Below are 57,671 nucleotides of genomic sequence, written 5' to 3'. Positions count from 1 at the left end.
TTTCAATGAATTTTTCTAGATATAAGCCATTATTGCCAAATGCAGTTTCTGCTTCTTGTTGTGTCATTTTAAAACCAGTTTCAAGTTCTTTTTCGTCACGTGCCACTCTAATCCCTTTACCACCGCCACCAGCAGTTGCTTTAATGATTACTGGATAGCCAATTTCAGTAGCGATTTTTTTAGCTTCATTGATATCTTGAACTAACCCCTCGCTACCAGGAACTACAGGTACTTCTGCACGTTTCATTTCTTCTTTAGCTACATCTTTAATCCCCATTTTTTGAATTGATTCATAGCTAGGTCCAATAAATTTTAACTGGCATGCTTCACATAATTCTGCGAAATCTCCATTTTCTGCTAAAAACCCGTACCCTGGATGAACACCGTCGCATCCAGTAGAAGTTGCTATTGATAAAATGTTTGGGATGTTTAAGTAAGAATCTTTAGATTGAGTTGGGCCAACGCAATATGCTTCATCAGCAATTTGAGTATGTAGTGCGTCTTTATCTCCTTCAGAGTATATTGCCACTGTTTGCAATCCAAGTTCATGACATGCACGAATGATTCTTACTGCAATTTCTCCTCTATTTGCTATTAAAATTTTATTCATTATTTCACCTTAAATAACGGTTGGCCATACTCTACCATTTGACCGTCTTCTACTAAAATTTCTGCAATTTCCCCAGTTACTTCGGCTTGAATTTCATTAAATAATTTCATCGCTTCTAATATACAGACAGTTGATTCGTTTGTAACAGAATCACCAACTTGTACGTAAGCACTTTCTTCTGGTGATGGCGATTTATAAAATGTACCTACCATTGGCGCATTAATAGTTTGTAGGTTATCGTCAGTTGTACTTGCATCGCTAGTAGTTTCTTCTGTACTACCTGTAGCTACTGGATTTGATGCTACACCTTGTTGCGGCGCTAATTGTTGCATCGGTTGTTGTGAAATTTGTGGTGTAATGATTTCAGTTTCTTTTTCTTTTTTTAAATTAACAACATTGCCCTTGTCTTCTATATTAATTTCAGTCAAATTTGATTGATCAAGAATTTCAATTAATTCTTTAATTTCTTTAAAATTCATAAATACTGACTCCTTCAGATTGTTTTCATTTACCTAGTTTATTTTACTTTAGAGATATGCTCAATTCAAGCATATACATACTTTCTATATTAAACTGATTCACTTTTGTAGTGTTCCATATAACTATACCTTATTTCAAAAGTAAACTATTAGTGCAATTTTAAATAATATTATTTGATTCTATCTATTTTAACATAATAAAAACCTTTCCAAAGTATAGCGCATTGGAAAGGTTTTTTTAAATGTAATTTCGATAAGTAAATACAAAATTAAACTATTATGCTCTTGAGATGTAACTACCGTCACCAGTATTAATCACAAGTACATCGCCTTCATTTACAAATAAAGGTACATTTAACGTATACCCTGTTTCTACTGTTGCTGATTTAGTTGCACCATTTGCAGTATCACCTTTGATACCAGGTTCTGTTTCAGTTACAGTAAGTTCAACTGTTTTAGGTAATTCAACACCTAATGTTTCATTTTCATAAGACTGAATTTGAACTTCCATGTTAGCTTTTAAGAAGTTAAGTTCATATTCTAAATAGTCAGCTGGTAATTCTGTTTGTTCAAACGTTTGATTATCCATGAAAACATGTGTATCACCATCTGCATATAAATACTGCATACGACGGTTTTCAATTAAAGCAGTTTCTACTTTCTCTCCGCCTCTAAATGTTTTCTCCTGGATTGCACCCGTTCTTAGATTACGTAACTTAGAACGTACAAAAGCAGAACCTTTGCCTGGTTTTACGTGTTGGAAATCTAATACTTTCCAAATACCATTATCTACTGATATTGTTAAGCCTGTTTTAAAATCATTAACCGAAATCATTCAGTTTCCTCCTCGATTATAAGGTCTTCTATAAAATAATAAGGTTTTTAGAGCATTTAGTAAAGCGTTCACAGCCATTTTCTTTAATTAAAATGTCATCTTCTATACGAACGCCACCTAGACCATCTATATAAATGCCAGGTTCAATTGTAACACAATTATTGACGTCTAATTCAGTTTCAGATTTTCTAGAAAGATTGGGACCTTCGTGAACATCTAACCCTATACCGTGACCTAACGAATGTCCAAAGGCATCTCCATACCCTTTTTCCGTAATGTAATCTCTTGCTACTGCATCTAGAGCTTTACCTGTAATGCCTTTTTTAGCTGCTTCTATTCCTTTTAAGTTCGCTTCTAAAACAATATTGTAGATTTCTTTAAGTTGTGGGTCTGGCTCACCGATTGCAAATGTTCGTGTAATGTCTGAACTATAGCCCTTGTAATAAGCACCAAAATCTAAGGTGATCATTTCACCATGATTAATTACTTTATCGCTAGCTACACCATGTGGTAAAGCTCCTCTTACGCCTGAAGCGACTATGGTATCAAACGATGTCCCTTCTGCGCCTAATTCTAACATTTTACTTTCTAACTTTGCTTTTAGTTGCTGTTCCGTCATACCAGCTTTTGCAACAGTTAATATATACTCAAATGTTTCATCAACAATGTCTGAAGCTTTTTGTATTAGCTGAATTTCTGCTTCATTTTTTACTTCACGAATTTTTTCAATTACACCACTAATACTAATTAAACTAATGTAGGCTTTACTCAATTGTAAGTAAGTATCATAACTAACTAGATTACCTTCAAATCCGACATTTTGCACACTTAAGTTTTCAAGTTGTTGCTTTATTTCATCAATTAAGGAACCTTGTTGTTTGATGATTTTAAAATCTGGTGCTTGCGCAGTGGCTTGCTCTATGTATCTAAAGTCAGTAATTAATAAATTTTGTTCTTTCGTTATTATTAATGCACCACTTGTACCTGTGAAACCGGATAAATATCTTCTGTTAAAATCTGATAATATGACTGCTGCTTCTAAATGTTTTGTTTCTAAGGCAGAATTTAATTTTTCAATTCTAGTCATCTTTCTTCCTCCTATTTAATAAATTTGTACATTTTCCATTTATACATTAAAATGATAGCATAATTATTATATAAATTTATAGTTTTTGAATTAGGAGCGTATTATGAAGAAAAAAATTGTAGCTATTTTAGGTGCTTCATGTTTGTTAGTTGGTTGTGGTAGTCAAAATTTAGGGCCACTAGAAGTAAAGACCACGCAACTTCGCGATGAAAATCATAAGTTGAAAAGTAACATTCAGGATTTAAAACAACAAATTAGTAAAGAAAAAAGTAACATCACAGCTTTGGAAAAAGATAAAAAAAACATAGCTACAGCTAAAAATAACAATAAGAAAGTTACAAACTTAAAAGCATCTTCTACATATTATCAAGACATTGCTAAATCTATTAAACAGTACGATGTAATTGAAAGTGATGTCACGAAAAATAAAGGTGATAAAAAAATTCAAGAAAAACTTACCGATATCACTAATAAAATTGATACAGCCTTTACTACGTACAAAAACGATATAAATAAAGAAAAAATGAGTAGTGATGACAAGGAAAAAAATAAAGACATTACTAAACTCAATAAAAAATTAAGTGATGCAATGAGTGATATTAGAGAAGGTTACAATGGCAAAGATAAGAAAAAAATTCAAAAGGGACAAAATGCTTTATCAACTATAAGTATCAATAATAGTCAAAGTTAGAATCACATAGGAGTGTTTTAAGTGAAACAAGCGATATTTTATATTGTCATCGCTGTGGCAGTAGTTGGATTAATTCTTAATTTAGATGCATTTATTTTTAGTTTTGTAAGAATGGCAATTAGCTTAGCGGTATTTGCTGGAATTATTTACGCAATTTATTATTTCTTCTTTTTGACAGAAGATCAACGTAAATATAAGCGTGCGCAACGTAAATATAAAAGACAAAATAGAAAGAAAAAATAAGTGCTATTTTAAAAGCGCAACGACATTGAATGTCGTTGCGCTTTTTAATACTTTTTCATTTATTTTCTATAATTCCATTCATCCGATTTATACTTTTCAATTAAGGTATTTATTTCTTCTTTTTGGTTTTGATTAAGCTCTAGTGGTTTGAAATTGATGTCTAAGCCTTTTTTAAATCCAATTTCAAAAGCTTCTTCCATTTCTTCTAGTGTAATATATCGATCTGAAATATCATTAATGGCGACTGCTTTGTCTACAAAGGCTTGTTTCATTTTATCTTTTAAACGCTCATTTTTGAATATAAACATGTCAAATAGATCGTCAATGTCCACATCTTGCAATAACGAACCGTGTTGTAAAATAACGCCTTTTTGTCTAACTTGGGCGCTACCTGCTATTTTTCTACCTTCTACTACTAATTCATACCAGCTCGGAGCATCGAAACATACAGCACTTCTTGGTTGTTTGAGTTTAGCTCTTTCTTCTTTCGAGCGAGGAATGGCAAATGAAGCATCAAAACCTAAATGCTTAAACCCTTCTAACAATCCCTCAGAAATTACTCTATAAGCCTCTGTAACCGTCGAGGGCATGTCTGGATGTGATTCTGGAACAATGACACTATAAGTTAATTCTTTGTCATGTAGCACACCTCTACCGCCTGTTTGACGTCTGACAAGTCCATATCCTTTTTCTTCAACTTTATCGATATCAATTTCTTTTGTAAGCCTTTGAAAGTAACCAATAGATAATGTTGCAGGATCCCAAGTATAAAATCTAATGACAGGATCTATTTCCCCTCTGGAAACAAAATTCAGTAAGGCTTCATCCATCGCCATATTAAAATAAGGATCTTTACTCCCAGTATTGATAAAATTCCATGTTTCTGTCACATTCAAAACTCCAATCGCTAAATTAAATTGTGATAACATATATTTTGTGTTATCGTTTTCAATAATTGTATAAGTTTGTCAGTCTTTCTTATTAATCAAAAGCAAAAATATTTTGATAAATTGGGCTAACAGTCTTATAATATATAATATCGGTTAATTAGGGAGGATGCAAGATGAGTAATTTTTGGTTTATAGCGTTAGCAGTTTTAATAATTATTATCGCTTACATGCTAATCAATTATCTTCTTAATAAAAGAGCAGTCACAGAATTAAACCAAAATGAATTCCATAATGGTTTGCGTAAAGCTCAAGTTATTGATGTAAGAGAAAAAGTAGATTATGATTACGGCCACATCAATGGTGCGCGTAACATACCAATTACTATGTTTAAACAAAGATATCAAGGTTTGAGAACAGATCAACCTATTTATCTGTGCGATGCTAATGGCATTGCCAGTTATCGTGCCGCTAGAACTTTAAAGAAAAATGGGTATAAAGATGTTTATATGCTTAAAGGCGGATACAAAAAATGGACTGGTAAAATCAAATCTAAAAAGTAGTTTAAATATTTCACTTAATAATAAGCGAGTCACTATATTTCATGTATAGTTACTCGTTTTTTATTAAAATAGACAAAAATAAATCCGGATAATTAATTATCCGGATTTATTTAATATAATACTTATTCTTTTTCAGAACGAAGATTTTCAAATTTTAAAACAGGTTGTCTAGCTGCTTTAGTTTCATCTAATCTATCTATGATTGTTGTATGTGGTGCTTCTAAGACTTTATCTGGATCTTCTTTTGCTTCATTTGCAATTTCAATCATTTTATCACAGAAATAGTCAAGGGTTTCTTTAGATTCTGTTTCAGTTGGTTCAATCATCATACCTTCCTCAACATTAAGTGGGAAGTAAATTGTTGGTGGATGAACACCGAAATCAAGTAATCGTTTAGCCATATCTAACGTTCTGACACCGTGTTCTTTTTGTTTTGAACCACTTAATACAAATTCATGTTTACAATATTGTGGATAAGGGATTTCGAAATGATCCTTCAATCGAGCTTTAATATAATTTGCATTTAATACAGCTGCCTCAGAAACTTCTTCAAGTCCTTTATTCCCCATCGTACGAATATAAGTATAAGCTCTTAGATAGATACCAAAATTACCGTAAAAAGGTTTTACACGTCCTATAGAATTTTCGATATCATTATCATATTTATATACATCGTCTTCTTTGACTACCATTGGTTTTGGTAAGAAACTAGCTAATTCTTTTTTCACACCGACTGGTCCAGAACCTGGTCCACCGCCACCATGAGGTCCAGTAAATGTTTTGTGCAAGTTAAGATGTACCGCATCAAACCCCATGTCTCCTGGCCTTACTTTGTCCATAATGGCATTTAAATTCGCACCATCATAATATAATAATCCGCCAGCTTCATGAACAATATTTCTTATATCCATAATATTTTTTTCAAATATACCTAATGTATTAGGATTTGTAAGCATAATTGCTGCAGTGTTTTCATTTACAACTCTTTTTAAGTCGTCAATATCAACTTCACCGCGTTCGTTCGATTTAACTGTAACCGCTTTGAAACCAGCAAATGCTGCAGAAGCTGGGTTAGTACCATGTGCGGAGTCAGGTACAATAACTTCATCACGATGTCCTTCACCATTTTTTTGATGGAATGCCTTGAATATCATCAATGCAGTCCATTCACCATGTGCACCGGCAGCTGGTTGCAACGTTACTTCATCCATACCGGTTATTTCTTTAAGTTCTTCCTGTAAACTATGAATTATTTCTAAAGAACCTTGAACTTGTGATTCATCTTGCAGTGGATGTGACTCGGCGAATCCTGGTATTCTTGCTATTTTTTCATTGATTTTTGGATTGTATTTCATTGTACATGAACCTAAAGGATAAAATCCTGAATCAACACCAAAGTTTTTATTAGAAAGCTCAGTATAATGACGTACTAAATCTAATTCAGCGACTTCAGGTAGTTCTGCTTTATTTTTTCTTATAAATTTGTCGTCTAATAATTTTTCTACTGCACCGTTATCTATTTCTTTTTTGGGTAACGAATATGCATAACGACCTTTTTTAGAACGTTCAAATATTAATGGACTAGATTTACTTACTACCATTTAATTCACCTGCTTTCTTAACAAATGTATCTATCTCATCTTTAGTTCTTAATTCTGTCACTGCTACTAACATTTGATTTTCATAATCCTTTGAGACTTCACTTAAATCAAAACCGCCAATAATATCTTGTTGTAGTAATGCATCATTAATATCTTTTACAGGTTTATTAAACTTCACGACAAATTCATTAAATGATGTGCCATTTGAAACTTCTAAACCAGCTTCTTTAAATTGTGCTTTTGCATAATTAGCATTTTCAAAGTTTTGTACTGAAATGTCATAAATACCTTGTTTACCTAATGCGGACATGCAAATTGAAGAAGCTAATGCATTTAATGCTTGGTTTGAACAAATGTTTGAAGTGGCTTTATCTCGACGAATATGTTGTTCACGTGCCTGTAGCGTTAAAACGAAACCACGATTTCCATCTCCATCTTCAGTCTGTCCAACCAAACGTCCCGGTATTTTTCTCATTAATTTTTTCGTTGTTGCAAAGAAACCACAATGCGGACCACCAAATTGCGCTGGTATACCAAATGGTTGTGTGTCTCCTACAACAATATCCGCTCCAAAACTACCTGGCGGTGTCAATAAACCTAAAGCAAGTGGATTGGCATAAACAATAAACAGTGCCTTTTTGTCTTCAATAAATGAATGTATTTTTTCTAAATCCTCAATAGATCCATAAAAGTTTGGATACTGCACAGCAACTGCCGCTGTATCATCGTCAATTGCATTTTCTAATTTTTCTAAATCTGTAATTGTACCATCAAGGTCTACTTCTACAACTTCAAATTCTTCTCGAGTTTTAACGTAAGTTTTTAATACTTGCAAAGCTTGATAATGTAGTCCTTTTGAAACAACTATTTTATTTTTACGCGTTTGATTAAATGCTAAAATACATGCTTCTGCGAAACTTGTAATACCATCATACATAGATGAGTTTGCAATATCCATATCTGTTAATTCGCAAATTAATGTTTGGAATTCAAAGATAGCTTGTAATTCACCTTGCGAAATTTCTGGTTGGTATGGAGTATAAGCAGTATAAAATTCAGAACGAGAAATCATTGCATCTACAACTGCTGGTGCGTAATGATCATAAACACCTGCGCCTAAAAATGAACTATGCGTTTCTTTAGTTACATTTTTGCTTGCAATTCTGCTTAAGCGTTTTGTCAATGTCGTTTCAGCTTCACCATCTGGTATGGCCAACTCTCTATTTAATAAAATATCTTTTGGAACATCTCCAAATAATTCACTTATAGAGCTTGCTCCGATTGTATCCAACATTTCTTTTTTATCTTGTTCAGTTAATGGAATATAACGATGACTCACAGTAACACCCCTTTGATTTATTTACTAATCTGATTTTTTTTAACAATTTTAGCTTTAACTTGTCTTTTTCTAACCTGTACAACAACTTCTTTTCCCATTTCAAAAGCATCTCGATTGATTAGGGCTAGTCCAATTGATTTACCAGTTAAAGGTGATTGCGTACCTGAAGTAATTTCTCCAATTTGATTACCGTCTAAATCATATACTTCATACCCTGTTCTTGGAATACCTTTGTCGATCATTTCTAATCCTACTGTTCTTCGTTTAGAACCATTCTCTTTTTGATCTTTTAGTACTGATTTACCAATAAAATCGGCTTCTATTAATGGTTTTGCAGCAAATGCTATACCCGCTTCATATGGTGTGATTGTTTCGCTTAAATCTTGACCGTGTAATGGCAGTCCAGCTTCTAATCTTAATGTGTCTCTAGCACCTAAACCGCATGGTGTCACATCATTTTTTAGAATTTCATCCCACAAATATGGTGCATCGTCTGCATTACAGTATATTTCAAATCCATCTTCACCTGTGTATCCAGACTGTGACAGTATTACATTTTTACCAAAGAATTCAACGTTTTGTTCAAATTCAAATGGTTTCATTTCAGATACATCAATATTTACATATTGTTGGACTAAATCACGTGCTTTTGGCCCTTGTATAGCTAGTTGACCATATTCAGTTGATACATTAATAACTTCAGCATCAAATGCTTTAGCTTTTTCGTACATCCACTCAAAATCTTTTTCAGTATTTCCAGCATTAACAACTAAAAGATAAACATTTTCTTCTAATTTATAAGTAATTAAATCATCAATGATGCCACCTTGTTCATTACATAAAGCTGTATACTGCGCTTTATGCGTTGTTACATTGTCAGTATCATTTGAAAGCAAATACTGTACTAAATTAGAAGCATCTGAACCTTTTATGATAATTTCTCCCATATGACTTACGTCAAATAAACCCATTTCAGTTCTAACTGCATTATGTTCTTCTTTAATACTAGAAAATTGGACTGGCATAGCCCATCCACCAAATTCTACGATTTTAGCCCCACTATCTACAAAAGTTTGATATAGTGGTGTTTTTTTAAGTTCATTGGACATGAAGAAACCTCCTAAAGATTATATAATAAAAAAACAGGGTAGCCTAAACTACCCTGTTGTAATATTTCAGGAATGCGTTACAGTATTATCCTTTTGCCTGAGAGTTTCGTAAAAACTTGCACCTTCGGCGATGGACTAAAGTTAAGTTATATTAAGTATAACTACCATTCTCTCTAATACTGATCATTCGCAAACAATCGCTTCCATGATATCATTTTGTAAATCTGAAAGAGATTGACTACTATTTACTTTTATGAATGCGATTTCATTATATCTTGAAACCCTAGATGAATACAAGCTTTTTAATTCAAATAACGATTTATTATTTGCATTTGGTCTATTGCTGTCATTTTTAATTCTTTTGTAAAGAATTTCTATATCACAATCTAACCAGATTACTTTTGGCTGTTCTTTTAATATTCGGAATGATTCATCGCCTTCTATTATACCACCGCCGGTTGAAATGATATCATAACGTTGAACACATTCTTGTAGATATTCATTTTCTAATTTTCTAAATCCTTGCTCACCAATGGCTTCGAAAATTTCAGGGATAGATTTATTTTCCTGTATTGCTATATGTTCATCTAAGTCAATATAGGAGAGTTGATTATTACTTGCTAGAAATTGACCCAAAGTTGTCTTACCTGTTCCCATAAATCCAATAAGTATGAGTGGTTCTATTTTATTATTCAAAACTAACTTCCTTTTTTATGTATGTGTTTATTTGATCTTTATAATACGATTCAATATTATCTAAGATTTTTAATTGTAATCCAATTTGAAATGTATAAATCGTAATTAAAGATAAATATAGCATAAATATGACTAGCATAAAAGGATACATATAAGCAGGATGATTAGAAAACAATTTTCTTTTCATAATAAATACCTTTCTCAAAAATTTTAAAATTAATTACTACAGATTTATCATTAACAATTTTGAACTTTGCACTAACAACATTATGTAATGTAGTAATGTTTCCTTTTCCATCTAACGTTTTAATTAATTTGTTATTTTTAAATTCATAAATGATGTTTCTCTGTTTATTTCTAATTACAATATGGTGTTCATCGGATTGATTTTTAAGAACATAAGCATTTTCTTTAATTAAATCTTGTGTCAAATCTCTTGAGAAAAATGCCAAATCTACTTCTTGAGCATTCATAATTTGCTCATTGATGGTGCCTGTCGTTCTAATTAATGCGGGTAATATTGAAAAAATGAGTATAGTTATAAAAAGTGCAAACAAGACTTCTATATATGTAAAAGCTCTAAATTTATTTGAAGAAACATTTTTCATATGCTTCTCCCTTTTTGAAAACACAAATTTTGTCGTTACTCATTTTAACGCTATAATCTTCAATCATAATTCCACTTTTCAATTCCTGTCTTTTATAGTGGTAAAGTGAATTAAGTAATATTCTAGTTAGATCTATTTCATGGCTTTTGTGTTGAATATCCAACTTTAATTGCAATATCATAGGTATAAATAAGATACAAATCAGTGTGATAATTGAAAAAGATAAAAGACTATCCATCAATAACGAGGCATTAACATTAAATTTTCTCATATCTAATACGTCCTTTTTCAATATGAAATATGATTTTATAAAGATTTTTATTCGTTTTTAGGTAGACACTTCCAAATTTGTTTGTTTCTCCAATTTTATTAAATGTTATAAATTTCAAATTTGTTCTTGGATGTATAAAGCTATTTAAAGGGAGTATTATTGCTTTGGCGCTTTTATTAGAGGGGAATTGTTCATTAATAATAATTTTATTAGAGTAATCATTAAAGACCAGTGTAATTGATTGGTTATCTTTAATCGCTTTAGATTTAATATAGTTGAATTGCATAATTAAATTATTAATTTTACGCTGTTCTATTTTGTTATTATTAGTATCGAAAGCACTGATATTAAATAGTTGGAAATATAAGAGTAAACTAATAATACAGACCACAAAAAGCATTTCTATATAAGTAAATGCGCTTTTAATTTGCAACAGCTTCACCATTGTTAATAGTGATGGCTGCACCAGATTTACATGACTTTTGATTTTCTTTAATGTATCCTTCTGTAACTAAGTCTTCTATAGACGATGGCTTTTTATTAAACTTTAAAGCATACGCTTCAATTTGGCTATCAATCATTTTAAGTTGTGCCTCACATCCAGTATTTTGCAAATGAGACGATTGTTTAGCTATATTGGGTATAATTAATATTAATAATAAGCTAATTATTAATAATACAAGTAACATTTCTATTAATGTAAAAGCATTTCTATTAATTTTTAGTTTTTTCATAATTGATTTAACTTCCTCTATTCGTAATTATTTAATTGTTTGCATTAAATCAAACATAGGCAACATAATAACTAGATATAATGACACTATTAATATAGCAATTAAAGAGAAAACAATAGGTTGTATGAACTTTATGATTAAATGAATCAACTGTTCTATTTGAGACAGTATCATTTCACTATATAGTTTCATTTCTATCTCTAGCCTCCCTTTTTTCTCACCTTCTTCAACAAAAATAATCAAATTTTTTTCAAAACACTGTAAATGCTTTAATACTTCACTTAAATTTAATCCTTGTTGTATCCCTTTTGAAATTTCATTTGCTAAAAATATTAAATATTCATCTTGCTGTTTAGCGTATATTTCAACAATCTTTTGTAAAGTTATACCATTTTTATAAAATAAAGATAATTCAGAAGCTAAGCAAAATGTTTTATAATACTTGAAAAATTTCGAAATAATGGGTATTGATAAGAGGATTTTATGCTTTATTTCTATAGATGACTTTCTATATATGATGAAAATACCTAAAATGATTAGTATAAAAATTATTGAACTATATAGGAAATACGATGGGAGGTTTGTGATGAATAAAGATAGATAGAGTTGTAATGGGGAAATACTTACATCCATACTACTATATAAATTTTGAAACTCGGGGATGATTGTATGGTTTAAAATAATTAACATTATCAAAAAAACGATAAGTAACAACGCGGGGTATTGTATTGTTTTTAAAAAGCGTTGCTTCGATTTATAGTTTTTTACTAAATATTCATAAGCGTGTGGCAAAGTAATAGTTAAATCTCCAAATATTTCTGCAAAATTGATTAACGTTACGATGGATTTAGGATAATTTAGTAACCTTAATATTTTTGCGCAGCCAGCACCATTATTTAATTCTGTTTCAATTTGCAACTTTAATTGGCGATTTTTAATGTTTGTATATTGAATTAAAAAAAGACATGCTTCACTTAGCGTATAACCGCGGTCTAACAAATCTTTTAATTTTATCAATAACGTTATTTTGTTTTTTTCTGATAAATTGAAAATATTTTTAAATTTAAATATAGCGCTCCATAGTTTCCTCACAAATAACACCTGCTTTGGCTAATTGAGTTAATTGAGTAGACAAATTAGAAAATGAACTAGGTAATGTATAGTCATTGTCTATTAAATGATTTATTTGTGCTTTAGTAAGTTGTTCATATACAAGTTTTCTTTGATTATTATAAGTCGTAATTAGTCTTTGGTTTAAAACGGTTAATAAAGCTTGTTTCATTTCTTGCATCGTTAGTCCCATTTCTTTAAGCCTTAATAATGCGCCTTTACAGTTATTAGCGTGAATTGTTGTTAATACTAAATGACCACTTAGACTCGCATGCATTACTTGTTTAGCTATTATGGCATCTCTAATTTCACCAATCAAAATAATGTCAGGATCACATCTTAAAATCGCTTTAAAAGTATTTGCATAATTGATACCTGCTTTTTCATTAATCGATACTTGTGTAATTCCAGATACTAGCTGCTCCACTGGATCTTCAACTGTTATGATATTTAAATCTAACTGCTCTTTTGCATGCATGACCATTTGATACATTAAAGTGCTTTTTCCGGAACCAGTGGGTCCACTTAATAATATAAGCCCCTGTTTTTTATTCATTAATTTATATAATGTACCTAAATTACTTGTATCACTTCCTTTTTGAAAATACTGTGGAACAATTCTGATAACACAACTTTCTATTCCCAGAGATAAAGGTAGCGTGGATATTCTTAAAAAGTAAATTTGCTTGAATTTGTAAGTATATCTACCACTTTGAGCAACATTATGTTTAGACACATCTAAACCAGCTTGATATTTCATATAGGTTAATAATTTCAAATAAATATGTTGCTGTATGGATTCAATTGGTGCAAGCGTATCTTGAACTCTGAATTTAATATATATTTTGTCATTTGAAGGAATAAAGTGCACATCAGTGGCCTTTGTACTAATCGCTTTTTTAAGTATATTATTAAATAAAAGTTTCAAAAAATCCACCTCCTACTTATATACACGTAAGAGATGGATAAATTACTTCTAATCTACTTATAAAGTTTGCGTTAAATTGAAAGCTATTCACCCATGCAAATATGGGTTAAGTTGTTCATCTTCAACAGTTGTATATGGTCCATGTCCAGGGAATAATGGTAGGTCCTCTTCAAGCGTAAATAATTTATCAAGTATCGAATCTACTAAAGTTTCATAATCTCCTTTATATAAATCCGTTCTACCGATACCTTGTTTAAACAAGGTGTCTCCTACAACTGCAAAATCTTTAAATACAAAAGTTAAACTACCTGGTGAATGACCTGGCATATGCAGGACATTGAACTCAAAGTTAGCAATATTTGTCTGGCCTTCAGTTAATGATTGTGGTGTCACTGAACTAATAACTTGTGGAAGGCCATATTGTTTGAATTTTTCTGAACCGTTTTTTTGAGTATCTGTTAAAAAATCAAATTCTGCTTTATGCATGTACACGGGTACTTGATACTTTTCTACAATAGCATCTAATGCACCTATATGGTCAAAATGTGCATGCGTTAATAAAATTGCAGATAATGGCTTATTAATTTGATTTAATTTTTTAATAATCAAGTCGCTATCACTTGCAGGATCAACTAAAAGTACATTTGTCTCATTTTCTATAAAATAAGCATTTGTATCGACCAATCCTAAAGTTAAACTTGATATTTTCATTATGCTTGCCCTCCATTATTCAAATGGTTTTCCACAGATTTTAGTTTATCATTCATTTTACGTGATTTATCTCTTCTATCATCAATTCTAATATTTGTACAAACACGATCTAATCCTTTGTCAAAAGGTAACTCATGAATTGCTTGCACAACTTCGAATAGATCTTTCAAGTCACCTTCAATTAAAGTATTCATAGGTGTCAGTTGATAATCTATTTTCCCTTGATTTTTATACTCTTTTAATTTCGTTTGTATTTCAGCAATATATTTACTTACACTTGGCCCTTCTGTACCAACTGGTATAACGACTACATCTACAATTGCCATTATTTTGCACCTTCCTTTTCAATTACATAAGTATATATTAAACCTGCAGCACCTGTAATGCCTGCATCATTGCCAAGTTGCGCTTGTACGATTTCAGTATCTTTCTGTGCTGGAGTGAAAGTTAAATTATGATATTCCGTTTTAATGTTTTCAATCAAAATAAGTCCCGCAGTTGACATACCACCACCTAAAACAATGTATTTAGGGTTACTCGTTACACTTAAAATACTACATAAATAAGCAATATAATTAGCAACGCGTTCTGTGATAAATATGCAGAATTGATCTCCTGCTTTCGCCGCATCAAAAACAGCTTTTGCAGTTACATTATTTTCTTTTATTAATTGGAGTATAGATGACTTAAAAGTTAATTTTGGATAATAAAAGTTAACAAGATTAACTACGCCTGTAGCAGATGCAACTGTTTCAATACAACCCGATTTACCACAATTACATTTAAAACGTTGGTCATGGTCTACTCGGAAATGACCAATTTCAGCTCCTGAACCATTGTGTCCATGTACGATTTCGCCATTCGAAATAATACCTCCGCCAAGTCCTGTGCCAAGTGTAATTGCAACTACATCATCAACACCATTACCTGCACCTTTATGTTTCTCTCCTAGTGCAGCTACGTTAGCGTCATTATCAACATAAACTGGACAATCAACAAATTGTTTGAAAATATTCCTAACATTTACTGGTTCCGTCCAATATAAATTGACTGCACCGTTAACTTCACCCGTTTCAAAATTAACAGGACCAGGAACTCCTATACCAACACCGATAACATCAGAAAAAGTATAATCAGATTGATCAATATATGCGACAAAAGCATTATAAATATTTTTCAACAATTGATAACCCGTTGTATCTGATGTATCCGTGTTAATTGACCATTTTGAAATACGATTTAAATTTTCATCAAAACAACCTAATTTACAAGTTGTACCACCTATATCTGCTGCTAGTATGATTTTATTCATATATTACTTACTCCTTCTCTGACTAATGATTAATCTGCATTTTAAATATTCATCTTTTGATATAAGATTATAATCATATAAAGATTTTATCTCTTGTTCCATCATTTCATACATATCCACTTTATCTTTAAAGTATATAATAAAGCCGAATTTTTTTAAAAGTTGCTGAACATCGTAAAATGAATTAATTTTCTGAATCACTATTATCGCTCAATTCTTTATTTAAATTAATATAATCTCTATTATTTGGATTAGCTTTTAATGCATTTTTGATATACTTTTTAGCTTTATCATTATTATCCAATGATCTATTTGCAATTGCGAGTTGGTAATTTAAGATACCTGAATTAGGGAAATATCGTAAGCCACGTTCCCAAAATGCGATGCCCTCAGCTTTAGAATTTTGTGTTGTTTTAATCAATCCACTTAAATAATATGTTTCATCATCTGCATAGCTTTTATTGATTGTACGTTGAACCATATTTTTCGCTTCATCATAATTACCTTGTTTCATTTCTTTAGTAATAATGTTGTTATAGATATTATCTTCCTTAATGGTGAAAATTCTAACCTGAGCAGCTAAAAATAAAACAAGAATAGTAATTAAAATAATCCAAAAACGTGTTTTATTCGTTTTGAAATAATATCCCATTAATGTAATCAATAATCCGCCAATAAATCCACCAATATGGGCCACGATATTTATATTTTGCATAAATAAAGATAAACCAATCATAATGACAAGTACAATTAATAATTGACCGATAAGCTTACGATTAAATTGTTTGCCTATATACATAAATGTGAAAATTGCACCAATAAGGCCAAAAATCGCACCGCTAGCTCCTACCGAAACGGTATCAGTATTAAAAGATAAAGAAGCAAAGTTACCAAATAAACCAGCTACCAAATAGATAACGAACATACGCCAATGACCTACAATTGATTCAACTATTTTACCAAATATGAATAAACTCAACATATTCATTAATATATGTTCAAAATTATAATGTAAAAATATAGATGTTATCAAACGATACCATTCACCATGAACAACATTAAAATGCACTAATCCACCAATATCTAAAAGCTTTAAATCTGAGGAACGATTTAAAAACAATACCATAAATAACCAAATCACAACATTTAATATGATTAAAGCATAGGTCACTGGTGAAAACTTCAACATGTGTTTTTCAATTGGATTCGTATTTAAAGCACGCTGTTTATAATACCCTTTTGTTTGCTTTGTATTTCTTTTATATAATTGTTTGATAAAGACATTAGGGATCAAGCGTTCCATATGATCTACTTCTCTAATTATCTTGACCTTAAATTTTACTGGATGATTTTCATTTAAATTTTCATCTGTAAAATGCTTATCAGTAAAAATAAACAATTCATAATTATTAGGTTCAAAACCTAGAAAAGTACTGATATCTTGCTGATTTTCTTGGATTCTGCTTTTATCAAATCTCACTTCTTGGGTTGAATTTGCTCCATATTTGAAAATAACGATACTACGCTTACGTTGATTCGCTAACCAAACTTCGTTAGTTTCTTGATTTTTATGTACAACATGATAATTTAGATATTTAATCCAAGTGTAAATACACTTCCAATAATGCTTTTCTGTAATCATTTTCCCCTCCATTATCTTGTTGTCGCTATGATTAGTTTTTCTACAGGTTGATCATGTGTTTCAACTTTAAAGTCACTTAATTGAAAATCATAAATTAAACTCATCGTTAGTTGATTATATGTACTGATAAATTTATCAAAGTAACCGCCACCATAACCAATTCTATAGCCACTATCATTAAAAGCTACCCCAGGAACAACTAATAAATCTAATTCATTGGATATTTCAGTCTTTGTATTTATATGATTTATCCCTTTAGCATCTTTATCAATATGCTTTAAATCGTCAATATGTTTAAAAGACATTTCACGCAATTGGTAATTTGTTTCAGGTACAAATACTTGTTTACCATCGTCTAGCATCTGTTGAATCAAAGTATATGTATTAACTTCGTGTGGCATGGATAATACAATACCTATACGAGAAGCAGTGCGGTATTCATCGGTATTAAAAAATTGATTAGCTAAAAACTGATCTGCTCGTTGTTTTTCCTGTTTGTTTAACATAAAAGATTTCATTAATTCAATATGTTTTTTTCTCAATAATTTTTTATCCATTTTGTACACCTTCCCGTAATTCATACTTTTATCATTATAACGTTAATGAATTATAATGTCATTAAACTGCAATTTGAATCACAATTTTTTTATAAGATTTAAGTTATGAAAATTTAAAATGTTAATTATAAATTGATTTATTCACTCATTTTAATAAACCACATAAAAATAACCAGATTCTAATAGAATCTGGTTTAAATAATATTAATTATTTTGTTTCACGGTGCATAGTGTGCTTGTTATCACGTGCACAGTGTTTTTTCATTTCTATACGTTCAGGATTAGTACGTTTATTTTTTGTAGTGATGTAGTTTCTTTCTCCACATTCTGTACAAGCTAGAGTTACGTTTACGCGCATGCTAATTCCTCCTTACCTTTTCAAAATACGACTAATTAATCATACCATTTAGTTATAAAATTGAAAAGTATTATTTTTCAATAAAGGCGACTATACCAGTATTTTCAATAAAATTGATGCTAAAATATTAATCTTTTGACTTTTCTTTGAAATAGTAATTAATAACATCTCGTCCTAAATCGCCACCATTTAACCATGGCTCAGGTACTGGTTGGTTTGTATATACAATAGAAAATGCAAGCTGTGGATTTTTGATTGGCGCATAACCAATGTAAGTTGAATTAACTCTTGGTTCGCCATCTTGAAATACTTCCGCAGTTCCAGTTTTACCAGCTGATGGTACTTCTGTATCTTTGAAACTTTGATAACCAGTTCCATCTTTTTCGTTAAATGCCATTTTGAATCCTTCTTGTACTTCGTTCACTTCATTTTGTGTATTATTAACTTTATTCAACACTTGACCTTTCACTTTTTCTTTAACTGGCCCAAGCGTTTCTTTGTTAGTCGCTTTTCTAATTTCTAAACCAACATGTGGTTGAACTCTATAACCATTATTACCGATTGTTGAAACGTATTGAGATAATTGCATAGGAGTGTAGGTATCATATTGTCCTATGGCTAAATCAAGGTAATTACCAGGATTGTCTGTTAATGGCTCAATTTGTCCGTTTGTTTCATTTGGTAAATCAATACCTGTTTTCACTCCTAAACCAACCTGATTTAAACCTTTACGCAATTTTTGTCCAGCGCTCGTAATATCGGTTGGTAATGACATATTCGGAGTATAAGGTGATCCGGCTAATTTTAATGCTGTTTTGAACATATAAACGTTTGATGAATGCATGAGTGCTTCTTTATCGTCAATTCTTACTTTACCATCTTGGTTGAAATAAGAATGTTTTGTTAAACCACCAGCGAATTTAAGCGGCTCATCAATCATTTCTTCTCCAACTTTAATTGCATTATTTTGATAGCCAGCAAGTAGCGTGCCGCCTTTTACTGAGGAACCAACTGCATATTGAGAAGTAAATGTTCCAATATCATAATCTGTTAAATCACCATTTTTATCTATTTGCTTACCTGCCATTGCTAAGATATCACCATTATTTGGGTTTTGCACAACAATTAATGCATTGTCCATATCTTTAGCGCCTTCACTACGCAATTTTGAGATTTGCTTTTCTAAATATTCTTCAGTTTTCTTCTGTAAATCTATATCAATACTTAATACAAGATCATCGCCACGTGAACCTGGATTAATTACTTTAGAGTCTATAACTTCACCTGATTTATCAGTGGTATATTTCATTTCTTTTTTCTTACCTTTTAAAATATCATCATATTGATATTCTAAATATGATTTACCTACACGATCGTTTCGAGAATACCCTTTGGCTAAATACTGCTCAGTCAATTCTTTTGGAATACCTTCTTTAGTCGTAGAAACGTCACCGAAAATGCCTCTTAACGTATCACCATATAGATATTTTCTATCCCAATCCATAGTCGTATTTACACCCGGCATATCAGATAATTTTTGCGAAACGGCTGCATACTCTTCATCACTTACATCTTCATTTTTAATTGTTTGTGGATCAAGTGCAGAACCAGACATCATTTCTCTATAAATAGCAAGGATTTGTAAATCTTTATCATTTAGTGAGTTGATTTGATTTTTACCTACTTTTTTATATAAAGCATCATCATATTCATCTTGGGTAATATTACCGTCATCTAACAATACTTGCTCGTTTTTCATTAAACTTTTAGCTTTATTTGGATGAAGTTGTATCCAATAATCTTGTTTATCACGATCAGTAATTTTATCTGTATCCATTTTAATAAGTTTTGATAATTTTTCAGCAGTTTTCAATACTTCTGATTGTGAAGTTTTTCTTCCTCTTGCATATGTAATCGCTTTTTTAGAAGCATTGTCGACAAGGACTTTGCCATTCCTATCTAGAATACGACCTCTAGGAACAGCTTCGTTGACTGTCAGGTTTTCACTATTTTTAATAAGTTGCTTATAATGAGAACCTTGTGCAATTTGTAAATATCCTAATCTTAAAACAATTATCGCAAAAATGAATACAATGATTCCAAATATAAAGCTAATTCTTTTATTCATCGTATTTCTAATTTTTTCATCATTTGATTTTTCTTTTAATCTTTTTAGCAAAACAGCATACCTCTATTCAATAGTTCTCACTACAAATGATATATGAAATCAGTCAATATTTCTATTATTTTAGTTAAAAAAATGACGACCTTTGAAAAGGCCGTCATAATCGTCCGCGCAATTATTTTGCAGCGTTATATAATTCGTCAACTTTTTCCCAATTAACAACATTCCAGAAAGCACTAATATAGTCTGGACGTTTATTTTGGTATTTAAGGTAATATGCGTGTTCCCAAACATCTAATCCTAAGATTGGTGTTTTACCTTCAGTTAATGGGTTATCTTGGTTAGGTGTTGTAACGATTTCTAAGTTACCGTTATTCACAACTAGCCATGCCCAACCTGAACCGAAACGAGCTGCTGCTTTGTCAGCAAATTCTTCTTTAAATGCATCTAAAGAGCCCCATTGTTCTTTAATTTTATCAACAACAGTACCTTTTTCTTCTGAGTTTGGAGTTAATAATTCCCAGAATAGTGAGTGGTTTAAGTGTCCACCACCATTATTTCGAACAGCTGTTTGAATATTTTCTGGAACACTGTCTAAGTTTGCAACAATTTCTTCGATTGATTTAGATTCTAAATCAGTTCCTTCTACTGCTGCATTTAATTTAGTTACATAAGTGTTATGGTGTTTGTCATGGTGAATTTCCATTGTTTGTTTATCAATGTGTGGTTCCAATGCATCAAAACCATAAGGTAAATTTGGTAATTCAAAAGCCATAAATAATCATCCTCCTAATTAATCTTTAAATAAAGCATAACAATTATTAATGATGACAACAATTAATATGCTTAAACATTAATTGTAATGTCATAATATAGTATTTGTTATCTTTAGTTACTCTATTAGTATATCTCAAAAACAGCTTATTTAAACATGTTTATCAAACAATTTTAAAAATTCACTTTAATTCATACTAATGACCTATGTTTAAAAAGAGATAAGCTTGTAGAAAGAATGAATTTGTCACGTTTTACATTAAATCAATTACTCATATATTATGCTTTTTGGCACGATTCGCATATGCCATAAACTTCTAATTTATGTGTGTGAATATCTACTTTTGGTAAAAATGCTTTAATTTGATCAATTGGACAAAAATCTATTACTTTTGTATCGCCACAGGATTCACAAATAAAATGATGGTGATGATGATCAGTACATGCAATTCTGAATTTCATTTCTCCATCTAATTCAGTACCTTCTACAATACCTAAATCTTTAAATAAATGTAAGTTTCTATAAATTGTATCGAATGAAATGCCAGGGTAATTTTTGTCCATTTTTTGTTGTATTATTTTTGCATTGATGTATTTATCTTCTTCTACAAAAATATCAATCATTTCACGTCTTTTATTTGTATATTTGTGTCCATGATTTTTAATAATGCCAATAGCTTCTTCAGTCTTCATCTTTAGCAACTCCTTTAATCGATTTTACTTTTAATCTTTGATACATCATCGTTATTGCTAAAATAAGTACAAGTAGTACTACTATTACACCGCCAGGAGATATATTCATATAAAATGCTAGAACAAGTCCAGCGATAACAGAAAACTCTCCAATAATCACGCTCAATATAATTAATTGTTTAAATCCTTTAGTTATTCGCATTGAAACTGCTACTGGTAACGTAATTAAAGCACTTACCAATAATATGCCTACAACACGCATAGAAGCAGAAATTACCATTGCAACGATAATTATAAATAAAAATTGTATCCATTTTGGAATTCCAATTACTTTACTATATTCCTCATCGAACGATAATATAAATAGTTCTTTATAAAATGAGAAAATAAATATGAGTACGATAACTACAATCACGATAATAGTTGATAAATCACTTAATGTAACAGCACTGATTGAACCAAATAATAGCCCAACTATTTCTTGGTTAAATCCATCAGCGAGTGATATAAAGATAGCACTTAATGCAATACCTGCGCTCATGATGATAGGTATCGCAATTTCCTGATAATTACTATAAGATCTTCTTAAATTCTCTATAAGTAAAGCGCCTATAATAGCAAATAAAATACCAAACCACATTGGGTTAATAAATACAAATGCAGGTATCACCGTTATAATGAACATGCCAAAGGAAATACCTCCCAGTGTAACATGACTGAGTGCATCGGCAATGAGTGACAATCTTCTAACAACGATAAAAGCACCAATAAGTGGTGCAATGAAACCAATTAATATACCACTGATAAGTGAATATCTCATAAAATCAAAATTCAGTAGGGCTTCTATCATGATGAACAACACTCCCTACTATGTTGATGATCAACAAATTGTATTGGATGACCATAAATTTTTGAAATTTCTACTTCGTCTAGAGATTTAAATGCTTCTGTTGTTCCATGGAAATGTAAATGTTTATTGAGACATGCAACCTCTGTAGCTGTATCGGCAACCACACCAATATCATGCGTTACTAGTATAATTGTTACGCCTTCATTTTTGAGTCTTTTCAACGTTTCATAAAATTCACTAACATGTTTTGCATCAATACCACTGGTCGGTTCATCTAAAATTAATACCGAAGGCTCACTTATAAGTGCTCTAGCTATTAAGACGCGTTGTTGTTGTCCTCCGGATAATTCAGCAATGTTTTTATCTATTAAATGTTCTATATTCAGTCTTTTTAATACAATTTCTACTTTTCTCTCATCTTTTTTATTGAACCATTGAAACAGTCTTTTACGTTTAGTTAGACCACTTATCACAACTTCTTTAACACTTGCAGGGAACCCCGCTTTAAAGGCTTGTGCTTTTTGTGAGACGTAACTTATTTTTAACAATGATTGTTTGCCATTATAATCTTTTCCATCCACATATATTTGACCTTTTTGGATAGGTAATAACCCTAGGATAATTTTCAATAGTGTTGATTTTCCAGCACCATTGGGTCCTACAATTGCAACAAACTCTCCTCGATTAATTTTTATATTTATATTTTCAAGTACTTGTTTGTTATCAAAATAATAATCAATATTTTTTAATTCGAATACTGGTGTAGTCATGTTTTCACCTCGTTCTATACTATACAACGTCGAACCCAATATGTAAATAGTAATGTTTCCGAATTAACAAAAAAGAGTAAGCACAAATAGCCTATTTTATATCTAGGATACTTACGCTTACTCAATTCAATATATTAGTTTAATTTTAAACAAACATTATTGTTGTAATATTTTATTTTTTAAATCTTCATCAAATTTTTGCTGTTTTAACATTTCAATTTCTAATTTATATGGTGGTTTTTTATTTTTTTTATCTTCACCTACATAAGGTGTTTCTAATATCTTAGGTATATCTTTAAATGTATCATGATGTACGACATAATTTAATGCATCAAAGCCAATATATCCAAAACCGATATTTTCGTGTCTATCTTTATGTGCACCAATATCATTTTTACTATCATTGACGTGTACTACTTTAATTCTATCTACACCGATAATTTTATCAAATTCATTTAGTACACCATCAAAATCTTCTTTAACATTATAGCCAGCATCATGTGTATGACATGTGTCGAAACAAACCGATAAACGATCATTATGGTTTACACCATCTATAATTCTTGCTAGCTCTTCAAAGTTTCTACCTACTTCAGAACCTTTTCCAGCCATCGTTTCTAATGCAATTCTTACATTATTATCGTTCGTTAAAACTTCGTTTAAACCTTCTATAATTTTTTTAATACCAGCATCTGTACCTTCTCCTACATGAGAGCCTGGGTGTAAAACAATATCTTGTGCACCAAGTGCTTGTGTTCTTTCGATTTCACTTTGAAGAAACTCTACACCCAATTCAAAGACATGGGGTTTAACAGTATTTGCGATATTTATAATATAAGGTGCGTGAACAACAATATTGGAAAGACCATGTGCTTTCATTATCTCATGACCTTTTTCAATATTTAATTCTTCGATAGGTTTTCTTCTAGTATTTTGAGGTGCACCCGTGTAAATCATAAAAGTAGATTCGCCAAATTTATGTGCTTCTTCAGCTGAACCTTCTAACATTTTTTTACCATTCATAGATACATGTGATCCTAATAACATAAAATTCACCTATCCTTTTCTATTTTTTCTATCTTGACGACTTTTCTGTTTACTAAATTGTTTACGTTCCTTACGTTTTAAATCATCTAAATCTCTTTTGAATTTTTTCTTATAGCCTGGCTTTACTTTTTTCTTATTCGTTTTAACTTTATATTTCAATTGATTTGTTAAGTGATCGTCTTTATTTTTACGCGTTTGTCGCATATTATGCGCTTTTATTGGTTTTAATTCATCGTCTTTGATATCTACATTTTCGAATTTATAACCTCTTTGCTCAATTAATGCAATATTATGCTCTTCATCAGGACTGTACAATGTAATTGCTACACCTTTGTATTGACCACGTCCTGTACGTCCAACTCTATGTGTAAAGAAATCAATATCATTAGGCACATCGAAGTTAATTACATGGCTTACACCGTCAATATCTATACCACGTGAAGCTAAATCACTTGCAATCACAAATTGGAATTCTAAATTTCTAATTCTTTTCATTTGTTGTTTACGTTCTCTAGGTGTAAGACCACCGTGAATCATCCCTAATTTTAAACCAGCAGCATTTAATTGTTTTGCTAATTCATCTGCACTATCTCTACTGTTACAGAATATAATACATAAATATGGATTTAATATATCGATCAGTTTTAGTGTTTTTTCTATTTTTGCTTCACCTTTTGTAGGTATTAAATAAAATTCGATATTTTTCTTATTTTTTTCTGTGTTTTCAATTTCTACAAATTCTGGATTTTCTAAATATTTATTTAAAAATGGGTGCAATGACTTAGGAATAGTTGCACTAAATACTGCAATATGTGCATTTTCATCTAGTCTTGTTGCTACGTAATCCACTTCATCTATTAGTCCTAAATCAATCATTAAATCTGCTTCATCAATCACCAAATAAGAAGCTAAGTGTACATGTAAATCCCCATGTTTAGCTAAATCGTTAATTCGAGTTGGTGTGCCTATGATAAGTTGCGGTTGGTTCTTAACTCGGCTACGATCTTTTTCGATATCTGTGCCGCCAATGAAGAGTTTTACAGATACGTCTTCTTTGAATCTTGTTAAATGACTTGCTACATCAAATAGTTGTTGTGCTAGTTCACGTGTTGGTGCAACAACTATTGCTTGTGGTTCTTTATAGTCTGTATCGATTGAATTTAATAATGGTAATAAAAACGCATGTGATTTTCCTGTGCCTGTTTGTGATTGACCAATTAAATTCACTTGTTTAATTATCTTTGGTATGACACGTGTCTGTATTTCAGTCGGTTGATTAAAATTCAAATCTTTCACAGCATCTATAAGACCTGCTTCTAAATTAAATTTTTCAAATGGGTGATTTGCCATGTCTTGGCCTCCTTAAATCTTCATCTTGTCTATTATAAAGCAAAACACTATAATTTTGAACTAAATTATTGATTTGGAATCTGACTTTGAACCTTTAAGTAGTCTTTGTAGAGAAATACGCACCTTATCAAAATAATTTCGCAGAACAATCTTACTTTTTACTCTACAGCATTTAAAATGGTTGAGATACTTATTTATATCTCAACCACTTATTAACTTATTTAGTGTATCTACCATAAAAAAGTATCCCTAATAATTCATATAGTATTTTACTATTTGTTGTTTCTATTGATTCGGGCATATTTTGGTTTAAGATAACCTATAAATTTTTAAAATTTTAATTATAGATAGTTGAAGGGATCTGTATTAAGTTTTGACGCTATAATTTTAAAATCTTCTGTTTCATTATTTAACCAATCTACTAATAACTCACATAAACCTTCTTTCATTACATATTCACTGTAATGATTAATATCTAATAGATTCATACCTGCGATTTTTGCATCTAAAGCATCATGGTGTTTTATGTCTCCTGTTACAAATATATCTGCACCTTTATTTATAGCGTCAAATTCAAATCCAATACCTGAACCACCAATAATTGCTACTGTTTTAATGTCTGCATCTAAATTACCTGTAAATCTAACACTAGGCATTTTCAAATTCGTTTTCACATGGTTTACAAATGCCATTGTATTCATCGTTTCTTCCAATTCACCAAGCATTCCCAAGCCATAATCTGCTTCTTTTTGTAATTCTATAAAATCAAATACAGGTGTTTCATATGGATGGTGTTGCATTATAAGTTGTTGAGCTAGTTGTTTCTGATTATAATCAATCATAAATTCTAATTTATATTCTTCAACAGATGAAATTTGGTCTAATTCACCAATGTGCGGATTGGCACCCTCAATCGGTTTGAATTGTCCATTTCCTGGGGTTTCAAAGAAACAATATTGATAATCCCCTTCTTCTGCTAATCCTGCTTCACTTAATTTATTTTTAAAGTCTATTAAATTTTCTTTAGGAATAAAGACTTGAACTTTATAATAGGAGCGTAACTCAGGATTTAAAATACGTTGATGATTTAACTTAAGTTTATTGGCAAGCATTGCATTAACGCCTTTAGGGTAAACATCTAAATTTGTATGTAGTGCAATGACATTTATATCATGTTTAATTAATTTTCTTAAAATTGCACCATAACCATCATCTTGTGTTATTTGTTTGATTCCTTTGAAAATAAGTGGATGGTGACAAATAATGGTATTACAGTGATTTTTTAATGCGTCATCTACTACTTCTTCAGTACAATCAAGTGCAGTCATAATGCCTGAAATCGTTGCGCTTTTATTGCCAATTAACAATCCTACATTATCCCAAGATTCAGCAGAAGCAAATGGAACATGCTTATTAATGATATTCAGTAAATTTTCTATGTTCATTTAAATCACCTCATTAATTAAATTAATATCCTTATCAATTTCTCTTAAACGTTCTGTATGTACATTTGGATTCAAATTACTTTTTATTTTTAACAATGCGTCATGTTCGCGTTTCCATTTTTTATAAAATAATGGGGTTTTATTTTGGAGTAATTTTGGGCCAAATTTTATTTCTTGTTCAGTCATAGGTTCACAATGATTATTATAATCAGCAACAAGTATTTCATAGATGTGACCTTTTTCTTCCAAAATTTCTTCTGCGATTATAGTGTAGTTTAACTTTAATAGTTGCTCACGTATTGCACTAGATTGAATATTACTTTGTAATATCAGTCTAGGTTTGTTTTCTAATTTTTCAGTGCCTTCATTTAATATTTTAGCGATTAATGGACCACCCATGCCACAAATTGATACAGAAGTGACATGGTCTTCGGGTCTTATAACAGTTAAGCCATCTCCGAGCCTAACATCAATTTCATGACTCAGTTTATAATCTCGTACATTGCGAATAGACGCATCAAATGGTCCTTTAATCACTTCCCCAGCAATTGCAGAATCAATTAAATGATTTTCAATGGCATAAATTGGTAGGTAGGCGTGATCTGATCCAATGTCAGCTAAACAATTACCTTGAATAAAAGTACTTACTTTTTTTAATCTCTGATTTAATGGAATCATATTGTTACTCCTCTGATATATGTAAAAAAGGAGCGGGATTGAAATCTAAAAATGTAATTAGATTTCGTATGCCCGCCCCCTACAAAGATAAATTGATTTCAAAATACTTAGCGTGAGTGAATTTAGAAATCAGTCAGTCATTGCTTTAACAATTTATACACAATAACGTGTGGTTTCCAATTTATGTTTATATTACTTGTTAGTCCATAAAGTCTTTTAGACGTTTACTTCTGCTTGGGTGTCTTAGTTTTCTAAGCGCTTTTGCTTCTATTTGACGAATACGTTCTCTAGTAACGCCAAATACTTTACCTACTTCTTCTAATGTGCGCGTACGTCCATCATCCAAACCAAAACGTAAGCGTAGTACATTTTCTTCACGGTCCGTCAATGTATCTAAGACATCTTCTAATTGTTCTTTTAACAATTCATAGGCCGCATGATCAGAAGGACTTTGAGCCTCTTGGTCCTCAATAAAATCACCTAAATGACTATCATCTTCTTCACCAATTGGTGTTTCAAGTGATACAGGTTCTTGAGCAATTTTTAAGATTTCTCTTACTTTTTCTGGTGGTAAATCCATTTCTTCCCCTATTTCTTCAGGTGCAGGATCTCTACCTAAATCTTGTAATAATTGTCTTTGAACACGAATTAATTTGTTAATTGTTTCTACCATGTGTACCGGTATACGAATTGTACGTGCTTGGTCAGCAATCGCACGAGTGATTGCTTGACGAATCCACCAAGTTGCATAAGTTGAAAATTTAAATCCTTTATTAAAATCGAACTTTTCTACTGCTTTGATTAAACCCATATTACCTTCTTGAATAAGGTCAAGGAAAAGCATGCCACGACCTACATATCTTTTAGCAATACTAACTACAAGTCGTAAATTGGCTTCAGCTAATCGAGATTTCGCAACTTCATCGCCCTGCTCAATTTTTTTCGCCAATTCAATTTCTTCTTGAGCGTTTAATAAATTTACTCGTCCGATTTCTTTTAAATACATACGCACTGGATCATTTATTTTTACGCCTGGAGGTGCACTTAAATCATTTGGATTTAATTTGGAATCTTTATCTGAACTATCTTTTTCATTAACTAAACTTATGTCATTATCAGTTAATTGATCAAATAATTCGTCCATTTGATCAGAATCCATTTCGAAATTTTGCAGTTTTTCTGCAATTTCTTCATGACTAAGGTGCCCTTCTTTTTTACCTTTTTCAATTAATTGTTTTTTTACATCTTCTAAAGTTAGAGATGGATCAATCGTTTGTTTTTTAACTTTAACGTTATTTCCAGACATGAAATGGCCTCCCGAATATAATATCAAATTGATATCAAAATATTTTTATAGATAAAATTAGTGAAATCTACTCAAAATATTTACTTAGTATACATTTTAGCAACCCCATATAAATAAATATACAGACAAATACATAAAAAATTAATTCATTCTATTTTTATTGTGATTTACAATTTTTTCTAAATAATATTTTTGCAGTTCTAAATCACCTAACCTTGAAGCTTCCCGCAACTTTTGATTAAGCGATTCAATCGTTTCTTCATTTCTATTAGATGTCAGTGTATTTATATAATCGTCAATCTCATATTCATAAGGTTCTTCATTTATCATATAATTATCTAATGATATAAATGCTTCTTTGATTTCATTGATATCGATATACTGTAACACATCACTAATATTAAACGTATCATTTTCAGAGTAAAACTCATGTAAAACATTAAATATACGCTTAAAATATTGATTTGTAAAGTCCTCTGTTTGAAGTAATTTATGATAATTCAAGAAAGTGTCTTTATCGTTCATAAAATGTTTTAATAAAGCACGTTCTGCTTTTTCATGTTTGCTCAAATTATTAAATTCAGGAACAGTGGGTATTTGATAATTGTGTGGCTGATAATAATCTTGTTGCTGTCCTACTTCATTATTTAGACTATCCAAGCTAACTTTAAACAATTCAGATACTTCTTGCAATATTTTTTTGCGTAAAATCGTTGATTGCATAAATGAAATATCATTAGTTATCTCTTTTAAATATCTTTCATATGCTAGATCATTGTTTTCTATTTCGTCTTGATGCGTGTGAATTTTGTAAATGATGAAGGACTTCTTCTCATGTTCAACATAATAATTAAAAGCGTCTGCGCCATGTTTACCAATATATTCATCAGGGTCCATATTTTTAGGAAGTTGTACTACAAAGACGTTAAAGCCTTGTTGTAATAGAGCCTGTCCTGATTTCAAAGTAGCTTCAGTACCCGCAAAATCACCGTCGAACATCAAAGTGACATTTGTTGTTAATTTCTTTATAAAGGCAATATGTTCATTTGAAATCTGTGTACCCATACTAGCAACAACTTGTTTCAATCCTGCTTGATCTGATTTGATTACATCCATAAAGCCTTCTAATAAAATAATTTCATCATTTTTACGTATTGATTTTCTTGCTTTATCTACATTGTAAAGTAATCTTCGCTTTTGAAATATGGGTGTTTCTGGACTATTTAAATATTTTGGCTCTTGATTTGTATATGTTCTACCAGAATAACCAACAGTTCTTCCTTGTGCATTATTTAATGGAAACATGATACGATCACGAAATCGATCATAATAACTAAAATTCTCTTCATTTCGTGACAACAAACCAGATTCATAAGCTAGTTCAATGTCATATTCTTTTTTCTTTAAAAAATCATGACAGAAATGCGCATTATTAGGTGCATAACCAATTTTTCTTGCATCTATTAATTCATCTGTAAAACCACGTTCTTTTAAATAATTTAATGCCGCTTCACCTTCAACAGTTTTCTTCAGTGCGTAATGGTAATAATCTTGCATTAATTCATGCATTTCAATCATTTTTAAATCATCTGAAGCGACTTGATGCCCATTGTCTTGATTAGCATAACTTTGATCGGTTTCAACTTTAATATTTACACGTTCACCTAATTCTTTTACTGCTTCTGTAAATGGGATATCTTTAATTTCTTGTGTGAATTGAAAAACATTACCACCTTTTTTACAACCGAAGCAGTGACAAATTTGTTTATCTTCAGAAACTGTAAATGAGGGTGTTTTTTCATCATGAAAAGGACACAAACCTATATAATTGCGTCCTCTCTTCTCTAACTTCACATACTCACTAACTAAATCAAGTATATCCGTTTTATCTTTTATTTCATTTATCGTGGATTGATCGATTCTCAATATTATCACCTATTAAACATTAGTCATACTATTATAATTGTTTTCGTTAATTTTTGAAATTATTTTGCTCAATAAGACTGATAATATCATTTGCTGTTTCTTCAATAGCCTTATCTGAAACATCAATTATAGGACAACCAATTTTATCAACTAATTCATGGAAATAATTCAGCTCTTCTTCTATGCGTTGTTCAGTAGCATATCTTGCACTTTCACCTAAGCCAAGTTGTCTGAGTCTTTCTTTACGAATTCTATTTAATTTTTCTTCACTAATTTTTAAAGCGATACATTTAGAAGAATCTATATTAAATAAATCATCTGGAGGTGTTACTTCAGGTACGATTGGAATATTCATAACTTTGTAACTTTTATGTGCTAGATATTGTGATAACGGCGTCTTAGACGTTCTTGAAATCCCTAACAATACAATGTCAGCCTTGAATAAACCTTTTGGATCTTTACCATCGTCATATTTAACTGCAAATTCAATTGCATCAATTTTTTTGAAATAAGCTTCATCTAGTTGATGGACTAAACCTGGTTCAAAATACGGCTTTTCATCTATTTGATCTAATAAAATATTCATTAGTGGCCCCATAATATCCACTGCTTTAATTTTAAATTCTGCTAATTTCGCTTCCATGTATTTTCTAATTTCTGGTTTAACTAGTGTATATACCACTATCGCTTCGGTATCTTTTGCTACTGAAATCACTTCATCCACATTTTCTAGTGCTTCTATATAGGGATACCTACTTATTTCACTTTCACATTGTTTAGGATTAAATTGTGAAATGCAAGCTCTTGCTACAAGTTCGGCTGTTTCACCTACTGAGTCGGATGCCACGATTATTTGAATATTTTTCATTTACTTAAAACCACCTATTCATTTAGTAAGGATACAAAGATTTTAGTGATCGTAGTTTTAGAAATACGACCTTTAACTTCATATTTATCATTATCTTTCTTTACTACAATTGGTAATGAATCAATTTCTTTTTCGATCATAAGATTTGCTGCATGTATGACTTTCTCACCTTCAAGTACAAAACTCAAATTCGGCATTCGTGTCATAATAATATTAACTGGCATTGTATGTATATCATCACCAATCATAGAAGCTCTCAGTAAATCTTTACGAGAACAAACACCCATAAAGTCACCATCACTATTAATAACAAACAATGTGCTGACATCTTCTAAAAATATGGTGCAAATTGCATCATAAACTGACGTCTCACTTTTAACGACGACAGGGTGAGACGCATAATCTTTCACAACATATTGCTTCAATTCATCCGCAATTAATTTATTCTGAGGTTTGCCAGAATAATAATAACCTACACGTGGTCGAGCTTCTAATATGCCAGACATTGTTAATATGGCTAAATCCGGTCGCAATGTAGCTCTAGTCAAGCTCAGACGATCAGCAATATGTTCTCCTGTAATAGGCCCATTACTCTTTACTATTTCAATTATTTGTTGTTGCCTTTTACTTAGTTCTATAACACTCACCCCTTTATTCATTCTTCTTAATTATACATTGAATTTTTAATTGCTACAAATACATATATTTACTTGCTTATAAACTATCAATACATTAAAATTAGACTTAAAGCGAGTTAAGGATGGTGAAAGCTTAACAAGTAACAATGGCTAAAATTAAATGATAGTTAAAAGCGAGTGTACACACTAATTTGGGTGGAACCGCGGGTTAACATGAATCTAGTAAATAAACACATATATTACATATGTGATTAAAAAGATTAACTCGTCCCAAGATATAGATTAAACTTTTTGGCTTATTCTGTGTCTTGGGGCGTTTTTATGTAAAAAAGGAGAGTTATATTTAATGACAAAAGATATGGAAACAATCGTCTCATTAGCAAAACATAGAGGTTTTGTATTCCCTGGTAGTGACATTTATGGTGGTCTATCAAATACATGGGACTACGGCCCACTTGGTGTCGAATTAAAAAATAATGTTAAAAAGGCATGGTGGCAAAAATTCATTACACAATCACCATATAATGTTGGTATTGATGCTGCAATTTTAATGAACCCTAAAACTTGGGAAGCATCAGGTCATTTAGGTAATTTTAATGATCCGATGATCGATAACAAAGATAGTAAAATTCGTTATCGTGCAGATAAAATCATTGAAGACTACATGTTAAATGAAAAAGGTGACGAAAACTTTGTCGCTGACGGTTTAAGCTTTGATGAAATGAAACGCATTATTGATGAAGAAGGTATCGTTTGTCCTGTAAGTGGCACAGCGAATTGGACTGATATTCGTCAATTCAACCTTATGTTTAAGACTTTCCAAGGGGTTACTGAAGATTCTACTAACGAAATTTTCCTACGCCCTGAAACTGCACAAGGTATTTTTGTTAACTATAAAAATGTACAACGTACTATGCGTAAAAAATTACCTTTTGGTATAGGACAAATCGGTAAATCATTCCGTAATGAAATTACGCCTGGTAACTTTATCTTTAGAACACGTGAATTCGAACAAATGGAATTGGAATTCTTCTGTAAACCTGGTGAAGAAATTGAATGGCAAAATTATTGGAAAACATTCGCGAGTCAATGGCTTAAAGATTTAAATTTAAGCGAAGAAGCAACGCGTTTACGTGATCACGATGCAGATGAATTGTCTCACTATTCAAATGCGACTACTGATATCGAATATCGTTTCCCATTTGGTTGGGGTGAACTTTGGGGTATCGCGAGTCGTACGGATTTTGACTTGAAAAAACATAGTGAACATTCTGGTGAAGATTTCCAATATCACGATCAAGAAACAGGAGAAAAATATATCCCTTACTGTATAGAGCCTTCATTAGGTGCTGACCGTGTTACTTTAGCATTTTTATGTGATGCTTATGATGAAGAAGGAGTCGAAGGAAGCAAAGATTCAAGAACAGTACTTCACTTCCACCCTGCACTTGCACCATATAAAGCAGCTGTATTACCATTAAGTAAAAAATTATCAGGCGATGCAATTAAAGTGTTCGAAGAATTAAGCGCTGATTTTGCAATTGATTTTGATGAATCACAATCAATTGGTAAACGTTACCGTCGTCAAGATGAAATTGGAACACCATACTGTATCACTTTTGATTTTGATTCTTTAGAAGATGAAAAGGTTACAGTTCGTGACCGTGATACAATGGAGCAAGTTCGTATGCCAATCACTGAATTAAAATCATTCTTAGCTGAAAAAGTTAAATTTTAATTTTAAGAATGATATATTCAAAATCAAATAAAACTTAAATAGCAATTTAAATATTTATGGGACAAGAAACTAAGATTATTTCATTGTAATGGATTAATTTTTCTTGTCCCATTTTTTTATATAAAAAAAACAAACCTATGGTCTGGGCCAATAGGTTTGAATATAAATAATTATTATAAGTTATCTAATCGATATAATTGATTAATTAGTTTTTGACTTTTGAAATACATACCCGCATACTCTTTATACAATAAGATAACAAGTTCTGACATTTCATCGACAATTGTTTCGTGTATGCTCAATGAACTCATTTGATTAATTGGTAACTTCTGAAGGATATCTAATAAATACAACGTTTTGTTTGATAACTGAAATGCGTGTGTATCTTTATATGCAACATTTTCAGAAATTGCACCATCATATTTAAAACTATAACCGACTAATTTTGATTGATCTTCACTTTGAGTTATCACACATCTGTCAAATACTGCATTAAATCCAAATTTTGTCATACATTTTAACAATACAACAACTGACATGAGTTGTGCTGAAATCCCCTGCCTAATCTTATCTAATACAAAATGCAATAATTCGTAACTATTTTTAGAGATTCCATCTGTTTCCATGGAACGGTCGATCGTTTCAGTACACAAACTTGCATAGCTACTTTCATATATATCTAGTCGCAGATGGTAATTTTGGTCAATGACATCAACTGAACTTAAGGTGCCCATACCTTTCCACTTTGAATAAATAAACAAGCCATACACAAATAATTGCGTATTAGCCTGCAAGCCGCTCTTACTTTTCTTGGCTCTTCTTACCATAAGTGGGACTTTAGCACCATATTCATTTAAGATAGTTATAATTTTATCGGATTCGCCATAATCAATGGTTTTTATAATAATCCCTTTTTGTTTGATTAACACACGAATTCACCGACTTTCAACTTTAACTTAATCTCTATCTTCTAAATAACCCATTTGGCGAATGAAATTAACTTTATTTCGCCAGTCTTTTTGTACTTTAACCCATAGTTCCAAGTAAACTTTCGAGCCTAATAAACGCTCTATATCTTGACGCGCACGTTTACCAACCTCTTTTAATTTTTTACCGCCTTTACCAATGACAATCCCTTTTTGAGAATCTCTTTCTACGTAAATAGTAGCTTCAATTCTCACTCTATCTTCATCTTCTTTAATCATACGGTCTACATTAACACCAATCGCATGAGGAATTTCTTCACTTGTTAAATGTAAAATTTTCTCTCTTATCAGTTCTCCAACAACAAATTGTTCTGGATGATCTGATATTTGATCATCAGGATAATATTTAGGGCCTTCTGGTAAATATGATTTTATAACATTAATAAAATGATCTACATTTAAGCCTTCAAGTGCAGAAATAGGTACGATTTCTGTAAAATCCATATATTTTTTATATTTTTCAATTCTAGGCATTAATTCATCGGGATGAACCAAGTCAATCTTATTTAACACTAAAAATACTGGCGTTTTGATTGTTTTTAGCATTTCCATAATATATTCGTCGCCTCTACCAATATCCTCATTGACGTTTACCATAAACATAATGGCATCTATTTCAGATAGTGTATTCGTCGCAACGCGCATCATATAATCTCCTAATTTGTGCTTAGGTTTATGAATACCTGGTGTATCTAGGAAAATAATTTGCGCATCTTCTTGTGTCATGACACCTTGAATTTTGTTTCTAGTTGTTTGTGCTTTATCGGACATTATCGCAATCTTATGTCCTATTACACGATTTACAAAGGTTGATTTACCAACATTGGGTCTACCAATGATAGATATAAAGCCTGATTTGTGTTCTGTCATTAATTTAAATCCTTTCCTGAAAATCCTAAAGGCAATAACTCGCCTACTGATAATTCTGTCATATCACCTTTATGATTGGTCATATAAACTGGCATTTCGTCATCACAAAGCTCTTTCATTACTTGTCGACATGCGCCACATGGTGAGGACGGTTCATCTGCATCTACAGTTACAGTAATTGATTCAAAATCTCCTGGGCGGTATCCATCAGCAATTGCCGCAACTAAACTTGATCTTTCAGCACAAATCGCCATTGGATAAGCTGCATTTTCAACATTACCACCGTAATAAGCTTTGCCATCTTTCGTTCTTAAATACGCACCAACTTTAAAATTACTGTAGGGTGCGTACGCATTTGCCTGTGCTTTTCTTACTTCTGAAAAATAATGTGGTTGGTATGCCATTGCTTCATCTCTCCTGTTCAATATTCAACACCATGGAAATGGGTGTATAACTATATTTTATTAAAAGCTTTATTCATTAAGTATAAACAACTTTTGTGAATTTGCACTATTATTTAAAAATATACGGTAAAAAAACAATCAGCCCAATTAAGACAGCTATAATAGACGCAATAATCACGCTAAAAGCAGCAACGTCTTTCGCTTTCTTAGCTAAAATATGATAATCCGTTGTTACCAAATCGACTACATATTCAATAGCTGTGTTTATCGTTTCAAATGCTAGCACAAGTCCAATCGCTAACAATATAAAAAGCCATTCCACTTTTGTAATATGAAATATAAATCCACAAACAATGACTATCAAACCAAAAATAAGATGAAGTAAGAAATTCTTATCTTTTTTTAATAAAACTATCATGCCTTGAAATGCATATTTAAATCTATCCATACACGCCTCTAATCTCTAGTTAAGCCGTATGCATTAAGAATTTGATCTTGGCGTCCGAACATTTGTTTCTCATCTTGCTCATTCATATGATCATAACCTAATAAATGTAAAAAGCCGTGTAATGCAAGGAAGCCCAATTCTCTTTCAAATGAATGTCCGTACGAGTCTGCTTGTTCTTGAGCAACATCAGTACAAATAATAATATCGCCTAAAACTCTCGGCATTTCTATACCAGTTATTTCAGGTTCATCTTCCTCTAATGCAAAAGATATAACATCTGTGACTTTGTCTTTATCTCGATACATTTTATTAATTTCTTGAATCTCATCTTTATCTACAAAAGTAACTGACAATTCAGCCTCTTCTTCGATATTTTCTTGTTCCTTTGCAAACGTTAGCAGCTTGTCAATTTGTGTAAACCAATCCTCTTTCACTAAATTAGTATGGTCACTAAAATCTATCGTAAACATTTATTCATCTCCCTCATAACGATCAATAATTTTACTTACTAATGGATGACGTACCACATCTGTTTGGTCTAAATGATGAATACTTAAACCTTTAACGTTTTCTAATTTTTTAATCGCTTCTTTCAAACCACTCTTTACACCTTTTGGTAAATCTACTTGTGTTTTGTCACCAGTGACTACCATTTTTGATCCAAATCCTAATCTAGTTAAGAACATTTTCATTTGTGCATGTGTAGTATTTTGAGCTTCATCTAAAATGACAAACGCATCATCTAATGTTCTACCTCTCATATAAGCTAATGGGGCAACTTCAATGATACCTCTTTCTATAAATCTAGCAGTTTGTTCTCTACCTAAAACAGTATTTAACCCGTCATAAAGCGGTCTTAGATAAGGATCTACTTTTTCTTTTAAATCTCCTGGTAGAAATCCTAAAGATTCGCCAGCTTCAACTGCAGGTCTTGTCAAAACAATGCGTTTTACTGACCCTTTACGTAACTGTTTAGCAGCATAGACTACAGCTAAAAATGTTTTACCTGTACCAGCTGGTCCCACACCAAAAACTAAATCATTATGGTGCATCGCATTTACGTATAAACGTTGTCCCATTGTTTTAGCACGAATCGTCTTGCCAAATGCATCTTTAGTAATTTCATCTTCATATAAATCTAATAAGTATTGAATCGTACCATTTTGTGCCATTTTCACTGCTGCTTCAACATCTTTAATCGATATTGTTACACCTTGTTGTATGACTTTTAATAAATTAATTAGTACGGATTCCGCTTTTTCAACATGCTCAACTTGCTCTCCTTTTACAGCAATTTCTTGACCACGAGCATGTATAATGACATCAAATCCTTCCTCAATTGATTTAAGGTGTTCATCATTATTACCAATGAGTGCTTGCGCTTCATTGATGTCATTTATTTGAATAATTCCAGGCATATAGGTGCTCCTTTACAAGTATATTCGTTTCTTTTATTTTATCCTATTAGATTTTAAGTTACAAAATGATTGTTAACAAATAAATAATCAGCTTGTATAAAAATATACAATTACTGTTTAAAACTATTGATTATACATCTCTATTATATCACGAATACTCAATATATTATTTTAAAGTGAATTGAATAGGACAGAATTTCATTAATTTTAACAGAAGATTTACATTCTATCTAATTTTATAATAAAACGAAAGCTTTATAATGTATAAATATGATTGTGATAATCAGATAAATAAAAGTTCTTACTACGATTATAATATTAAAAACGCCTTATAACATCAAATTACATTGATTTATAAGGCGTTAACTTAAAAAATTATATTATAATTGTTTCGGTCTTTCTAATACTTCTGACCAAATAATACCATTAACAACTTCGTCCTCAGCAAACCTGAATTGTTCATTTGTGGCTGTTCCTTGTATCGCATGAGCATTCATAAGTTGTTTTAAACGAAAACGCTTTGTTCTTTCTGATAAATATTTATCAGCTATAATTGCACGTGCTTTTCGTTCAGTTCGTTGCAACTTCTTCTCAGTTTCGCGATCAATTTCACTACGTACATCTTGCATTTGTCCTATTAAATCGGATTCTAATTCTTGTTGTAATTTATCATCTTGCTGTTGTTGTGAACGTTTTGCTTTTTCAGCTTCAGTTTCATTATCCGTTCTCATCGTTCTTGATGAGCGCTCAGGACTCGGTGTTTCCATTTTTTCTGCACGTGTTTCAACCGGTTCTGCTTGTGTCTTAGTAGGTTGAGGAGCGCGTGGTTTTTCACGTTCTTGCGACATAGGGTCTTCATTTAATTGTTTCTCTATTTCTTTAAATGTTTTTCCTATTTCATCAAAAAAGCCACGTTTCTGTGGTTCTCCTCCATGGTCATTTGACCGTTTGTTGACTGGTGGTTTTTGGTTTTGTCTTTCTTTATGGCTATTATCACTAATAGCACCAATTACTGTCACAATCACAGATATTACAAAGATAATAATACCTATACTCATTTAATCACCCCTAATTATTTATCCGGTGATTCATCATCTTTTTGATTCGTACGTTGATTAATAGAATTTCTCATGCCTGTGTCAGCTTCAACATTTTTTAAATTGTAATAATCTTTTACGCCTAAGTTGCCAGAACGTAAAGCTTCAGCCATAGCCAATGGTACTTCTGCTTCTGCTTCAACCACTTTAGAACGCATTTCTTGTACTTTTGCTTTCATTTCTTGTTCTTGAGCTACAGCCATCGCACGACGTTCTTCTGCTTTAGCTTGTGCAATATTCTTGTCTGCAAGCGCTTGTTCAGTTTGTAAATCTGCACCAATATTTTTGCTAATATCAACATCAGCAATATCAATTGATAAAATTTCAAATGCTGTACCAGAATCTAATCCTTTACTTAAAACAGTTTTAGAAATATTATCTGGATTTTCAAGAACTTGTGTATGGTGTTCACTTGAACCTATTGTTGAAACAATACCTTCACCAACACGTGCGATAATTGTTTCTTCACCTGCACCACCAACTAAGCGAGCAATGTTGGCACGAACTGTAATACGTGCTTTTGCTTTAACTTCGATACCATTCATTGCTACACCAGCAATAAATGGTGTTTCAATGACTTTAGGATTAACTGACATTTGTACAGCTTCTAATACGTCACGACCCGCTAAATCTATAGCAGCCCCACGTTCGAATGGTAAGTTGATATCAGCTCTTTGCGCTGCAATATTAGCATCAACAACGCGATCAACATTACCTCCAGCTAAATAATGCGATTCAAGTTGATTTGTAGTTAAATGCAATCCAGCTTTGTGCGCTTTAATTAGCGGTGAAATCACTTTACGTGGAGATACTCTACGTAATCTCATACCTACTAAAGTACCGATGCCTACTTTAACACCAGCAGCAATTGCTGAAATCCATAATCCTACTGGAACAAATGAAAATAGCAACAACAATGCTACTAATACAATAACGACGATTATAATTAATCCGATCATACTTTCTCTCCTTTATGATTCGATTTCTCTTACAACAACACGTGTACCTTCAACTTCTAAGATGGTAACCTGTTTATTCCTTAAAATAAATGAACCATCTGAAACAGCATCGATTCTTTCATTATTTAATGTAATAATCCCTGCTGGTCTTAAGTCCGTTGATGTTGTTGCAGTTTTTCCAACTAAATGAGAGCGATCTTCATGTGAAGTGTAACCTGCCTCTGCATTTGTAGAATCTTTCAGTACAACTTTGTCTAAAAATGGAATTTTGCGTTTAAATCCTTTCACAAGTATCACCCACTCAATAATAGATAAGATTAATGCAAAGACAACATTAGCAATCATGAAGATTAAATTGTCTCCTAAAGTAATAATACTGAAAATAATAAAACCCATACCAATGATGCCAATAACCGCACCGACAACAAATAATTCAATGATAACTAATATGACTCCTACTCCAAAAAGTATCACAGAATAGAAATTAACGTCGCCTTTCACAAAAAATCCTAAGAAAAATATCAATAACGCTATCGTTGATATGATACCAACAACATTAATCTTATTAGAATATAATTGATATAGAAAACCAAGAAAGATAATACATGTTAAAATCAAAGCGCCAATTGGATGTACTATAAAGTTAGCTATATTATCAATCCAATTTCCATCCTCGACTAAATTGGAAGGAAAAATTGTATGTAAACTACTTGAAAGAATCACTCTATCACCTCGCTCTCAATTTGATTATACATGAAACTAATATGCGATTATACCGTTTACACTATAAAAAACTATTATCTTCAAAGAAATTTTCATTATTACTTTTTGCTTTAATAATGGTTAAGTACTACATGCTATGTATAATAAAAAATATGTTGATTTAAAAAGTACAATGGTTTTTTATAAAAAAATAATAGCCTTAGCTGTATATAACAACTAAGGCTATTATGGTTTATAATTAATGTTGGTGTTGAGGGAGTCAACGAAACTATTAATTATTTGAATTTACGTTTACGTGCAGCTTCTGATTTCTTTTTACGTTTAACGCTAGGTTTTTCGTAAAATTCACGTTTACGTACTTCTTGAATAGTACCGCTTTTAGAAACTGTACGTTTGAAACGACGTAACGCATCTTCAAGTGATTCGTTCTTTTTGACTACTGTTTTAGACATGTGTATTTCCCTCCCTCCAAATATCAACGAAACTTTATTATCAATACACGGTATGAACCATGTATAATCTAGTATAATATATCTGATTAATGTGGTCAATTACTAAAATTCAGATTTTGTTATTTTGAATAAATTCTATTAATACATGATTAAATTTATCCGGTTATGGATTTTTATCGTTGTATCATCTTATTCTTTATAATTCATATAACACGCTATTAGCACACATCAATACATTAAACTAATTGTGTAAATCCTTTTCGAAACTCAAAGCACTTAAAACATATAAAGGTGCTGTTTCAGCCCTTAAAATTCTAGGACCTAAGCCAATTTGGTAACCAACATCTTGTAACAGTGAGACTTCATCCTCATCAAGGCCACCTTCAGGTCCAAATATAATTAATACTTTATCATTTGGTTTAAATTGTTGAACTAACGATTTAAATTGACTTACTTCACCACTTTTAGCGGCATCCTCATAGGCAATTAGAATATAATCATACGTTTTGGTACTTTTAAGTACATCGTTTAATGTTGCTTGATATTGAATCGTTGGAATAGCTAATCTATAACTTTGTTCTGCAGCTTCTTTGATAATCTTCTGCCAACGCTCTAATTTCTTTGCAATTTTATTTTCTGTAATCTTGACAACAGAACGTTTCATACCTACAGCAATAAATTCACTTGCACCTAATTCCGTTGACTTTTGTAGCATCCATTCATATTTGTCAGACTTGATTAGTCCACTACATATCGTTACATTTTGTGGTAATTCTGTATCCACATCAATACGTTCTTCTAACGAAACCATGATACCTTCTGCACCAATATTAACAAGTTTACATTTATAAACATAATGATCAGCAAATGTAATAATGATATAATCATCAACTTGATGTCTCATGACGTTTGAAATATGATGTATATCACCTTGATCAGTTATACAAAAACGCTGATTTACATCAGCGTTTTGATCTATAAAATATCTTTGCATGTCAATCGCTCACTTTCTGTCCGACGATACAAACCCAACTATTGTCATGGTTAATAGAAACTATTTCAAATCCACTGCGTTTCATATGTTCAACAATAGCCTCGTGTTTTTCTTCTATAATACCAGAAGTTATAAAATAACCGTCTTTATTAAGTGTATTATAAGCATCATCTATCATTTCTTCAATAATATGAGCTAAAATATTAGCGATAACAACATCAAATTTTTCAGTTTCTTCTTTTAATAAATTACCTGGGACTGCTTCAATAGCATATTCACAGTTGTTTTTTTGAAAGTTTTCTTTAGCTACTCTAACAGCCATTTCATCTACATCAAGTGCTTTTATACGTTTAACGCCTAACAAATGTGCTGCAATGCTCAGTATACCTGAGCCTGTGCCGACATCTATAACTGAATCACTAGACTTAACATATGCTTCAATTGCTTTTAGACACATACTCGTTGTCGGATGATCACCTGTTCCAAATGCCATACCTGGATCTAACTCAATGCATAATTCACTATCATCTTCCTGTTGGTATGTTTCCCAACTCGGAACAATTGTGAATTTTTCAGATGCGCGAAATGGATGAAAGTAATGCTTCCACTCATTCTCCCAATCTTGCTCTCTAATTGTTTGCTCATCAAAGCTAAACAAATCTAAATCAAGACTTTCAATGTCTTTTAATGATTGAATTAATTTTTCTTGAAAATCTTTTGTATACTTAATTTCGTTAAAATATGCTTTAACTCTCACACCTTGTGTAGGATAATCTTCTGCATTTAATGCATATATTTCACCATACTTATCTTCGAAATCATGTGTTAAATCTTCTGAATCTTCTATAACAACACCATTAGAGCCATAATCTTCGAGTAAATTGGTTATGATTGGTGATACCTCATGGTTAGCAACGATTGCAACTTCAGTCCAGTTCATAAGTTATTCTCCTTTGAAGAATCTTTTTGCTTTATCTCTAAAATTTGATGGCTGCTCAGAAAGCTCCTCGCCATCTATTTCAGCAAATTCTCTAAGTAATTCTTTTTGGCGATCGCTAATTTTTGTAGGCGTAACTACATTGATGTTAATAAATAAATCGCCATAACCGTAACCATGAACATTTTTAATGCCTTTTTCTTTCAGACGGAATTGTTTTTCAGTTTGTGTACCGGCAGGAATTGTTAGCATGACACTACCTTTAAGCGTTGGTACTTTAACTTCATCACCTAAAGTGGCTTGAGCAATACTGATATCTAATGAATAGTAAATATCATCGCCGTCTCTTTCAAATTTTTCAGATGGTTTGACTCTAAACACAATATATAAATCACCTTGAGGCCCACCGTTTTCTCCTGGAGCACCTTCACCAGCTAATCTAATTTGTTGTTCATTGTCTACACCTTCAGGAATCGTCACACTAATTTTAACATTTTTATTTTCAGTACCTTTACCATGACAAGTTGGACAAGGTTCTTCAAATTCTTGGCCTGAACCACTACATACTGGACATACTTTTTCAGTTCTTACTCTACCAAGAATAGTATTTTGTTCAACTGAAACATGACCAGAACCATTACAGTAATGACAAGTTTTTTTCTTAGTTCCTGGTTTAGCACCTTCACCATCACATGTGTGACAAGCAACATCTTTGCGAATAGAAATTTCTTTTTCGCTACCAAAAACAGCTTCATCAAATGTGACAGTCATCGTATATTGTAAATCGTCACCTTTTCTTGGGGCATTTGGATCTCGTTGCTGTCTGCCACCACCAAAGAATGAACTAAAGATATCTTCGAATCCGCCACCGCCGAATCCACTAAAGTCTTGGCCACCGAATCCTTGGCCGCCAAAGCCACCTTGTGGTCCATCGTGTCCAAATTGGTCATAATTTGCACGTTTATTTTCGTCACTTAATACTTCATATGCTTCTGAGATTTCTTTAAACTTCTCATCAGCACCCTCTTCTTTATTTATATCTGGATGGTATTGTTTTGATAATTTACGATAAGCCTTTTTAATTTCATCTTTAGAAGCGCTTTTGCTAACACCTAAAACTTCATAATAATCTCTTTTGGCCACTCATACCTCTCCTTTCACGGTTTTATTAAATCTATTATAAAAAGGAAAAAGTCAAAGCCAATGTTCAATTGACTTTGACTTAATTTGGCTAAGCAATTGTGTCATATATTTCTGTTAATAACAATTATTTAGTCAATGACTCGACTTATTTTTGGTTATCTTGGTTGTCATCATCTTTAACTTCTTTGAAATCAGCGTCTTCAACATTACTATCTTGAGAAGCATTTGCATCTTCACCTTGAGCTTGTTGTTGAGCTTGAGCTGCTTGTTCATAAACTTTTGTAGACAAGTCTTGAACTACTTTTTCTAAGTCTTCTTTTTTAGCTTTGATATCATCAATATCTTCGCCTTCTAGTGCTGATTTAAGTGCTTCTTTTTTGTCTTCAGCATTTTGTTTATCTTCTTCGCTGATGTTTTCACCTAAATCAGTAATTGTTTTTTCAACTTGGAATACTAAGCTATCTGCTTCGTTTCTCAAGTCACTTTCTTCGCGACGTTTTTTATCTGCTTCAGCATTTTCTTCAGCGTCTTTAACCATACGATCAATTTCGTCGTCTGAAAGTGCAGAGCTAGATTGAATTGTAATATTTTGTTCTTTGTTTGTACCTAAATCTTTTGCAGTAACGTTCACAATACCGTTTTTGTCGATATCAAATGTCACTTCAATTTGAGGTACGCCACGTGGAGCTGCTGGAATATCAGTTAATTGGAATCTACCAAGTGTTTTGTTATCTGCAGCCATTGGGCGTTCACCTTGTAATACATGGATATCAACTGCAGGTTGGTTGTCTGCTGCTGTTGAATAAACTTGAGATTTAGATGTTGGGATTGTAGTATTTCTTTCGATAAGCGTATTCATACGTCCACCCATAATTTCAATACCTAATGATAATGGTGTTACGTCTAATAATACGACATCTTTAACATCACCAGTGATAACGCCACCTTGAATTGCTGCGCCCATTGCAACTACTTCATCTGGGTTCACACCTTTATGAGGATCTTTTCCAACTTCTTTTTTAACAGCTTCTTGAACTGCTGGGATTCTAGTAGAACCACCAACTAAGATAACTTCGTCAATGTCAGAACTTGATAAACCAGCATCTTTCATTGCTTGACGCGTAGGTTCCATAGTTCTTCTGATTAATGAATCTGCTAACTCTTCAAATTTAGAACGAGTTAAAGTTAATTCTAAGTGTAATGGACCATTCTCTCCTGCAGAGATAAATGGTAATGAAATTTGTGTTTGAGATACACCAGATAAATCTTTTTTAGCTTTTTCTGCAGCGTCTTTAAGACGTTGTAACGCCATTTTGTCTTTAGATAAATCTACACTGTTTTCTTTTTTGAATTCTGCAACTAAGTGATCAATAATTACTTGGTCAAAGTCATCCCCACCAAGTTTGTTGTCACCTGCTGTAGAAAGCACTTCAAATACACCGTCACCTAATTCAAGGATTGATACGTCAAAAGTACCGCCACCTAAGTCGAATACAAGTACTTTTTGATCTTGTTCAGTTTTGTCTAAACCATATGCTAAAGCAGCTGCTGTTGGCTCATTAATAATACGTTCAACTTCTAAGCCAGCAATTTTACCAGCATCTTTAGTAGCTTGACGTTCACTATCATTGAAATAAGCTGGAACAGTAATGACTGCTTTATCTACACTTTCACCTAAATAATCTTCAGCTGTACTTTTAAGATTTTGTAAAACCATTGCTGAAATTTCTTGTGGTGTATATGATTTTCCATCAACATCAACTTTATAATCAGTACCCATGTGACGTTTGATAGATTGTATTGTATTTGGGTTAGTAATTGCTTGGCGTTTTGCAACTTCACCTACTTGAGTTTCATCATTTTTGAATGCTACTACAGATGGTGTAGTTCTAGCGCCTTCAGGGTTTTGAATTACTTTTGGCTCATCGCCTTCTAAAATTGCAATACATGAATTTGTTGTACCTAAGTCAATACCTATTACTTTACTCATAAATAAATTCCTCCTGATATATTTAAAAATTTGGTGTTTTCAACAATAAAACGAATTATTGATTTACTTTAACCATTGAAGGTCTTAAAACTCTTTCTTTCAATTTGTATCCACTTTGTAGTTCTTGAGTGATTTGACCTGATTCGAAATCAGGATTGTCATCTTGAACTACTGCTTGATGTACATTCGGATCAAATTGTTGACCTTCTGTCTCAATTTTTTCTAAACCATTATTTTTTAATGCATTTAATAGACTTTCATGAACCATTTCTACACCTTTTTTAAGTGATTTAAATTGTTCATCTTCGCCATCTATTTGTAAAGCACGTTCAATGTTATCTATTGTTGGTAAAATATCATTTAGTACATCTTGTGCTTTATATGCTTTCATTGTTTGATTTTCTTTTTGAATTCTACGTTTATAGTTTTCAAACTCAGCGTATAATCTTAAATATTTTTCTTCATTTTCTTGAACATCTTTTTTTAATTGTTGAATTTCTTCATCTTTAGGATCTACGTCTTCTGCAATTTCTTGTGAATCGTCCTCCTGCAGATTATCTTGTGATGTTTCTGTAGTTTCATCATTGTTTTCAACTGAATCGGTTTGTGAAGTTTCTTCATTAACTTCTTCATTTTCGTTGAAAGCTGATTCGTTTTGCTCTGTCATAGTCTGCCCTCCAATACAATTCTTAATTACCAAATCGTATTTAGTAATCGAATTACGTTCTGATAATTCATTGCTGTTGGTCCGATAACCGCAATTTGACCTTTCAGCCTATCATCAATATGATACTCACTTGTTACGATAGAAATATCACTTAAACTTGATTCAATTTCATGTCCAATTTTCACATTGATGGAAGTATTGGACATTTCATCAAGTAGTTGTGTGATTTTGTTCGATTCTATATACTGTAGAATCGGTTGAATAGATGATACGTTTGATTCATTCAACGCATCTATGAGTTTAACCTTTCCGCCCATAAAAATGCCATTACTTTGATTATCAAAATGAATATCAATCATATTTAGCATGTCTTTTATAAAATCTTTTTCAGTATCAGATTTTACAAAAGCATTTAATTCATTTTCAAAACGGTGGTTATTCCATTCATTATATTTAGCAGTAACAAAATTTGATATTTTGGTTAATTCGTCATTAGATAATGGTACTTCAGATGCTAAATGTAAATGTTCAACATGACCTGATGTAAACACAACCACCATAATAACCAAATAAGCATTTGCTCTAATCAAATGAATATTATTGATTATATCTTGTTTATGATTTGGACGCATTACCAGCGTTGTATATTGTGATGCAATTGAAAGTTCATTAGCAAAATCACTCAATGTAGAGGAAAGGTCATAATGATTTTCAATTACCAAATCTTTTAAACGCTGCATTTTAGTTTGTTGTTGATGAGATGTTTCTTGTAATAATTGATTCACATAATATCTGATACCTGATTCTGATGGATATCTTCCTGATGAAGTATGTGTTTTTTCTATTAGTTCGAGATCTTCTAATTGTTTCATCTCATTTCTAATAGTAGCAGGGCTAACATTTAATTTATGTCGTTCAATCAGTGTTTTAGAACCAATTGGCTGACCTAAATCAACATAATCTTCAACAATTGCATTTAATATGCTTAATTGTCTATCACTAATCATGTTTTCACCTCATTAGCACTCTTTTGTTTCAAGTGCTAATTATAATTTATCAAATTGGTCAAAGTAAGTCAATGTTAAAGCCTCGGTTTTTAATAAAAACTTATACATTTAGTAAAAAAGACTCAAATACAAGGTTTCCGATGACTTTCCCTCTCTCAGTCATTGAAATAAAGCCTTGGTTATCTACAATAAGTTCTCTTTTAAGTAAATCCTCAATTGTTGTGCCATATACTTCATCTATAGATAAATCAAACTTTTCTTTAAATCTAGCTTTATTGACACCTTGGTTCATTCTTAAACCTAAAAACATTTCTTCTTCCATTTGTTCATTTTTTGTTGGTCTCGTGGACTCTAACAAAGGTCTTTCATTGTTCTTTATTTTCTTTATATAGTGATTTACAGGATTAACGTTACTGTACCTTTCACCGTCAACATAGCCGCTTGCACCTGCGCCAAAGCCATAGTAACCTTCATTTTTCCAATAAACTTTATTATGCTCTGATTCGTGACCCATTTTTCCAAAATTAGAAATCTCATATTGATGTAACTCAGACCTTTGCATGCGTTCTAAAAGATATTCATACATTTCTTCCCCGATATCTTCATTAGGTATTTTCAATTTGCCTTTTTTATACATATTATAAAATTGAGTTTTAGGTTCTAAAATAAGACCATAACTAGAAATATGATCAATATCCATCGCCAATGCTTTTTCTAAACTATCTTTAAAATCATCGATGGTCTGTTTTGGTAAGTGATACATTAAATCTAAACTAATAGAAGGAATACCTACGGCTCTCGCATTTGTAACTGCTTGGTATATATCAGATGTATTATGTGTTCTTCCTAATATTTCAAGCAGCTCTGGTTTAAAAGTTTGAACGCCCATAGATAATCTATTCACACCAAAATCCTTTAATAATTGAACTTTTTCCAAAGTCAATTCATCTGGATTTGCTTCAAAACTAAATTCTCCTTTGATTTCGAAAATATCAGTAATAGCTTTAAGTAAACGTTTAAGTTGTTCATAACTAAGTGCCGTTGGCGTTCCTCCACCAACAAAAACAGTTTCTAACACCTTCGTTTTACTATATTGCATTTCTTTAATTAAACAATCTAAGTATTCATCAACTGGTTGGTTATGAATAAAATATTTATTGAAATCACAATACGTACATATTCTTACACAGAAGGGGATATGTATATATGCACTTTTCACTTCCATATTGTGTTCACCTACTTCCCTATTTAAAAACATGATGTTTCATAAAAAACTGGGGCATAAATCGTTCGGATTTAAGGCCCCAAGTTTAAAGTATTATTAATCTTCATCCATTTTGAGTACTGCAAGGAAAGCATCTTGTGGAATTTCTACATTTCCCACTGCTTTCATTTTGGCTTTACCCGCTTTTTGTTTTTCTAATAATTTTCTCTTACGTGTAATGTCTCCGCCATAACATTTAGACAATACATTTTTCCCCATAGATTTAATGTTTGTTCTCGCGACAATTTTTTGTCCTACAGCAGCTTGTACTGGTACTTCAAATTGTTGTCTTGGTATTAATGTTTTCAACTTATCGACAAGAGTTTTACCACGTTCGTATGCAAATTCTTTATGCACGATAAAGCTAAGAGCATCGACTTTTTCACCATTTAATAAAATATCCATCTTAACCAGGTCACTTTCTTTATTATCAATAAATTCATAATCAAAAGAAGCATAGCCTTTAGTATTAGATTTTAATTGATCGAAGAAATCAAATACTACTTCTGATAATGGAATTTCATAAATAATATTCACTCGAATATCATCCATGTATTCCATATTAATAAATTGACCACGTTTACGTTGACACAATTCCATTACAGCACCGACATAATCATTTGGTACCATCATAGTCGCACGTACAAACGGCTCATAAATGGTTTCTATTTTATCGCGATCTGGCATATTCGCTGGATTATCTACAGATACTTCCTCACCAGATTTTAATATACATTGGTAAATTACCGATGGCGCAGTTGCGATTAATTCAATGCCGAATTCACGTTCAATTCTTTCTTGAATAATTTCCATGTGTAACATACCTAAAAAACCAGTACGGTAGCCAAAACCTAATGCTTGAGAAGATTCTGGTTCAAATTCTAATGAGGCATCGTTTAATTGCAGCTTCTCTAAAGCTTCTCTTAAATCGTTATAGTCTTTGTTATCAATAGGGAATAATCCACAGAATACCATTGGATTCATTTTTTTATAACCTTGTAGTGGCGCTTCAGCAGGTCTCTCTGCATGCGTGATTGTATCACCTACACGGGAATCATCAACATTTTTAATACTAGCAATGATATAACCTACATCACCCACTGTTAATTCATCTACTGATAATTGTTTTGGGGTGTTAATACCTACTTCAGTTACTTCAAATTCTTTTCCAGTAGCCATCATTTTGATACGATCTCCAGCTTTAACAACGCCTTCCATAACACGTATGGATGAAATGACACCTCTATATGGATCATACTCAGAATCAAATATTAAAGCTTTTAAAGGTGCTTCTGGATCACCTTCAGGTGGTGGTACTACCTCAACTATTTTTTCCAATATATCTTCAATACCTATGTTTGATTTTGCACTTGCAAGTACGACATCCTCTTTATCAATACCAATAACGTCTTCAAGTTCTTGTTTAACGCGTTCTGGCTCAGCTGCAGGCAAATCAATTTTATTGATAACAGGTAGAAGCTCTAAATCATTATCCAGTGCTAAATAGACATTAGCTAGTGTTTGTGCCTCAATACCTTGTGCTGCGTCCACTACTAAAATAGCACCCTCACACGCTGCAAGTGATCTAGATACTTCATATGTAAAATCTACGTGTCCTGGTGTATCAATCAAATGGAACGTGTATGTTTCTCCATCCTTCGCTTCGTATTTCAATCGTACTGCGTTTAGTTTTATAGTAATACCGCGTTCTCTCTCTAAATCCATAGAATCTAGCAACTGTGATTGCATGTCTCTTGTTTCAACTGATTTAGTATTTTCTAAAATTCTATCAGCTAAAGTAGATTTACCATGGTCTATATGTGCGATAATAGAAAAGTTTCTTATATTTTTGCGTCGATTATAACGATCTTGTTTATCCATGTATTATCCTTCTCACTTTCATAATTCTAGCCCGTTTGTATGTATGACATTCTTTGATATAATAACGTTTTTACAAGTTAATTGCAAACTTGCAAAGCCATTAGTTTATAATAATTCAAAATATTAATTCACTTGTTAACACTTTATCAGAATATTTTATAGAATAAGTGTTTCATAACTTTATACATTATTATATCATTTATATTGAATTTACGGGCGGCTCATAAATAAATGATTGCAGAAAGTCGCTTGTTTTGATAAAATATTTCTTGTTGTAATCAAATTCATTTTGATAGCGAAGATCACTTTTAGGAGGTGACACACATGCCAAACATCAAATCTGCAATTAAACGTGTTAATACAACACATACTGCTGAAGAACGTAATATTTCTCAAAAAAATGAAATGCGTACAGCAGTTAAAAGAGCTCATTCAGCTTTAGAATCAAATGCTGATAACAAAGCTGACTTATTGAGTTTTGCTTTGAAAAAAGTAGATAAAGCTGCACAACGCAACTTAATCCACGACAACAAAGCTGCTCGTATTAAGTCATCATTAATGACAGCTGCTAAATAATATTAAAGTTCAAGCAATTGCTTGAACTTTTTTTATATCTTTTTTTAAATAAGTATCCTTTTAAAATACTCCCAATTTAATGTATGCACAGCGGGATAATATTGCTTTGTTTAAAACTACAGCGATAAAATAAATAACTCTAATATGAGATGTTTATCCATATAAGATGATTTTAATTTATAATCCGTCTCAGCACAGGAATCTATAATATTTAGCAAATTTTCAAGTTGGTAGTTTCTTGCTTGATTAAGCGCTAATTTTACTCTGTATGGGTGTACATTTATTGTCTTGGCAATTTGTTGACCACTATAACCCTTTTGACTTAATATTTTAGACTGATAAAAAAGTCGATAATTACTGGTAATTAATGCTAATAACTTAATTGGTTCTTCTTTCATTGCAATCAGATCATTAACCAATTGAATTGCATTTGATTTTTTATTTTTTTGAATATAATCTGTTAGTAAAAACACATTTTGTTCTAAACTTCTATTAACAATTTGGTACACATCTTGTTTATTAATTGTTGATCTGTCACCTAAGAAAAGGATTAATTTTTCGAGTTCTTGTTTAACAATATTAAAATTAACGCCTGTTAATTCTATAAATAGGTCAAGTGCATCTTGTTTGATATCTTTAAAATTTTCATGAAGCTCTTTTTTCATCCACTGCATAATTTCTTCTTCTGACATTTGCTCTATTTTTTTTAATTGGGCATTCTTTTTTAATGTTTTCACCAATTTCTTACGCTCATCTAATTTACTATGATATACCTCAAAAATAATCAACGTATCTCCATCATATTTTTCAATAAATTCAATGAGTTGATCTATGTTATGATTCAAATCTTTAGGAGGTTTTTCACCAGTGAATAGGTATGCATTTTGAACAAGTACTACTTTTTTATCAGAGAAAAAAGGCATGGTCAATGATTCTTCTATTACGGGTGCCAAATCATGTTCGTATAAATTATATTTTACGAAATTAAAATCATCTTTAGGTGCATTTAAATAGTTATTTATTTCTTCTGCTGACTTTTTTTCTATAAGTTCAGGTACTTCTCCGTAAATTGTTATTATATTATTGCTCATATATAGCACCCTTTCATCTCTATTACACATTAAATTATTATATCACGCAGTATTTGTTCTCTCTACCCAAATCATTTACCAAATTGTGATTTAATTTGTATCGAATTTGATAAAGTAATTGTGACTTCCCCAGAGAGACTTGTCATATATATTTTAGATCCTATTGCTTTCAATCTAGTAATAACTTCGGTACTAGGTAATTTATATCTATTATTTTGTCCAACTGAAATTAAGCTGATTTTAGGATGCATTATATTGACAAAGTTAGAACTAGAACTTGTTTTACTTCCATGATGACCTACTTTTAATACATCCAAATTATTAAGTTTGTACTTATTAAGTAAAAGAGATTCATTATGTTTTGAAGCATCGCCCATAAATAACATTTTATATTTATTATATTGTATGTAGGTAATAATAGAATGTTCATTTAGATCGTCTGAATTTTGTATTGTAGCATCTAACAAACGAATATCTGCTTTGCTAAGTACGATATGATTAAAAGTTTTAAAATCTAATAATTTAACCTTATGTTTTTTACATTGTAACGTTAGCGCTTTTAATTGTTCTAAGCTAAAGCTATTTGCATTTATTATTATATGATCTATTTGATATTTTCCTATTAGATAGCTTAATTCTCCCATATGATCAACATGTGGGTGTGTAATAATCAAATAATTAATTTTAGGTAAACCATGCTTTTTTAAAGTGGGCAGAATCTTTCGTTTTGATAGCATGTGGTTGTCTTTCATACCTTTTTTAATCAATACACCCCCAGTATCTATAAGCATAGATTCCTGTTTATCCGTTTCAAATAATATAGCATCTCCTTGGTTCACGTTTAACATAGTTAATCTGTAATCATTTGATTTCGGTAAAATGGTTAAAATGAAAAATATGCTTATTAGAATCAATAAAAAAAGAAAATAATGCTTATGAACGAATAAAATAAGTGCAACAATGATAAGAAACACAGCAATCGCAATAAAAAATGAAGATAATTCGGGGGTGAACCATTTTAAAGTAGAGAATTTCATAAAAATAGAAACAAAGTAATCATGAATCAAGAGCAATATATTTAGGCATTTTGTAAAAATTGTAACTTTAATAGGAAAATGAAGCGAAGCAAAATAAATTAACGAGGCAGGAAATAAAATAAATGTGTAAAACGGAACAAAGAATAAATTAGCTAAGATACCTATCCATTGGATTTGATTAAAATGGGCTGCACTAATAATGGAAGATGAAAGTTGTGCTATAACACTGACAAAAATCATGCTTTTGACGATATTAGCGTCTTTTAAAATCGGGAGTGCAAAAAGAATACAAAAAGTTATAAAAAATGAAAACTGAAATCCAATATTATATATTAATTGTGGAGAAATTAGTGTGATTAAAATAAAAACACCAAAAAGAACATTCATAGAATGTTTGTACAACTTTTTCGGAAGTAATAGAAGAATAAGCGCAACTAACACTGCACGAATAGCACTTGGAGCCATACCAGTGTAAATAGTATAAATGGGTAACAAAATAAAAATAATAGCTTTTATCAAAAATAAGGGACATCTGACTTTAGTCAAAGTATAAAAAATAATACTAACTAAAGCTGTGATATGTGTCCCACTTATTGCTAGTAAATGATAAATACCAATTTCTCTAATTTGATCTAATTGATAGTCTTTTATCTTGGAAGTATCTCCCGTAATCAATGCAATTATTTTACCTGGATCATCGTTGTGTTCTGTAACAAGACGCTTATAAATATATTGCTTATGTAAATCGACCAGAGACATCCAACCCATTGATATTGACTTACAACTTGATAAATCGAAGCTTTTTATATTGATATATAATTTTCTACTTATTCCTTCCCCATTAAATTTAAAAGCACCATGGATTTTACAATCGCGTCGGTATAATTCAGACGAATCCGAAGATTTAACTTTTCTGTTCGGCTTAAAATAATATTGATAATAATCGCTATCAATTTGGAGTTTACCACTTAGAGTATTGTCGCTAATGACAGGTTTAGTGATAAATTTTGCATTAGCAATTAAAGATTTACTTAACATATCATTTTGAAATTCTAACGTTTGATGATAATACCTATAAAATAATCCAAAAGCTATAAAAGGAACAATTATAATCATAATAACTTGCTGCCATTTGAACTGCTTTATTTTAAGTAAAAATATAAGGAATATAAAAAGAAGTATTGAAAGAAATTTGAGATGTAGCCAAAGAATGCCAACTAAATATGCTATGCCATAATAAACCGTGGCTATTTATTTAATAAGTATTGTGCTACATGCTCTTGATCAAATGAAATTTTTTTATACTCAATACCTGCTTGTTTCAATAACTCCAATGCATATGTATGGTTATGATAATCTTCGGCATAATATATTGTATCAATACCAGATTGTATGATTGATTTTGTACAGTTCAAACAAGGGAAATGAGTAACATAGATTGTAGCGCCATCTGTAGAAACACCTTGTTTAGCACATTGAAGTAAAGCGTTCATCTCAGCGTGTATTGTTCTGATACAATGGCCATCCTCTAATAAACACCCTTCATCAATACAATGAACTTCACCTGAAACCGAACCGTTATAGCCCCCTGCAATGATTCTATTATCTTTCACTATAGTAGCACCAACTGACAAACGTTCACACGTAGAACGCAAAGCCAAAAGATGACTTTGAGCCATAAAGTATTCTTCCCATTTGATACGATCCATGATGATTTACCTCCATATATGTATTATATTTTTTGATTAATTATAGATTAATTTGAATTGAACCATAATGCAACTAAAAGTTATATAGTCAGCTTTGAACCGATTTTTTCTAAAGTCTTAGCTCCAATACCATTTACGTCTTTTAATTGCTCTACAGACTCAAAAGGGCCATGTTGTTGTCTATATTCTATAATAGCCTTAGCTTTAGTCGGTCCAATCCCATTTATCGTTAATAACTGAGATTCTGTTGCATCATTAATATTTATTTGTTCTGAGTTTATTGTACTATTACCTTTTTTACTATCTTCTGTGTGGTTATTCTTTAAAGCAAAATGATTCATATTAATGTCTTTTTGATCTTTGTCACCAATTTTCGGAATATAAATGACTTTCTGGTCTTGTAATTTTTCAGCTAAATTCACACTTGAAAGATCAGCATCTTTTAATAAAATTGCTTTGTCCACTAATTGCTTAACCCTATCCGTATCTTTCATCTTATAAATATCAGGATGCTGTACAGCACCTTTAATATCAACAAAAATAAAGCTACCCTTTTTATCATTTTTTACTGATTTTGCATTATCATTATTAGTAGCAATTGTTTTACTATTGGTACTTTGTTCATTAATTAATGTGGAATCATCATTTGTACTTAAGTTTGCATTGCTGTTGTCATCTGTATTGCTGACATTTAAAAATTTATAACAACAAATAGCAAGCAATAGTACTAACGCGCATCCAACTATGATCACTAATTTATTTTTCTCAAAAATTACTTTCCATTTTGACCAGTCTAATTGCAAAAAATCACTCCTTTATACTTAACACGTATAAGGGAGTGATTTTACTTTTATTTTTTAGCTATGAAAAATAATCTATAACCATTTTCAGTGTGATTGTTTATGTCAAAGTCAACAAAAGTCTGTATATGGTTAAAACCTACTTCTTTTAACATCGCTGTATATTCATTTTCAGTATAAGTTTGCTGATAATGTGATTCATCAAACCTAGTATAATGCGTACTATCTTGTTTAATAAAAAACGACATATCGTGCCAAACACTCAGAGGTTCTTCGCCTTGGACAGCTTCCCACCCTAAGAAAACATCTTCGGATTCGTCAATATAACTTTGATTATTAAACAATGTATTCATTTTATAAGCTGTGTGAACATCAAACATAAAGACACCATCTTGAGATAAATGTCGATAAACATTTTTAAATGTATCTGAAACATTTTCTCTTTCAGGTAAATAATTCAAAGAATCACAAAATATTGTAATGACATCAAAATGTTGTTCAAGCTCAAAATCAGTCATATCTGCTTCAATCCAATTAACAACATTAGATTTTTGAGCAGCTATAGCTAACATATCAACACTAAGATCCATTCCTGTCACTTGCTCAAATTCAGTGAACAGCGATGTTAAACTACCGGTT

At 31.5% G+C, this 57,671-nt stretch carries 62 protein-coding genes and 1 riboswitch (2 of these 63 only partly in view); of the genes, 5 read left to right on the top strand and 57 right to left on the bottom strand.

The features are described from left to right. The 4 genes from accC to SSP_RS06240 form a co-directional block, all read right to left on the bottom strand. Window positions 1-610 carry the beginning of an acetyl-CoA carboxylase biotin carboxylase subunit gene (gene accC / locus SSP_RS06255; RefSeq protein ID WP_002483203.1) on the bottom strand. Its footprint begins 749 nt before the window's first position, so only the first 610 of its 1,359 coding nucleotides appear in the window; it begins with the start codon at window positions 608-610; its stop codon lies beyond the left edge, outside the window. Continuing rightward, complete coding sequence (gene accB / locus SSP_RS06250; protein ID WP_011303035.1) at window positions 610-1,089, bottom strand: acetyl-CoA carboxylase biotin carboxyl carrier protein; 480 nt, start codon at window positions 1,087-1,089, stop codon at window positions 610-612. The genes accC and accB overlap by 1 nt, the downstream gene beginning before the upstream one ends. A 277-nt stretch (window positions 1,090-1,366) precedes the next feature. Beyond that, window positions 1,367-1,924, bottom strand: a complete 558-nt coding sequence (efp, locus tag SSP_RS06245) for an elongation factor P (RefSeq protein ID WP_002483201.1) — start codon at window positions 1,922-1,924, stop codon at window positions 1,367-1,369. Between the two features lie 28 nt (window positions 1,925-1,952). Then, window positions 1,953-3,011, bottom strand: a complete 1,059-nt coding sequence (locus tag SSP_RS06240; RefSeq protein ID WP_011303034.1) for a M24 family metallopeptidase — start codon at window positions 3,009-3,011, stop codon at window positions 1,953-1,955. A 103-nt stretch (window positions 3,012-3,114) separates the two neighbouring features. On the opposite strand from SSP_RS06240, the gene SSP_RS06235 reads away from it, so the two are divergent. Both SSP_RS06235 and SSP_RS06230 read left to right on the top strand, forming a co-directional pair. After that, window positions 3,115-3,702: a hypothetical protein gene (locus SSP_RS06235; protein ID WP_011303033.1), complete on the top strand. Its 588-nt coding sequence runs from the start codon at window positions 3,115-3,117 to the stop codon at window positions 3,700-3,702. Between the two features lie 21 nt (window positions 3,703-3,723). After that, entirely contained in the window at window positions 3,724-3,945 is a 222-nt protein-coding gene (locus tag SSP_RS06230) for an SA1362 family protein (protein ID WP_011303032.1), read from the top strand. A 59-nt stretch (window positions 3,946-4,004) separates the two neighbouring features. Here SSP_RS06230 and SSP_RS06225 read toward each other — a convergent pair whose 3' ends face one another. Next, window positions 4,005-4,835 carry a lipoate--protein ligase family protein gene (locus tag SSP_RS06225; protein WP_011303031.1) on the bottom strand — a complete coding sequence of 277 codons (831 nt, stop codon included), beginning with the start codon at window positions 4,833-4,835 and terminating at the stop codon, window positions 4,005-4,007. Window positions 4,836-5,008: 173 nt separating this feature from the next. On the opposite strand from SSP_RS06225, the gene SSP_RS06220 reads away from it, so the two are divergent. Next, window positions 5,009-5,395: a rhodanese-like domain-containing protein gene (locus SSP_RS06220; RefSeq protein WP_011303030.1), complete on the top strand. Its 387-nt coding sequence runs from the start codon at window positions 5,009-5,011 to the stop codon at window positions 5,393-5,395. A 122-nt stretch (window positions 5,396-5,517) separates the two neighbouring features. Here SSP_RS06220 and gcvPB read toward each other — a convergent pair whose 3' ends face one another. The 29 genes from gcvPB to SSP_RS06065 form a co-directional block, all read right to left on the bottom strand. Beyond that, entirely contained in the window at window positions 5,518-6,996 is a 1,479-nt protein-coding gene (gene gcvPB / locus SSP_RS06215) for an aminomethyl-transferring glycine dehydrogenase subunit GcvPB (RefSeq protein ID WP_011303029.1), read from the bottom strand. Further along, window positions 6,983-8,335 (bottom strand): aminomethyl-transferring glycine dehydrogenase subunit GcvPA, encoded by a 1,353-nt coding sequence (gene gcvPA, locus SSP_RS06210; protein ID WP_011303028.1) that lies wholly within the window; start codon window positions 8,333-8,335, stop codon window positions 6,983-6,985. Before gcvPA ends, gcvPB begins: the two co-directional genes overlap by 14 nt. Before the next feature lie 17 nt (window positions 8,336-8,352). Next, window positions 8,353-9,444 (bottom strand): glycine cleavage system aminomethyltransferase GcvT, encoded by a 1,092-nt coding sequence (gene gcvT / locus SSP_RS06205; RefSeq protein WP_011303027.1) that lies wholly within the window; start codon window positions 9,442-9,444, stop codon window positions 8,353-8,355. 75 nt (window positions 9,445-9,519) lie between these two features. Then, a riboswitch (glycine riboswitch) is annotated at window positions 9,520-9,631 on the bottom strand. Continuing rightward, a complete protein-coding gene (locus SSP_RS06200; RefSeq protein ID WP_002483192.1) occupies window positions 9,628-10,101 on the bottom strand; it encodes a shikimate kinase in 474 nt (157 codons plus the stop codon). (Overlaps the previous riboswitch by 4 nt.) A gap of 203 nt (window positions 10,102-10,304) precedes the next feature. Continuing rightward, window positions 10,305-10,748 carry a competence type IV pilus minor pilin ComGF gene (comGF, locus tag SSP_RS06190; protein WP_011303025.1) on the bottom strand — a complete coding sequence of 148 codons (444 nt, stop codon included), beginning with the start codon at window positions 10,746-10,748 and terminating at the stop codon, window positions 10,305-10,307. A gap of 257 nt (window positions 10,749-11,005) precedes the next feature. After that, window positions 11,006-11,464 (bottom strand): competence type IV pilus minor pilin ComGD, encoded by a 459-nt coding sequence (gene comGD / locus SSP_RS06180; protein ID WP_169932327.1) that lies wholly within the window; start codon window positions 11,462-11,464, stop codon window positions 11,006-11,008. Then, a complete protein-coding gene (comGC, locus tag SSP_RS06175; protein ID WP_011303023.1) occupies window positions 11,442-11,753 on the bottom strand; it encodes a competence type IV pilus major pilin ComGC in 312 nt (103 codons plus the stop codon). The genes comGD and comGC overlap by 23 nt, the downstream gene beginning before the upstream one ends. A 27-nt stretch (window positions 11,754-11,780) precedes the next feature. Then, window positions 11,781-12,845 (bottom strand): competence type IV pilus assembly protein ComGB, encoded by a 1,065-nt coding sequence (gene comGB, locus SSP_RS06170; protein WP_011303022.1) that lies wholly within the window; start codon window positions 12,843-12,845, stop codon window positions 11,781-11,783. After that, window positions 12,817-13,791: a competence type IV pilus ATPase ComGA gene (gene comGA, locus SSP_RS06165; RefSeq protein ID WP_011303021.1), complete on the bottom strand. Its 975-nt coding sequence runs from the start codon at window positions 13,789-13,791 to the stop codon at window positions 12,817-12,819. The genes comGB and comGA overlap by 29 nt, the downstream gene beginning before the upstream one ends. An 87-nt stretch (window positions 13,792-13,878) precedes the next feature. Continuing rightward, window positions 13,879-14,502, bottom strand: a complete 624-nt coding sequence (locus SSP_RS06160; protein ID WP_011303020.1) for an MBL fold metallo-hydrolase — start codon at window positions 14,500-14,502, stop codon at window positions 13,879-13,881. Beyond that, window positions 14,502-14,828 (bottom strand): MTH1187 family thiamine-binding protein, encoded by a 327-nt coding sequence (locus SSP_RS06155; protein WP_002483185.1) that lies wholly within the window; start codon window positions 14,826-14,828, stop codon window positions 14,502-14,504. Before SSP_RS06155 ends, SSP_RS06160 begins: the two co-directional genes overlap by 1 nt. Further along, on the bottom strand, window positions 14,828-15,814 hold the full coding sequence (locus tag SSP_RS06150) for a glucokinase (protein ID WP_011303019.1): 987 nt from the start codon (window positions 15,812-15,814) through the stop codon (window positions 14,828-14,830). The genes SSP_RS06155 and SSP_RS06150 overlap by 1 nt, the downstream gene beginning before the upstream one ends. Before the next feature lie 3 nt (window positions 15,815-15,817). Continuing rightward, window positions 15,818-16,015, bottom strand: coding sequence for a YqgQ family protein (locus tag SSP_RS06145; protein WP_041080619.1), 198 nt, complete (start codon window positions 16,013-16,015; stop codon window positions 15,818-15,820). After that, on the bottom strand, window positions 15,999-17,456 hold the full coding sequence (locus SSP_RS06140; protein ID WP_011303017.1) for a rhomboid family intramembrane serine protease: 1,458 nt from the start codon (window positions 17,454-17,456) through the stop codon (window positions 15,999-16,001). The genes SSP_RS06145 and SSP_RS06140 overlap by 17 nt, the downstream gene beginning before the upstream one ends. Window positions 17,457-17,467: 11 nt before the next feature. After that, window positions 17,468-18,013: a 5-formyltetrahydrofolate cyclo-ligase gene (locus SSP_RS06135; protein ID WP_011303016.1), complete on the bottom strand. Its 546-nt coding sequence runs from the start codon at window positions 18,011-18,013 to the stop codon at window positions 17,468-17,470. A 208-nt stretch (window positions 18,014-18,221) separates the two neighbouring features. After that, window positions 18,222-18,371 (bottom strand): 50S ribosomal protein L33, encoded by a 150-nt coding sequence (gene rpmG, locus SSP_RS06130; protein ID WP_002483181.1) that lies wholly within the window; start codon window positions 18,369-18,371, stop codon window positions 18,222-18,224. A 127-nt stretch (window positions 18,372-18,498) separates the two neighbouring features. Then, window positions 18,499-20,550, bottom strand: a complete 2,052-nt coding sequence (locus SSP_RS06125; RefSeq protein ID WP_011303015.1) for a peptidoglycan D,D-transpeptidase FtsI family protein — start codon at window positions 20,548-20,550, stop codon at window positions 18,499-18,501. 121 nt (window positions 20,551-20,671) lie between these two features. Further along, window positions 20,672-21,271 carry a superoxide dismutase gene (locus SSP_RS06120; RefSeq protein WP_011303014.1) on the bottom strand — a complete coding sequence of 200 codons (600 nt, stop codon included), beginning with the start codon at window positions 21,269-21,271 and terminating at the stop codon, window positions 20,672-20,674. 278 nt (window positions 21,272-21,549) lie between these two features. After that, window positions 21,550-21,963 (bottom strand): Fur family transcriptional regulator, encoded by a 414-nt coding sequence (locus tag SSP_RS06115; protein ID WP_002483178.1) that lies wholly within the window; start codon window positions 21,961-21,963, stop codon window positions 21,550-21,552. Next, window positions 21,953-22,813 carry a metal ABC transporter permease gene (locus SSP_RS06110; protein ID WP_011303013.1) on the bottom strand — a complete coding sequence of 287 codons (861 nt, stop codon included), beginning with the start codon at window positions 22,811-22,813 and terminating at the stop codon, window positions 21,953-21,955. The genes SSP_RS06115 and SSP_RS06110 overlap by 11 nt, the downstream gene beginning before the upstream one ends. Then, window positions 22,810-23,583: a metal ABC transporter ATP-binding protein gene (locus SSP_RS06105; protein WP_011303012.1), complete on the bottom strand. Its 774-nt coding sequence runs from the start codon at window positions 23,581-23,583 to the stop codon at window positions 22,810-22,812. Before SSP_RS06105 ends, SSP_RS06110 begins: the two co-directional genes overlap by 4 nt. A 156-nt stretch (window positions 23,584-23,739) precedes the next feature. Next, the gene (locus SSP_RS06100; protein ID WP_011303011.1) at window positions 23,740-24,630 is read right to left on the bottom strand and encodes a deoxyribonuclease IV; all 891 of its coding nucleotides are present in this window, start codon (window positions 24,628-24,630) and stop codon (window positions 23,740-23,742) included. A 9-nt stretch (window positions 24,631-24,639) separates the two neighbouring features. Then, window positions 24,640-25,980 carry a DEAD/DEAH box helicase gene (locus tag SSP_RS06095; RefSeq protein ID WP_011303010.1) on the bottom strand — a complete coding sequence of 447 codons (1,341 nt, stop codon included), beginning with the start codon at window positions 25,978-25,980 and terminating at the stop codon, window positions 24,640-24,642. Between the two features lie 341 nt (window positions 25,981-26,321). Next, a complete protein-coding gene (locus SSP_RS06090; RefSeq protein ID WP_011303009.1) occupies window positions 26,322-27,425 on the bottom strand; it encodes a Nif3-like dinuclear metal center hexameric protein in 1,104 nt (367 codons plus the stop codon). Beyond that, window positions 27,426-28,103 (bottom strand): tRNA (adenine(22)-N(1))-methyltransferase, encoded by a 678-nt coding sequence (locus SSP_RS06085; protein WP_011303008.1) that lies wholly within the window; start codon window positions 28,101-28,103, stop codon window positions 27,426-27,428. Between the two features lie 199 nt (window positions 28,104-28,302). Beyond that, window positions 28,303-29,409, bottom strand: a complete 1,107-nt coding sequence (gene rpoD, locus SSP_RS06080) for an RNA polymerase sigma factor RpoD (protein ID WP_011303007.1) — start codon at window positions 29,407-29,409, stop codon at window positions 28,303-28,305. Between the two features lie 141 nt (window positions 29,410-29,550). Then, complete coding sequence (gene dnaG / locus SSP_RS06075) at window positions 29,551-31,335, bottom strand: DNA primase (RefSeq protein ID WP_011303006.1); 1,785 nt, start codon at window positions 31,333-31,335, stop codon at window positions 29,551-29,553. Window positions 31,336-31,381: 46 nt separating this feature from the next. After that, window positions 31,382-32,203 carry a pyruvate, water dikinase regulatory protein gene (locus tag SSP_RS06070; RefSeq protein ID WP_011303005.1) on the bottom strand — a complete coding sequence of 274 codons (822 nt, stop codon included), beginning with the start codon at window positions 32,201-32,203 and terminating at the stop codon, window positions 31,382-31,384. Between the two features lie 14 nt (window positions 32,204-32,217). Beyond that, entirely contained in the window at window positions 32,218-32,862 is a 645-nt protein-coding gene (locus SSP_RS06065) for a helix-turn-helix transcriptional regulator (RefSeq protein WP_075345136.1), read from the bottom strand. Window positions 32,863-33,187: 325 nt separating this feature from the next. Between SSP_RS06065 and SSP_RS06060 the strand changes: the two genes are divergently transcribed. Next, window positions 33,188-34,579 carry a glycine--tRNA ligase gene (locus SSP_RS06060; RefSeq protein ID WP_002483167.1) on the top strand — a complete coding sequence of 464 codons (1,392 nt, stop codon included), beginning with the start codon at window positions 33,188-33,190 and terminating at the stop codon, window positions 34,577-34,579. A gap of 173 nt (window positions 34,580-34,752) precedes the next feature. On the opposite strand, the gene recO is transcribed toward SSP_RS06060, so the two are convergent. The 18 genes from recO to lepA all read right to left on the bottom strand — a co-directional run bounded on the left by recO (window position 34,753) and on the right by lepA (window position 51,819). Beyond that, complete coding sequence (gene recO, locus SSP_RS06055) at window positions 34,753-35,508, bottom strand: DNA repair protein RecO (protein ID WP_011303003.1); 756 nt, start codon at window positions 35,506-35,508, stop codon at window positions 34,753-34,755. Between the two features lie 27 nt (window positions 35,509-35,535). Further along, a complete protein-coding gene (gene era, locus SSP_RS06050; protein ID WP_011303002.1) occupies window positions 35,536-36,435 on the bottom strand; it encodes a GTPase Era in 900 nt (299 codons plus the stop codon). Then, entirely contained in the window at window positions 36,435-36,839 is a 405-nt protein-coding gene (cdd, locus tag SSP_RS06045) for a cytidine deaminase (protein WP_002483164.1), read from the bottom strand. Before cdd ends, era begins: the two co-directional genes overlap by 1 nt. Window positions 36,840-36,948: 109 nt before the next feature. Next, entirely contained in the window at window positions 36,949-37,287 is a 339-nt protein-coding gene (locus SSP_RS06040; protein ID WP_011303000.1) for a diacylglycerol kinase family protein, read from the bottom strand. 8 nt (window positions 37,288-37,295) lie between these two features. After that, window positions 37,296-37,757 (bottom strand): rRNA maturation RNase YbeY, encoded by a 462-nt coding sequence (gene ybeY, locus SSP_RS06035; RefSeq protein ID WP_011302999.1) that lies wholly within the window; start codon window positions 37,755-37,757, stop codon window positions 37,296-37,298. Beyond that, window positions 37,758-38,705 carry a PhoH family protein gene (locus SSP_RS06030; RefSeq protein ID WP_002483161.1) on the bottom strand — a complete coding sequence of 316 codons (948 nt, stop codon included), beginning with the start codon at window positions 38,703-38,705 and terminating at the stop codon, window positions 37,758-37,760. It lies immediately after the preceding gene. 380 nt (window positions 38,706-39,085) lie between these two features. Continuing rightward, entirely contained in the window at window positions 39,086-39,763 is a 678-nt protein-coding gene (locus tag SSP_RS06025; RefSeq protein WP_011302998.1) for a hypothetical protein, read from the bottom strand. 14 nt (window positions 39,764-39,777) lie between these two features. Beyond that, complete coding sequence (gene floA, locus SSP_RS06020) at window positions 39,778-40,761, bottom strand: flotillin-like protein FloA (protein ID WP_011302997.1); 984 nt, start codon at window positions 40,759-40,761, stop codon at window positions 39,778-39,780. A gap of 12 nt (window positions 40,762-40,773) precedes the next feature. Further along, window positions 40,774-41,484: an NfeD family protein gene (locus SSP_RS06015; RefSeq protein ID WP_011302996.1), complete on the bottom strand. Its 711-nt coding sequence runs from the start codon at window positions 41,482-41,484 to the stop codon at window positions 40,774-40,776. 275 nt (window positions 41,485-41,759) lie between these two features. Next, the gene (gene rpsU / locus SSP_RS06010; protein WP_002483157.1) at window positions 41,760-41,936 is read right to left on the bottom strand and encodes a 30S ribosomal protein S21; all 177 of its coding nucleotides are present in this window, start codon (window positions 41,934-41,936) and stop codon (window positions 41,760-41,762) included. 241 nt (window positions 41,937-42,177) lie between these two features. Beyond that, window positions 42,178-42,930 carry a 16S rRNA (uracil(1498)-N(3))-methyltransferase gene (locus SSP_RS06005; RefSeq protein ID WP_011302995.1) on the bottom strand — a complete coding sequence of 251 codons (753 nt, stop codon included), beginning with the start codon at window positions 42,928-42,930 and terminating at the stop codon, window positions 42,178-42,180. A gap of 1 nt (window position 42,931) precedes the next feature. Continuing rightward, on the bottom strand, window positions 42,932-43,870 hold the full coding sequence (gene prmA / locus SSP_RS06000) for a 50S ribosomal protein L11 methyltransferase (RefSeq protein ID WP_011302994.1): 939 nt from the start codon (window positions 43,868-43,870) through the stop codon (window positions 42,932-42,934). 3 nt (window positions 43,871-43,873) lie between these two features. Continuing rightward, entirely contained in the window at window positions 43,874-45,010 is a 1,137-nt protein-coding gene (gene dnaJ / locus SSP_RS05995) for a molecular chaperone DnaJ (RefSeq protein WP_011302993.1), read from the bottom strand. 145 nt (window positions 45,011-45,155) lie between these two features. Then, a complete protein-coding gene (gene dnaK / locus SSP_RS05990) occupies window positions 45,156-47,000 on the bottom strand; it encodes a molecular chaperone DnaK (RefSeq protein WP_002483153.1) in 1,845 nt (614 codons plus the stop codon). 55 nt (window positions 47,001-47,055) lie between these two features. Continuing rightward, window positions 47,056-47,667, bottom strand: a complete 612-nt coding sequence (gene grpE / locus SSP_RS05985; RefSeq protein ID WP_002483152.1) for a nucleotide exchange factor GrpE — start codon at window positions 47,665-47,667, stop codon at window positions 47,056-47,058. 26 nt (window positions 47,668-47,693) lie between these two features. Then, a complete protein-coding gene (hrcA, locus tag SSP_RS05980) occupies window positions 47,694-48,674 on the bottom strand; it encodes a heat-inducible transcriptional repressor HrcA (RefSeq protein WP_011302992.1) in 981 nt (326 codons plus the stop codon). A gap of 100 nt (window positions 48,675-48,774) precedes the next feature. Next, window positions 48,775-49,899, bottom strand: coding sequence for a radical SAM family heme chaperone HemW (gene hemW, locus SSP_RS05975; RefSeq protein WP_011302991.1), 1,125 nt, complete (start codon window positions 49,897-49,899; stop codon window positions 48,775-48,777). A 96-nt stretch (window positions 49,900-49,995) separates the two neighbouring features. Next, window positions 49,996-51,819 carry a translation elongation factor 4 gene (gene lepA, locus SSP_RS05970; RefSeq protein WP_011302990.1) on the bottom strand — a complete coding sequence of 608 codons (1,824 nt, stop codon included), beginning with the start codon at window positions 51,817-51,819 and terminating at the stop codon, window positions 49,996-49,998. A gap of 324 nt (window positions 51,820-52,143) precedes the next feature. On the opposite strand from lepA, the gene rpsT reads away from it, so the two are divergent. Next, entirely contained in the window at window positions 52,144-52,395 is a 252-nt protein-coding gene (gene rpsT, locus SSP_RS05965) for a 30S ribosomal protein S20 (protein ID WP_002483148.1), read from the top strand. Between the two features lie 116 nt (window positions 52,396-52,511). On the opposite strand, the gene holA is transcribed toward rpsT, so the two are convergent. The 5 genes from holA to SSP_RS05940 form a co-directional block, all read right to left on the bottom strand. Next, a complete protein-coding gene (gene holA, locus SSP_RS05960; RefSeq protein ID WP_011302989.1) occupies window positions 52,512-53,486 on the bottom strand; it encodes a DNA polymerase III subunit delta in 975 nt (324 codons plus the stop codon). Between the two features lie 71 nt (window positions 53,487-53,557). Continuing rightward, window positions 53,558-55,639 (bottom strand): DNA internalization-related competence protein ComEC/Rec2, encoded by a 2,082-nt coding sequence (locus tag SSP_RS05955; protein WP_011302988.1) that lies wholly within the window; start codon window positions 55,637-55,639, stop codon window positions 53,558-53,560. Window positions 55,640-55,770: 131 nt separating this feature from the next. Then, on the bottom strand, window positions 55,771-56,232 hold the full coding sequence (locus SSP_RS05950) for a ComE operon protein 2 (protein ID WP_002483145.1): 462 nt from the start codon (window positions 56,230-56,232) through the stop codon (window positions 55,771-55,773). A gap of 80 nt (window positions 56,233-56,312) precedes the next feature. Beyond that, the gene (locus tag SSP_RS05945) at window positions 56,313-57,035 is read right to left on the bottom strand and encodes a helix-hairpin-helix domain-containing protein (RefSeq protein WP_011302987.1); all 723 of its coding nucleotides are present in this window, start codon (window positions 57,033-57,035) and stop codon (window positions 56,313-56,315) included. A 47-nt stretch (window positions 57,036-57,082) separates the two neighbouring features. After that, window positions 57,083-57,671 carry the 3' portion of a class I SAM-dependent DNA methyltransferase gene (locus SSP_RS05940; protein WP_002483143.1) on the bottom strand. Its footprint extends 128 nt past the window's final position, so 589 of the gene's 717 nt are visible here — the last part of the coding sequence; its start codon lies off the right edge, out of view; the stop codon is at window positions 57,083-57,085.

Source organism: Staphylococcus saprophyticus subsp. saprophyticus ATCC 15305 = NCTC 7292 (assembly GCF_000010125.1).
Lineage (GTDB): Bacteria > Bacillota > Bacilli > Staphylococcales > Staphylococcaceae > Staphylococcus > Staphylococcus saprophyticus.
Note: the sequence above shows the minus strand (reverse complement) of the source record. Positions and strands in the feature narration are given on the sequence as shown.

What these genes read in the sequence shown, in the direction of transcription:
- SSP_RS06115 (WP_002483178.1), bottom strand. Translation starts at nt 21,963, where the DNA reads ATGAAGACTGAAGAAGCTATTGGCATTATTAAAAATCATGGACACAAA.
- SSP_RS06240 (WP_011303034.1), bottom strand. Translation starts at nt 3,011, where the DNA reads ATGACTAGAATTGAAAAATTAAATTCTGCCTTAGAAACAAAACATTTA.
- hrcA (WP_011302992.1), bottom strand. Translation starts at nt 48,674, where the DNA reads ATGATTAGTGATAGACAATTAAGCATATTAAATGCAATTGTTGAAGAT.
- SSP_RS06030 (WP_002483161.1), bottom strand. Translation starts at nt 38,705, where the DNA reads ATGCCTGGAATTATTCAAATAAATGACATCAATGAAGCGCAAGCACTC.
- SSP_RS05950 (WP_002483145.1), bottom strand. Translation starts at nt 56,232, where the DNA reads ATGGATCGTATCAAATGGGAAGAATACTTTATGGCTCAAAGTCATCTT.
- SSP_RS06220 (WP_011303030.1), top strand. Translation starts at nt 5,009, where the DNA reads ATGAGTAATTTTTGGTTTATAGCGTTAGCAGTTTTAATAATTATTATC.
- era (WP_011303002.1), bottom strand. Translation starts at nt 36,435, where the DNA reads ATGACAGAACACAAATCAGGCTTTATATCTATCATTGGTAGACCCAAT.
- SSP_RS06005 (WP_011302995.1), bottom strand. Translation starts at nt 42,930, where the DNA reads ATGCAAAGATATTTTATAGATCAAAACGCTGATGTAAATCAGCGTTTT.
- SSP_RS06100 (WP_011303011.1), bottom strand. Translation starts at nt 24,630, where the DNA reads ATGTTATTAGGATCACATGTATCTATGAATGGTAAAAAAATGTTAGAA.
- prmA (WP_011302994.1), bottom strand. Translation starts at nt 43,870, where the DNA reads ATGAACTGGACTGAAGTTGCAATCGTTGCTAACCATGAGGTATCACCA.
- SSP_RS06155 (WP_002483185.1), bottom strand. Translation starts at nt 14,828, where the DNA reads ATGGCAATTGTAGATGTAGTCGTTATACCAGTTGGTACAGAAGGGCCA.
- SSP_RS06095 (WP_011303010.1), bottom strand. Translation starts at nt 25,980, where the DNA reads ATGGCAAATCACCCATTTGAAAAATTTAATTTAGAAGCAGGTCTTATA.
- SSP_RS06135 (WP_011303016.1), bottom strand. Translation starts at nt 18,013, where the DNA reads ATGGATAAAAAATTATTGAGAAAAAAACATATTGAATTAATGAAATCT.
- comGF (WP_011303025.1), bottom strand. Translation starts at nt 10,748, where the DNA reads ATGAAAAATGTTTCTTCAAATAAATTTAGAGCTTTTACATATATAGAA.
- rpsU (WP_002483157.1), bottom strand. Translation starts at nt 41,936, where the DNA reads ATGTCTAAAACAGTAGTCAAAAAGAACGAATCACTTGAAGATGCGTTA.
- rpoD (WP_011303007.1), bottom strand. Translation starts at nt 29,409, where the DNA reads ATGTCTGGAAATAACGTTAAAGTTAAAAAACAAACGATTGATCCATCT.
- SSP_RS06150 (WP_011303019.1), bottom strand. Translation starts at nt 15,814, where the DNA reads ATGAATAAAATCATACTAGCAGCAGATATAGGTGGTACAACTTGTAAA.
- gcvPB (WP_011303029.1), bottom strand. Translation starts at nt 6,996, where the DNA reads ATGGTAGTAAGTAAATCTAGTCCATTAATATTTGAACGTTCTAAAAAA.
- accB (WP_011303035.1), bottom strand. Translation starts at nt 1,089, where the DNA reads ATGAATTTTAAAGAAATTAAAGAATTAATTGAAATTCTTGATCAATCA.
- rpsT (WP_002483148.1), top strand. Translation starts at nt 52,144, where the DNA reads ATGCCAAACATCAAATCTGCAATTAAACGTGTTAATACAACACATACT.
- SSP_RS06085 (WP_011303008.1), bottom strand. Translation starts at nt 28,103, where the DNA reads ATGATTCCATTAAATCAGAGATTAAAAAAAGTAAGTACTTTTATTCAA.
- SSP_RS06060 (WP_002483167.1), top strand. Translation starts at nt 33,188, where the DNA reads ATGACAAAAGATATGGAAACAATCGTCTCATTAGCAAAACATAGAGGT.
- ybeY (WP_011302999.1), bottom strand. Translation starts at nt 37,757, where the DNA reads ATGTTTACGATAGATTTTAGTGACCATACTAATTTAGTGAAAGAGGAT.
- lepA (WP_011302990.1), bottom strand. Translation starts at nt 51,819, where the DNA reads ATGGATAAACAAGATCGTTATAATCGACGCAAAAATATAAGAAACTTT.
- SSP_RS06200 (WP_002483192.1), bottom strand. Translation starts at nt 10,101, where the DNA reads ATGGGAACAGGTAAGACAACTTTGGGTCAATTTCTAGCAAGTAATAAT.
- comGC (WP_011303023.1), bottom strand. Translation starts at nt 11,753, where the DNA reads ATGAAAAAACTAAAAATTAATAGAAATGCTTTTACATTAATAGAAATG.
- SSP_RS06065 (WP_075345136.1), bottom strand. Translation starts at nt 32,862, where the DNA reads ATGAATAAAGGGGTGAGTGTTATAGAACTAAGTAAAAGGCAACAACAA.
- gcvT (WP_011303027.1), bottom strand. Translation starts at nt 9,444, where the DNA reads ATGTCCAATGAACTTAAAAAAACACCACTATATCAAACTTTTGTAGAT.
- cdd (WP_002483164.1), bottom strand. Translation starts at nt 36,839, where the DNA reads ATGGCATACCAACCACATTATTTTTCAGAAGTAAGAAAAGCACAGGCA.
- rpmG (WP_002483181.1), bottom strand. Translation starts at nt 18,371, where the DNA reads ATGCGCGTAAACGTAACTCTAGCTTGTACAGAATGTGGAGAAAGAAAC.
- SSP_RS05955 (WP_011302988.1), bottom strand. Translation starts at nt 55,639, where the DNA reads ATGATTATAATTGTTCCTTTTATAGCTTTTGGATTATTTTATAGGTAT.
- SSP_RS06090 (WP_011303009.1), bottom strand. Translation starts at nt 27,425, where the DNA reads ATGAACATAGAAAATTTACTGAATATCATTAATAAGCATGTTCCATTT.
- SSP_RS06110 (WP_011303013.1), bottom strand. Translation starts at nt 22,813, where the DNA reads ATGATAGAAGCCCTACTGAATTTTGATTTTATGAGATATTCACTTATC.
- SSP_RS06025 (WP_011302998.1), bottom strand. Translation starts at nt 39,763, where the DNA reads ATGAGTATAGGTATTATTATCTTTGTAATATCTGTGATTGTGACAGTA.
- SSP_RS06105 (WP_011303012.1), bottom strand. Translation starts at nt 23,583, where the DNA reads ATGACTACACCAGTATTCGAATTAAAAAATATTGATTATTATTTTGAT.
- SSP_RS06070 (WP_011303005.1), bottom strand. Translation starts at nt 32,203, where the DNA reads ATGAAAAATATTCAAATAATCGTGGCATCCGACTCAGTAGGTGAAACA.
- hemW (WP_011302991.1), bottom strand. Translation starts at nt 49,899, where the DNA reads ATGGAAGTGAAAAGTGCATATATACATATCCCCTTCTGTGTAAGAATA.
- SSP_RS06160 (WP_011303020.1), bottom strand. Translation starts at nt 14,502, where the DNA reads ATGAAAATATCAAGTTTAACTTTAGGATTGGTCGATACAAATGCTTAT.
- comGD (WP_169932327.1), bottom strand. Translation starts at nt 11,464, where the DNA reads ATGGTGAAGCTGTTGCAAATTAAAAGCGCATTTACTTATATAGAAATG.
- holA (WP_011302989.1), bottom strand. Translation starts at nt 53,486, where the DNA reads ATGAGCAATAATATAATAACAATTTACGGAGAAGTACCTGAACTTATA.
- SSP_RS06140 (WP_011303017.1), bottom strand. Translation starts at nt 17,456, where the DNA reads ATGATTACAGAAAAGCATTATTGGAAGTGTATTTACACTTGGATTAAA.
- SSP_RS06120 (WP_011303014.1), bottom strand. Translation starts at nt 21,271, where the DNA reads ATGGCTTTTGAATTACCAAATTTACCTTATGGTTTTGATGCATTGGAA.
- grpE (WP_002483152.1), bottom strand. Translation starts at nt 47,667, where the DNA reads ATGACAGAGCAAAACGAATCAGCTTTCAACGAAAATGAAGAAGTTAAT.
- efp (WP_002483201.1), bottom strand. Translation starts at nt 1,924, where the DNA reads ATGATTTCGGTTAATGATTTTAAAACAGGCTTAACAATATCAGTAGAT.
- SSP_RS06235 (WP_011303033.1), top strand. Translation starts at nt 3,115, where the DNA reads ATGAAGAAAAAAATTGTAGCTATTTTAGGTGCTTCATGTTTGTTAGTT.
- floA (WP_011302997.1), bottom strand. Translation starts at nt 40,761, where the DNA reads ATGATCGGATTAATTATAATCGTCGTTATTGTATTAGTAGCATTGTTG.
- dnaK (WP_002483153.1), bottom strand. Translation starts at nt 47,000, where the DNA reads ATGAGTAAAGTAATAGGTATTGACTTAGGTACAACAAATTCATGTATT.
- SSP_RS06040 (WP_011303000.1), bottom strand. Translation starts at nt 37,287, where the DNA reads ATGGATAGATTTAAATATGCATTTCAAGGCATGATAGTTTTATTAAAA.